At 40.0% G+C, this 57671-nt stretch carries 50 protein-coding genes, 2 pseudogenes and 1 other annotated feature (1 of these 53 running past the window's edge); of the genes and pseudogenes, 18 read left to right on the top strand and 34 right to left on the bottom strand.

Going from position 1 to position 57671, the window contains the following annotated elements; all coding sequences use genetic code 11:
* Both ACERJO_RS11460 and ACERJO_RS11455 read right to left on the bottom strand, forming a co-directional pair.
* Positions 1 to 1770: the 5' portion of an ABC transporter substrate-binding protein gene (locus ACERJO_RS11460; RefSeq protein ID WP_373647528.1), read on the bottom strand. Its footprint begins 201 nt before the window's first position; only the first 1770 of its 1971 coding nucleotides appear in the window; its start codon is at positions 1768 to 1770; its stop codon lies beyond the left edge, outside the window.
* 41 nt (positions 1771 to 1811) lie between these two features.
* Positions 1812 to 2840 (bottom strand): LacI family DNA-binding transcriptional regulator, encoded by a 1029-nt coding sequence (locus tag ACERJO_RS11455; protein ID WP_247102671.1) that lies wholly within the window; start codon positions 2838 to 2840, stop codon positions 1812 to 1814.
* A 338-nt stretch (positions 2841 to 3178) separates the two neighbouring features.
* On the opposite strand from ACERJO_RS11455, the gene ACERJO_RS11450 reads away from it, so the two are divergent.
* Together ACERJO_RS11450 and ACERJO_RS11445 are read left to right on the top strand one after the other, a co-directional pair.
* Positions 3179 to 4117: a M23 family metallopeptidase gene (locus ACERJO_RS11450; RefSeq protein ID WP_373647527.1), complete on the top strand. Its 939-nt coding sequence runs from the start codon at positions 3179 to 3181 to the stop codon at positions 4115 to 4117.
* Between the two features lie 29 nt (positions 4118 to 4146).
* Positions 4147 to 4545, top strand: coding sequence for a bactofilin family protein (locus ACERJO_RS11445; protein WP_373647526.1), 399 nt, complete (start codon positions 4147 to 4149; stop codon positions 4543 to 4545).
* Between the two features lie 274 nt (positions 4546 to 4819).
* Here the strand turns inward: ACERJO_RS11445 and ACERJO_RS11440 are convergent, their stop codons facing one another.
* Positions 4820 to 5602: a TIM barrel protein gene (locus tag ACERJO_RS11440; RefSeq protein ID WP_373647525.1), complete on the bottom strand. Its 783-nt coding sequence runs from the start codon at positions 5600 to 5602 to the stop codon at positions 4820 to 4822.
* A gap of 172 nt (positions 5603 to 5774) precedes the next feature.
* Here ACERJO_RS11440 and ACERJO_RS11435 point away from each other — a divergent pair, with 172 nt between their 5' ends.
* Positions 5775 to 7328, top strand: a complete 1554-nt coding sequence (locus tag ACERJO_RS11435) for a histidine kinase N-terminal 7TM domain-containing diguanylate cyclase (RefSeq protein WP_373647524.1) — start codon at positions 5775 to 5777, stop codon at positions 7326 to 7328.
* Between the two features lie 69 nt (positions 7329 to 7397).
* Positions 7398 to 7577: an H-type small acid-soluble spore protein gene (locus ACERJO_RS11430; RefSeq protein ID WP_247102643.1), complete on the top strand. Its 180-nt coding sequence runs from the start codon at positions 7398 to 7400 to the stop codon at positions 7575 to 7577.
* Between the two features lie 346 nt (positions 7578 to 7923).
* Here the strand turns inward: ACERJO_RS11430 and ACERJO_RS11425 are convergent, their stop codons facing one another.
* Positions 7924 to 9453 (bottom strand): AbgT family transporter, encoded by a 1530-nt coding sequence (locus ACERJO_RS11425; RefSeq protein WP_247102640.1) that lies wholly within the window; start codon positions 9451 to 9453, stop codon positions 7924 to 7926.
* A gap of 264 nt (positions 9454 to 9717) precedes the next feature.
* Between ACERJO_RS11425 and ACERJO_RS11420 the strand changes: the two genes are divergently transcribed.
* Positions 9718 to 10287: a cupin domain-containing protein gene (locus ACERJO_RS11420; protein WP_373647522.1), complete on the top strand. Its 570-nt coding sequence runs from the start codon at positions 9718 to 9720 to the stop codon at positions 10285 to 10287.
* 89 nt (positions 10288 to 10376) lie between these two features.
* Here the strand turns inward: ACERJO_RS11420 and ACERJO_RS11415 are convergent, their stop codons facing one another.
* From ACERJO_RS11415 to ACERJO_RS11370, 10 genes are all read right to left on the bottom strand, one after another.
* The gene (locus ACERJO_RS11415; RefSeq protein WP_373647521.1) at positions 10377 to 11453 is read right to left on the bottom strand and encodes an ABC transporter ATP-binding protein; all 1077 of its coding nucleotides are present in this window, start codon (positions 11451 to 11453) and stop codon (positions 10377 to 10379) included.
* Entirely contained in the window at positions 11450 to 13177 is a 1728-nt protein-coding gene (locus ACERJO_RS11410) for an ABC transporter permease (RefSeq protein ID WP_373647520.1), read from the bottom strand. The genes ACERJO_RS11415 and ACERJO_RS11410 overlap by 4 nt, the downstream gene beginning before the upstream one ends.
* Before the next feature lie 15 nt (positions 13178 to 13192).
* Positions 13193 to 14269, bottom strand: coding sequence for an ABC transporter substrate-binding protein (locus ACERJO_RS11405; RefSeq protein WP_373647519.1), 1077 nt, complete (start codon positions 14267 to 14269; stop codon positions 13193 to 13195).
* Entirely contained in the window at positions 14266 to 15066 is an 801-nt protein-coding gene (surE, locus tag ACERJO_RS11400) for a 5'/3'-nucleotidase SurE (RefSeq protein WP_247102629.1), read from the bottom strand. Before surE ends, ACERJO_RS11405 begins: the two co-directional genes overlap by 4 nt.
* Entirely contained in the window at positions 15063 to 15860 is a 798-nt protein-coding gene (locus tag ACERJO_RS11395) for a sugar phosphate isomerase/epimerase family protein (RefSeq protein WP_373647518.1), read from the bottom strand. Before ACERJO_RS11395 ends, surE begins: the two co-directional genes overlap by 4 nt.
* Positions 15861 to 15897: 37 nt before the next feature.
* Positions 15898 to 16740 (bottom strand): PHP domain-containing protein, encoded by an 843-nt coding sequence (locus ACERJO_RS11390; RefSeq protein WP_373647517.1) that lies wholly within the window; start codon positions 16738 to 16740, stop codon positions 15898 to 15900.
* A 1064-nt stretch (positions 16741 to 17804) separates the two neighbouring features.
* The gene (gene tyrS / locus ACERJO_RS11385) at positions 17805 to 19052 is read right to left on the bottom strand and encodes a tyrosine--tRNA ligase (RefSeq protein ID WP_373647516.1); all 1248 of its coding nucleotides are present in this window, start codon (positions 19050 to 19052) and stop codon (positions 17805 to 17807) included.
* Between the two features lie 43 nt (positions 19053 to 19095).
* Positions 19096 to 19308, bottom strand: a binding site (T-box leader).
* Positions 19309 to 19319: 11 nt separating this feature from the next.
* Complete coding sequence (locus ACERJO_RS11380) at positions 19320 to 19781, bottom strand: MarR family winged helix-turn-helix transcriptional regulator (protein ID WP_252120609.1); 462 nt, start codon at positions 19779 to 19781, stop codon at positions 19320 to 19322.
* Between the two features lie 204 nt (positions 19782 to 19985).
* A complete protein-coding gene (locus tag ACERJO_RS11375) occupies positions 19986 to 20201 on the bottom strand; it encodes a hypothetical protein (protein ID WP_373647514.1) in 216 nt (71 codons plus the stop codon).
* Between the two features lie 12 nt (positions 20202 to 20213).
* Positions 20214 to 21185: a helix-turn-helix transcriptional regulator gene (locus ACERJO_RS11370; RefSeq protein WP_373647513.1), complete on the bottom strand. Its 972-nt coding sequence runs from the start codon at positions 21183 to 21185 to the stop codon at positions 20214 to 20216.
* 110 nt (positions 21186 to 21295) lie between these two features.
* Between ACERJO_RS11370 and ACERJO_RS11365 the strand changes: the two genes are divergently transcribed.
* Complete coding sequence (locus tag ACERJO_RS11365; RefSeq protein ID WP_373647512.1) at positions 21296 to 22129, top strand: SDR family NAD(P)-dependent oxidoreductase; 834 nt, start codon at positions 21296 to 21298, stop codon at positions 22127 to 22129.
* Between the two features lie 140 nt (positions 22130 to 22269).
* Here ACERJO_RS11365 and ACERJO_RS11360 read toward each other — a convergent pair whose 3' ends face one another.
* The 6 genes and pseudogenes from ACERJO_RS11360 to ACERJO_RS11335 form a co-directional block, all read right to left on the bottom strand.
* On the bottom strand, positions 22270 to 22914 hold the full coding sequence (locus ACERJO_RS11360; RefSeq protein WP_247102608.1) for an alpha/beta fold hydrolase: 645 nt from the start codon (positions 22912 to 22914) through the stop codon (positions 22270 to 22272).
* A 72-nt stretch (positions 22915 to 22986) separates the two neighbouring features.
* Positions 22987 to 23235, bottom strand: a pseudogene (locus ACERJO_RS11355) (LbetaH domain-containing protein); the annotation flags it as partial.
* Between the two features lie 111 nt (positions 23236 to 23346).
* Positions 23347 to 24243 carry an alpha/beta hydrolase gene (locus tag ACERJO_RS11350; RefSeq protein ID WP_373647511.1) on the bottom strand — a complete coding sequence of 299 codons (897 nt, stop codon included), beginning with the start codon at positions 24241 to 24243 and terminating at the stop codon, positions 23347 to 23349.
* An 86-nt stretch (positions 24244 to 24329) separates the two neighbouring features.
* The gene (locus ACERJO_RS11345) at positions 24330 to 25580 is read right to left on the bottom strand and encodes a multi antimicrobial extrusion protein MatE (RefSeq protein WP_373647510.1); all 1251 of its coding nucleotides are present in this window, start codon (positions 25578 to 25580) and stop codon (positions 24330 to 24332) included.
* Positions 25581 to 26169: 589 nt separating this feature from the next.
* Positions 26170 to 26319 carry a YwzD family small protein gene (locus ACERJO_RS11340; protein WP_373647509.1) on the bottom strand — a complete coding sequence of 50 codons (150 nt, stop codon included), beginning with the start codon at positions 26317 to 26319 and terminating at the stop codon, positions 26170 to 26172.
* Between the two features lie 80 nt (positions 26320 to 26399).
* A complete protein-coding gene (locus ACERJO_RS11335) occupies positions 26400 to 27206 on the bottom strand; it encodes an undecaprenyl-diphosphate phosphatase (protein ID WP_373647507.1) in 807 nt (268 codons plus the stop codon).
* A gap of 120 nt (positions 27207 to 27326) precedes the next feature.
* Between ACERJO_RS11335 and ACERJO_RS11330 the strand changes: the two genes are divergently transcribed.
* A complete protein-coding gene (locus ACERJO_RS11330) occupies positions 27327 to 28268 on the top strand; it encodes an arsenic resistance protein (protein WP_373647506.1) in 942 nt (313 codons plus the stop codon).
* Between the two features lie 137 nt (positions 28269 to 28405).
* Here the strand turns inward: ACERJO_RS11330 and ACERJO_RS11325 are convergent, their stop codons facing one another.
* From ACERJO_RS11325 to ACERJO_RS11315, 3 genes are all read right to left on the bottom strand, one after another.
* A complete protein-coding gene (locus ACERJO_RS11325) occupies positions 28406 to 29227 on the bottom strand; it encodes a carbohydrate ABC transporter permease (protein WP_247102596.1) in 822 nt (273 codons plus the stop codon).
* Positions 29228 to 30112, bottom strand: a complete 885-nt coding sequence (locus ACERJO_RS11320) for a carbohydrate ABC transporter permease (RefSeq protein ID WP_247103101.1) — start codon at positions 30110 to 30112, stop codon at positions 29228 to 29230.
* A 208-nt stretch (positions 30113 to 30320) separates the two neighbouring features.
* Positions 30321 to 31625 carry an ABC transporter substrate-binding protein gene (locus tag ACERJO_RS11315; protein ID WP_373647504.1) on the bottom strand — a complete coding sequence of 435 codons (1305 nt, stop codon included), beginning with the start codon at positions 31623 to 31625 and terminating at the stop codon, positions 30321 to 30323.
* Positions 31626 to 31780: 155 nt separating this feature from the next.
* On the opposite strand from ACERJO_RS11315, the gene ACERJO_RS11310 reads away from it, so the two are divergent.
* Entirely contained in the window at positions 31781 to 33640 is a 1860-nt protein-coding gene (locus ACERJO_RS11310; protein ID WP_373647503.1) for a cache domain-containing sensor histidine kinase, read from the top strand.
* 3 nt (positions 33641 to 33643) lie between these two features.
* Positions 33644 to 34393: a response regulator transcription factor gene (locus ACERJO_RS11305; protein WP_373647502.1), complete on the top strand. Its 750-nt coding sequence runs from the start codon at positions 33644 to 33646 to the stop codon at positions 34391 to 34393.
* 52 nt (positions 34394 to 34445) lie between these two features.
* Here ACERJO_RS11305 and ACERJO_RS11300 read toward each other — a convergent pair whose 3' ends face one another.
* Positions 34446 to 35297, bottom strand: coding sequence for a hypothetical protein (locus tag ACERJO_RS11300; RefSeq protein WP_373647500.1), 852 nt, complete (start codon positions 35295 to 35297; stop codon positions 34446 to 34448).
* Positions 35298 to 35616: 319 nt separating this feature from the next.
* Positions 35617 to 39636 (bottom strand): LPXTG cell wall anchor domain-containing protein, encoded by a 4020-nt coding sequence (locus ACERJO_RS11295; RefSeq protein WP_373647499.1) that lies wholly within the window; start codon positions 39634 to 39636, stop codon positions 35617 to 35619.
* A gap of 475 nt (positions 39637 to 40111) precedes the next feature.
* Between ACERJO_RS11295 and ACERJO_RS11290 the strand changes: the two genes are divergently transcribed.
* The 3 genes from ACERJO_RS11290 to hepT are packed head-to-tail and all read left to right on the top strand — an operon-like array spanning position 40112 to position 42094.
* Entirely contained in the window at positions 40112 to 41239 is a 1128-nt protein-coding gene (locus ACERJO_RS11290; RefSeq protein ID WP_373647497.1) for a response regulator, read from the top strand.
* Positions 41240 to 41298: 59 nt separating this feature from the next.
* On the top strand, positions 41299 to 41697 hold the full coding sequence (gene mntA / locus ACERJO_RS11285) for a type VII toxin-antitoxin system MntA family adenylyltransferase antitoxin (RefSeq protein WP_247102578.1): 399 nt from the start codon (positions 41299 to 41301) through the stop codon (positions 41695 to 41697).
* A complete protein-coding gene (gene hepT / locus ACERJO_RS11280) occupies positions 41687 to 42094 on the top strand; it encodes a type VII toxin-antitoxin system HepT family RNase toxin (RefSeq protein WP_373647496.1) in 408 nt (135 codons plus the stop codon). The genes mntA and hepT overlap by 11 nt, the downstream gene beginning before the upstream one ends.
* A gap of 112 nt (positions 42095 to 42206) precedes the next feature.
* Here the strand turns inward: hepT and yicI are convergent, their stop codons facing one another.
* Positions 42207 to 44528 (bottom strand): alpha-xylosidase, encoded by a 2322-nt coding sequence (yicI, locus tag ACERJO_RS11275; RefSeq protein WP_247102575.1) that lies wholly within the window; start codon positions 44526 to 44528, stop codon positions 42207 to 42209.
* 124 nt (positions 44529 to 44652) lie between these two features.
* Between yicI and ACERJO_RS11270 the strand changes: the two genes are divergently transcribed.
* Positions 44653 to 45516, top strand: coding sequence for a helix-turn-helix transcriptional regulator (locus ACERJO_RS11270; protein WP_373647495.1), 864 nt, complete (start codon positions 44653 to 44655; stop codon positions 45514 to 45516).
* A gap of 449 nt (positions 45517 to 45965) precedes the next feature.
* Here the strand turns inward: ACERJO_RS11270 and ACERJO_RS11265 are convergent, their stop codons facing one another.
* Complete coding sequence (locus tag ACERJO_RS11265) at positions 45966 to 46055, bottom strand: putative holin-like toxin (RefSeq protein ID WP_247102572.1); 90 nt, start codon at positions 46053 to 46055, stop codon at positions 45966 to 45968.
* 304 nt (positions 46056 to 46359) lie between these two features.
* Between ACERJO_RS11265 and ACERJO_RS11260 the strand changes: the two genes are divergently transcribed.
* Complete coding sequence (locus ACERJO_RS11260) at positions 46360 to 47031, top strand: DUF3801 domain-containing protein (protein WP_373647494.1); 672 nt, start codon at positions 46360 to 46362, stop codon at positions 47029 to 47031.
* Positions 47032 to 47386: 355 nt separating this feature from the next.
* Here ACERJO_RS11260 and rbsB read toward each other — a convergent pair whose 3' ends face one another.
* From rbsB to ACERJO_RS11225, 7 genes are all read right to left on the bottom strand, one after another.
* On the bottom strand, positions 47387 to 48307 hold the full coding sequence (gene rbsB, locus ACERJO_RS11255; protein ID WP_373647493.1) for a ribose ABC transporter substrate-binding protein RbsB: 921 nt from the start codon (positions 48305 to 48307) through the stop codon (positions 47387 to 47389).
* A 14-nt stretch (positions 48308 to 48321) separates the two neighbouring features.
* Complete coding sequence (locus ACERJO_RS11250; protein ID WP_373647492.1) at positions 48322 to 49266, bottom strand: ABC transporter permease subunit; 945 nt, start codon at positions 49264 to 49266, stop codon at positions 48322 to 48324.
* Positions 49256 to 50749, bottom strand: a complete 1494-nt coding sequence (locus tag ACERJO_RS11245; protein WP_373647491.1) for a sugar ABC transporter ATP-binding protein — start codon at positions 50747 to 50749, stop codon at positions 49256 to 49258. Before ACERJO_RS11245 ends, ACERJO_RS11250 begins: the two co-directional genes overlap by 11 nt.
* A gap of 16 nt (positions 50750 to 50765) precedes the next feature.
* Positions 50766 to 51155: a D-ribose pyranase gene (gene rbsD, locus ACERJO_RS11240; RefSeq protein WP_247102560.1), complete on the bottom strand. Its 390-nt coding sequence runs from the start codon at positions 51153 to 51155 to the stop codon at positions 50766 to 50768.
* On the bottom strand, positions 51152 to 52048 hold the full coding sequence (gene rbsK / locus ACERJO_RS11235; RefSeq protein ID WP_373647489.1) for a ribokinase: 897 nt from the start codon (positions 52046 to 52048) through the stop codon (positions 51152 to 51154). Before rbsK ends, rbsD begins: the two co-directional genes overlap by 4 nt.
* Positions 52041 to 53027, bottom strand: coding sequence for a LacI family DNA-binding transcriptional regulator (locus ACERJO_RS11230; protein WP_373647488.1), 987 nt, complete (start codon positions 53025 to 53027; stop codon positions 52041 to 52043). Before ACERJO_RS11230 ends, rbsK begins: the two co-directional genes overlap by 8 nt.
* Before the next feature lie 238 nt (positions 53028 to 53265).
* A complete protein-coding gene (locus tag ACERJO_RS11225) occupies positions 53266 to 54402 on the bottom strand; it encodes a type II asparaginase (protein ID WP_373647486.1) in 1137 nt (378 codons plus the stop codon).
* A 332-nt stretch (positions 54403 to 54734) separates the two neighbouring features.
* Between ACERJO_RS11225 and tnpA the strand changes: the two genes are divergently transcribed.
* The 4 genes and pseudogenes from tnpA (at position 54735) to ACERJO_RS11205 (ending at position 57369) form a co-directional block, all read left to right on the top strand.
* Complete coding sequence (gene tnpA / locus ACERJO_RS11220) at positions 54735 to 55133, top strand: IS200/IS605 family transposase (RefSeq protein WP_373647485.1); 399 nt, start codon at positions 54735 to 54737, stop codon at positions 55131 to 55133.
* Positions 55134 to 55143: 10 nt separating this feature from the next.
* The gene (gene tnpB, locus ACERJO_RS11215) at positions 55144 to 56277 is read left to right on the top strand and encodes an IS200/IS605 family element RNA-guided endonuclease TnpB (protein WP_373647484.1); all 1134 of its coding nucleotides are present in this window, start codon (positions 55144 to 55146) and stop codon (positions 56275 to 56277) included.
* A 152-nt stretch (positions 56278 to 56429) separates the two neighbouring features.
* Positions 56430 to 56786: pseudogene (locus ACERJO_RS11210) on the top strand (serine/threonine protein kinase); the annotation flags it as partial.
* 85 nt (positions 56787 to 56871) lie between these two features.
* The gene (locus ACERJO_RS11205; RefSeq protein ID WP_373647483.1) at positions 56872 to 57369 is read left to right on the top strand and encodes a nitroreductase; all 498 of its coding nucleotides are present in this window, start codon (positions 56872 to 56874) and stop codon (positions 57367 to 57369) included.
* Positions 57370 to 57671 lie beyond the last annotated feature (302 nt).

The raw sequence follows: 57671 nt of genomic DNA, 5'->3' as shown, positions 1-57671 counted from the left end.
AGAAGTGGTTGAAGATGTAAGATTCCCCCAATATTCTAATAGCTTCGCAACATCACCTTCAGGCTCTACCCCTTCTTCACCTCCAGAAGAATGGTACAAGCCATAATGTCCGAACCAAGGAGTAATCACTCGTAATGGCACAAGCTCATCTGGACGGTAAGACACTTTCACGACACTAACGGTTTGCGTAGTCGCAGGAATTTGATTGTCATATTTTAAATCGAAGAAGCGACCTTGATCAGCAATCGTAACATCTGTCTTAATTCCAATTTCTTCATAATACATTTTCAATAATTCTTGTAACGTTCCAACCTGTGACTCTCCACGACTTTCTTGATAAATAACGAGCCGTAGCTCTGACCCATCGGCAAACGTTCGAAATTCTTCATTTTCGTCCCAAACAAGTCCAATTTCATCAAGCAAATCATTTGCCCGCTCAACGTCATACTCTACCCATTGATCTTGCCATCCCTCTTGATAGTTTGGTAGGCTCTCTGGAACTGCCGCCTGTTGAGGCTCACCTAGCCCATGGGTAAGAATCTCTGAAAGCTCATGACGATCAACAGCCACTGATAGTGCCTCACGAAAACGAATATCTTGAAAGAGCTCACGCAACTTAGGATCTTCTACCGTTTGATTCAGTTGTAAACCGGTACTAGACCACGACGCTGGATACCATTGTAGAATTCGGTAATCGCCACGTTCTTCATTTTCCTTTAACACTGTAAATTCCTCAAAACCAAACATTCTTAAATTGATATTACCTGCTAGTGTTTCTAGTAAATAATGACTATCGTCCTGCATACGATCTAACACGATTGAATCGATATACGGCAGCTGATTCCCTTCCGCATCGGTTTTAAAATAGTATGGATTACGCTCCATAATAAAACGGTCGCTATAAGGATCATTACTAGCTACCCATGGACGTAATGTTGGACGTTCAGGAAACAACCAGAAGTAATAGCCTGTCCACTCACCAAATGAATCAAGATCGTTATATCCCCATTCACTTGCTACCTCTAAAGCTTCTTCCTCTCCAATTAACTCTGGTAAAATATCCTTATAGAAATGAGCCGGTGCAAAGAACCACTTGTTATCAATGGCTAACCGTTCTAAGAAAAGCACACTCGGATATTCGTGAGTGACCTTTATTGTATAATCATCTACCTTTGTCACATCTGAACGTACTCGTTCACCAGTTTCAGGATTTACTGAATAGTAACAATCGTATAAAGCCTTTCCGAACGTTTCTGGCAATAACATATGCTCCCAATAAAAAATAACATCATCAGCAGTAAATGGTTCTCCATCAGACCAACGCATTCCCTCACGCAAGTAAATGATGTATTCTGTTGAATCTTCATTCACATCATAGCCTTTTGCTACGTTTGGCTCGATCCCATCACCATCCTCTTGGAATCGAAACAGCGCTTCTTCTGTCGCTTTTCCAATTCCCCACTTGTCATCAGGACCAGCCCACGGGAAAACCCACTCCCCACCATATTGACCAATCTCCTCTACAACATCCTCAATCATAATATCTTCCATAATCGGCATTCGATCCTGAACTGGTTCGAGATCACCTGCTTCAACTAGATCCATTAACATAGGCGCTTCCATTAAACCGGTTTGATTAAGGTCAACTTGATCCACCTCGGGTACTTCATCTTGCTCATTTTCTGAAGAAGCTTCCTCATTTCCACCACTGCAACCACCCATCACCAAAGCAATAAAAAAGATGATACATAAAGCCCATTTTCGTTTCATGAATTCATTCTCTCCCTTTTACAATTAAACTTTTCTCCTATTCATTTCTGTAGCTTATCCATTGGCGCACAAGATTGACGTTCGTGTAATTCAATCTTAACGGTTACTCTTTTTATACAATCTGTATTTTCTAACCTCTCTAATAACAAATTCATCGCTTCTATCCCTAATGTCACACCATTGAGCGTCATCGTCGTCAATGACGGTTGTAACTCATCAGAATACATCGATCCATCGCTAAAGGCGATAATTGATAAATCCTCAGGAATCGACCTTCCTAACTCTTTGCAAGCTCTATATACACCGAGAGCTACCTTATCATTGTCCGTAATAATCGCACTAATCTCCTTATTTTGGCTAAGTACGTTATGAGCAATATAAGAGCCATATTCAATTGAGGTCCTCGTTTCGTCACGATATTCAATATGCTGATAGTGACCTCCTAAACCAAATTGCTTAAGAGCAAATTGATACCCTTGTTCACGATCAATACTCACTGTCCTAACTTTCGGTGCATTGCAAAATAAAATATGACGGTGTCCTAAAGCTAATAAGTAATCCGTAGCCTTTTGTGCAGCAGGGAAATTATCATTATCAACAGATGGGAGAATTTCCTCATACTGTTTTGGTGGCCGGCCAATGATAACCATTGGAATTTGATATTCCATAAATTCCTCAATCCTCGAGTCCTTTATCGATGGATTTAAAATAATTTCTCCATCTGTGGGATCTGATGATATGTTCATAACTTGTTCCTTGTAATCATTTGACAACGTATTAATCAGCAATCGATAATCATTCAAATAGCATTGCTGCAACACACCATTAATAAAAGACAAATGGAATGGGTTGAATTTCACTTTTTCTCCAATCATATTCAATCCAATAATTTTCGTCTGTTTAATAGCTAAGCTACGCGCTAAATAATTCGGTCGATAATTCAGTTCCTTGGCAATTTCTAATACTTTTTCTTTTACTTCCTCGCTAATCGGTCGTTTTTGACTAAACACATTAGACACCGTACTCTTTGAGACGCCAGCTGCTTTTGCTACATCATTAATTGTGGGCATAGATCATCACCTTTCGTGTTACTTCGTCTCTCATATTAAACCGGTTTTATTAACCTTCAATAAACGACATGTAAAAAAATGTTAAGAATATGTATATTTATGATTTACAATTTTATATTGGAGAATGATAGTAACTGAGCAATAGTTGCAAAGGCTGAAAATGAAATGAAATCATTGACAAGCTTCAATAAAAATTTAGATTTTATCGAAAAAATAGGTATTATGTCATAATTTGATGTTATAATGGCAAATGTTGAAATACAAAATATGCTGTAATCCCTTACAATATTTCCTGGGAAACATGTCGAAGTACATATAAAATTAAGGAGGATAAACGAGTGAATTGGAAGAAACGGCTCAATAGCCGCCGCTGGTCTTTTATTATTTTTTCGAACTCATCCAAACCTGTGATTCATCTAAATATTCCGTCCTTTCTTTTAACTGGACTTCCTTTAGTCATCTTCATCCCTTTAGCTTTTTTCTTTTTCTCCCAACATACGAACGAACAGCTCACACAAGAAAACGAAATGCTTAGTGATGAATTAGCGTATCATACGGAAAAGGTCGAATCACTACGCTTAAATCTAGCTTTTTTAGAAGATGAAACTACAGAATATGAGACAAAAATGCAAAACCTCGCCAATCTAGAAAATGAAATGCGTGAATATATGTCTGAGATCATTGATACGGTCGAGCAAGCTAACGAACGAGCATATTCTTCTGATTCTAGTGGAGGTATTGACATACCTGTTTCGAATTCATTAACGGAAAATGAAGAGATTGATCTAGATAACCTGACGCTTCAAGGCTTGATTGAAAGCTATCAAACAACAATTGCGGATATTCATGAAATGAGTGAAGCATTAAAAAGAGTCCCTACCGCATGGCCTGCTGACGTACAAACGATCACCTCCCATTATGGGCTAAGAGAAGATCCATTCCGCCGTACATCAGCCTTTCATTCCGGAATTGATTTAGGTGGACCTACTGGAACACCTATCTATGCCGGAGCAGATGGGTCGGTCACGTTAGCTCAATATTACGGTGGATATGGAAATACGATTATCATCGAGCATTCTTCAACCTATGAAACGTTGTATGCACATCTATCGGAAATGAAGGTTGAGACTGGACAGGAAGTGAAGAAAGGGGAAATAATTGGCTCCCTAGGAAGTACAGGACGAAGTACAGGTCCACATTTACATTATGAAATTTGGAAGTATGGCGAGCCAGTAGATCCTTATCCATATATGACTCTATTTTTTGATTACGAGTAAGGAAGCTCTATCACAGAAAGGAAGGTTCGATGTTTAAAAATGATAAAACAAAAGTATTTGACACGGTCATAGGTGCTGATACGACTATTGAAGGAACGATTAAGACACAAACAAGCTTACGAGTGGAAGGTAAAATACTTGGAGGGGTTGAAAGTGAGGGAGATGTCATCGTCGGTAAAGATGGTTTAGTAGAGCCGTCAATTTCAGCTAGAAATGTCATCATTGCAGGAACAATCAAAGGAAACCTTCACGTCACAGAGAAACTACAAATACAATCCGGAGGCTCTTTTTCCGGGAAAGCCCAAATGAACGGAATGATTATAGAAGATGGTGCACGCTTTAACGGTGAAAGTCAAATGAACGAAAAAAAGGAACCAACACCTTTGGAAAAGAAGGATCAGTCACAGAAAAAAGAGGCTGTCGAGTAATGAGGAAATTGAAGCATTCTTAATTGCTTCGTCCGTAGTCATTGCGATTAGCGTGAAGGTGAATCGTTTCCTCATTCCGCTATTTAACCTTTTCAATCGCAGTTTTCTCAACTACGATCGAATTAGTGGGATGAGGATTCCTTTCATTCACTTTCTAGTCCTATTCCCACTATATAGCGAAATGAGGATTCTCTACGTTGCTAAGACTAATTCAGAAATAGTCCACTTCTATCCCCCCTTGAGCTCTTAGAGCCTAAGCTACTGTCCAACTAGATTAGACCTTCGCAAAATACGCCGCACTCGCAAGCATCGGGCTACAATCCAAATGGTCTGAATCACTTAATCCAATTTCAAAGATAAAATCCGTATCGACTACAAATGGCTTGACCATCTTCCAATCAATATTCCCTTCACCAAGTGGCAATGAATCGTGGTTTAGGCCCTTACTGTCCACCACATGATAGTACTGGGCATAAAAAGCGTAATTTTCAAGATGTTTTCGGAGTCGTTCATTAGATCCGTTTAAAGCTATGAATGAATGACTAATATCAATCGTTAGGGGTAAATTCAATGGCTCGATGATTTCTTCGTGTAAATGAGGGTTTTCAGCCGAAAAGATCCCTCCTATTGTATCTTCCCATAAAAAACATGTCGGATGAATTGATAATATTTCTTCAATACGCTTACGTACATTCCACCGTTTGACCTGATCATCAATACCTCTTGAGCTTTCCGAGTTAGCATAATGGCAATGAATCACGCATTTCACATCCATTTTTTCACAAATATTGGCGAGTACACTTGTTGACCAATCATAAAAATACCTTCTTTCTTTATCATTACTAATAATATCTAAATAGTGGCCTTTATACTTAGAAGGATGATGAAGGTAGACCGTTGTCCCTTGACTTTGTAGCCACTTTATCGTTTCAATAAGGCGACTAGGTTGATACATATCCTCCTCGTTCAAATGAAGCTCTAAAATCTCCGGGTTGTGCTTTAAGCGATTAGCGAGATGATCCTCTCTTAAGCCTGATTTTAACCGGATCCATTCCATTCTTAACATCCTCTCCATCTCTTTACTAGCTTATAAGATCTCTTTTTATTTAAAGGTCTTAGTTCTTTCCACACACATTTCAATGGATAAACACATATAGATCATATATGATAGAGACGTTAGTGAAATTTGAACCACCACATGATTATTACTTTAAAATGGGAGAATCGACATGAATTTCGATACGCCACATCACTTTATATTAACATCGTCATCAATTATCTCAATACTATTAATTATATATGCCTTACGCAACCATCATGCTAATGGATCGCGTTCCTTTGCTTGGCTAATGACTTGTGCCCTAGTTTGGTCGTTTGGCTATACATTTGAAATACTGGTTGAAAGCTTTGAAGCGAAGAAATTCTGGATGCGTTTTTCTCAGCTGGGCGTTTATGGTTCAGCCTATTGCTATTTCATCTTTGCTCTTCAATATTGCGGGTACAGTAAATGGTTTCAAGGAAAATACCTTGTTCCGATTAGTCTTCCGCTTATTTTAACACCCATCCTTATATGGACTAACGACTACCATTTTCTTTTGCATACAACTGTTTCACTAGAACAGGCTGGTTCCTTATCTTTTATTCAATATGAGCGAACGATATTAAGCCTTCTTTTCATTGTTTATGCGTATTTTTTGATATGTATTAGCTTTTTCATTTTATATCGTGCTTATAAACATTCTATACACCCTTTTAATCGGCAATATGCCATATTATTAATCGGACTGTTAATTCCAGTTATTTCGATGCTCTTGGATTTATTGGGCTTCAATCCATTTGCACCATTTGCTCCAACTTCGATCGTACTTATTTTCAGTGGCCTTTTCATTGCATGGGGTCTTTTTCGCTACAGACTCTTTTATATATGGCCAATCGCTAGGGATCAGCTCATTGAAAAGATGAAGAGCGGTGTTATCGTTACTGATATTTCAGGAACACTAATCGATCAAAATCCCTCAGCGAAAGAGATCATCACACAAGATTTTCGAAACTTCGGACAAGATTCACTTACAATAGGACAAAATTGGCATGAACAATTAGATGAATATGAGCAATGGAAGAAAAGCTACTCTAACTTAAGAGAAGTTCAAATTGAAGTTACACCTGACTCTAAAATCTATTATGAAGTATCAGTTTCGCCATTGAAGAATTACAAAGGACAATTCATCGGTCACTTAACAACGTTAATGGATATTACATCGCGAAAATGGACAGAGAAGCGCCTCTTTATTCAAGCAACTACAGATTATCTAACAAGAGTTCACAACCGTCGTCATTTTGTCGATTTATCAAAAAGAGCGTTTTCTAAGTCACTTGAGGAACAAACCTCTTTTTCCCTTATGATCATTGATATCGACTTTTTCAAATCGATTAATGATACGCACGGCCATAACGTTGGTGATCAAGTATTGCACCAATTCGCAACAATCTGTAGTGATTTATTAGGGCACGATAAGATTTTTGGTCGTATTGGTGGTGAGGAGTTTGCGGTCACATTACCGAAAACATCATTAGATCAAGCCTATGAAACAGCTAAGACGATTCAGCAAACGTTTGAACGCACGGAATTAACTGCTACGATTAAGCTTACCGTAAGTATTGGTCTTTCTACAAAAAAAGGGAATGACACGTTTGACAAGCTACTTCTTGAAGCAGATCAGTTACTATATGAAGCAAAAGAAGAAAGAAACACAATTAAAATGCCTACTACGTTCAACTTATAACGATTCACATGCATAACCTCCGTCAGATTGATAAATAGTAAAGGTACAACCATTTAGGAGGTTAATGTCATGGAAACAGAACGAGCACAAGAAATATCTTCTTCTGAAACAATGATTCCAGTTATACACAACGGTCAAAAGATTTACATTGAGCATGTTGACCGCAGCAACGGAAAAGCAACGATCCACCCAATTGACAACCCAGATCAAAAGCAAAGCGTGGCCATTAGCGAACTAACAGAAGAATAAGAAAAGCTCGTTAGTAGCTTTTCTTATTTGCATGATCATAGTGTACTATTCGGAGCCGACGTCACACGAGCATCCGCTTTGGTATTCTTCGTGGAACCTCATTCCGCTATTTGCTTGATGAAGCCTTTTTTGACTAGACTTTCGGAATCTCGTTCCGCTATTTGACCGTTTGGGCTTCCTTTTTGTCTTCTTTTGACGTATTAGCGGAATGAGGTTCCTCTTCATATGCTTAAATGACTTATTTCTTCCCTTTAACGGAATGAGGTTCCGTTTGACACAAAAAAAGGCCATTGAAAAAGTTAAAATCAACCTTTTTCAGTGGCCTTCAGCGTTACGCTTATTTTATTTAATTTGTATAATAAATCGGTGATCCAGGTCCTAAATCAATACCTAATGTCATCCAGACAATTAACATAATGATCCAAACGATCGAAAAAGCAATTGAATAAGGAAGCATCGTTGAAATCAAGGTTCCGATCCCAACCTTTTTGTCATACTTTTGCGCAAAGGCAATTACGATAGCAAAGTACGGCATTAAAGGTGAGATAATATTTGTCGTCGAATCGGCAATTCGATAAGCAATTAATGTTAATTCAGGAGAGTAGCCAACACCCATCATCATCGGTACAAACACAGGTGCCATTATCGCCCATTTTGCTGAGGCACTTCCGATAAATATATTAATAAATCCAGCTACAACAATAAACGTCAAAATAAGTGGAATTCCGGTAAATCCTGTATTCTCCAAGAATTCAGCACCTTTAATCGCTAAGATTTGACCGAGATTCGTTTCGTTAAAATAAGCGACAAATTGACCTGCTGCAAATGCTAGGACGATATACGCACCCATTGTCGCCATCGTATCAGACAATTGATTGGCAACATCCTTATCATCCTTAATCGTTTTCGTTAGCTTCCCGTACACCAAACCAGGAATGAAGAACATAATTAAAATAACAGGTACAAGTGATGAAAAGAACGGTGAGCTAATAACCGCACCATCTTCACCTCTCATCGGTCCCCATTCAGGAACAATGAGTAGAGCTAAAGCTGCACATGTAACAACAAATGCTATAAGTGCCCCCCATAAGCCTTTCTTTTCTTCGGCTTTCAAATAATTGACCTCTTCTTCTACTTGACCTTTAAATGTTCCTAGCCGTGGTTCAACAATTTTCTCCGTCACAAACGTTCCCACAATCGTTAACACAAACACAGAAGCAATCATAAAATACCAGTTCATCGCATAGTTCATCGTTTCCGCATAACCTGGATCAAAGGTTGCCGCTGCTTCTTGTGCCAATGAACCTAATAGCGGATCAAGTGATGTCAGTAAGAGATTCGCACTATAACCAGCTGAAACCCCTGCAAAAGCGGCAGCTAGTCCCGCTAATGGATGTCTCCCTAAACCTGCAAAAAGAACCGCACCAAGCGGTGTTAATACAACATAGCCTGCATCCGCTGCCATACTTGACATAATACCACCAAAGACGAGTGCAGCCGTTAAAAGCTGCTTCGGAACAGACGTAACAAGCCCGCGCAGCATCGCACTAATTAAACCAGAACGCTCCGCAATCCCAATCCCTAGCATCGTTACAAGGACCGTACCAAGCGGGGCAAAACCTGTAAAATTGGCTACTGCACTTGTGAACATATAAGAAATTCCTTCAGCGCTTAGTAAGTTCTTAACCTCAATGATCTCCCCTTCATTAAGTGGATCTTGCACTTGTAAACCAACCAGTGAAAAAATAGCCGATAACACTACAATAGCTAAAGCAAAATAAAAGAATAATGTCACTGGATGGGGGAGTTTATTACCAACAACCTCAATTGTATCTAACGAACGAAGAACAAACCCTTGCTTTTTCGCTTTCTTCATTATGGATACTCCTTCCATCTCCAAAATATTCTGAAAATTAATATACTGAAATACTTTAAAAGTATATTAAAATGCTTGCATTTTGTAAATAAAATAGTAAGTATACATAATATAAAGATATTTTAAAATAATATAACTATTCACTTTTTTAAAATAATTTAAAATGTTCTTAAAGTTTATTGAAAGCTGTTGCGACGATGTAGGATTTTCACTATATCAGTCGAAAGATATAACTGAACGAATGAATTAGAAAGGAGAAGAAAGATGACAGCTGAACCAAACTACAACAAAACGATTGTTCATGCGATTACAGGAGAAGAAATTACCTTCCTTGAATCTAGCGAGGAAACCGGTGGAAAATATGAATATATCGAGGTTTTTCTACCACCAAAAGGAGAAGGCCCTCCGCTACATTATCACCGGCAATTTGAAGAAACGTTCGAAACAGTAGATGGTGAGTTGAAAATTTTACTTGCTAACAAAGAAGTAATCTTACAGCCTGGAGAAAGCTTCACAGTAGAAAAGGAAACTCATCATGCCTTTTTAAATGCTTCTGAAAAGCACCCTGTCACTTTTAGAGTCAAATTAACTCCTGCAAATAACTTTGAAACGTCAATGAGAATCATTTACGGACTCGCTGCTGATGGGGAAATGGACGAGAAAAAGGGGACACTCAAAAACCCGATGTATACTGCTCTCGCACTTGATATGCAAGATACTCGTCTCGTACAAGTTCCTAAGCTTGTCCAAAGATTTATGCTTGATCGTCTCGCCAAAAAAGCGAAAAGAATGGGGGTCGATCAGCAATTAATAGCGAAGTACGTTAAAAAATAATGACTAAACTTATAACTATTTGCACTTATTTATTTATATGTGAAAAAGCACCACAGCTCGACTTAGAGCTGTGGTACTTTTTCTATTCGCTAGTAGGATGGGATTTCTTCTGCTGGCATTCTCTCGTTTGTATAACTCGTATGAGCTAGTACTACCTCGTCTCCAACTTCTACTTTTGAGCTATAATCACTATGCACATTTAAAAGCTGGCCATTTACATCAACTGAGTAGTGAAATTCCTTCCCTTGAAACATCACATTACGTACGATTCCCCTCAATCCATTACCTGATCGAGAAATAGTGAATTGCTCTGGTCGTACCGGTAACACATCATGCCTCTTCATTTCGTCGGTCACATCAGAAGCGATCCAAAGAATCTGTTCATCATGAAACGGCTTAAATGCATCTCCTAGCCATTTCCCTTGAATTAAATTCGCCTTTCCTACAAATGTAGCAACAAACGGCGTCTTCGGATTCATATAAACCTCTTCTGGGGAACCGAATTGCTCGATTTGTCCATCCTTCATGACAACAATTTTATCAGCCATTGCCAATGCCTCAGCTTGATCATGTGTCACGTACACAATCGCCGTATTCATCATTCGGTGAATCGTCTGGATTTCTTTTCTAAGCTCCATTCTCAGCTCTGCATCTAAACTACTTAACGGTTCATCCATTAATAGCAATGCGGGCTTCGGGGCTAGAGCTCGAGCAATGGCTACTCGTTGCTTCTGACCACCTGATAATTCGTTCGGCATGCGTTGGGCGTAATCCGCAAGTCCGACAAGCTTCAGCATCTCTATGACTCGTTCCTCACTATGACGCTTAAGCTCCTTATCTACAAAGCGATGATGATGTAATGGAAATAGAACTTGCTCCTTCACCTTTAAGTGCGGCCAAAGGGCAAAGGATTGAAAGACCATACCTATATTCCGTTTCTCAGGACGAACAATCCCTCGTGCATTCGCAACGACTTCTGTATTCATTTCAATTTCACCAGAAGTAGGAGAATCAAACCCAGCTAACAAGCGTAGCAGCGTCGTTTTCCCACAACCAGACGGACCAACAATCGCAACGAATTCACCATCATTAATGGTCATATCAACAGCAGATAAAGCCGTCGTTTTTCCAAACACTTTCGTTACACTTGATAATACTGTACTCATCGATGTGCCACCTTTCGTTCGTATACCTTCTGAAGGATAAGAAGTACACCTGTTAGACTAAGCATTGTTAATACAACAACCGTTGAAAATGCTGTAGAATACGTCGTATAGCCTGATTGCTCAAAGTTAAAGATCATCAAACCAATCGTTTCCGATCCACTTGACCAAAGCAGCGCTGAAACAGTCAATTCCGTTAACGTCGTTAGCATAACAAGAAACGCACCACTTAATAAGCCTGGTAATAAAAGAGGTAGCATGATAAAGCGCCATTTAGCAAAGAAGGATGCTCCTGACACATGTGCAGCCTCCTCCATTGATGGAGCAACTTGCGACATCGCCGTCATGCTTCCACGAACTTGTAATATCATAAATCTCGTCACATAAGCGATAAACAAAATCCAAATACTACCGTAAATACCTGGATTCCAGCCTGGAATGGGTTGCATCCACGCTAAGATCATCGCAAGCGCAAGCACCATTCCCGGTAAGGCATATGGTAATCCAACGGCTAATTCCATCACCTTACTCACTAAAGTCTTCTTCCGCAAACGATAATAAGCAATTGCTGTACCGATAACTAAGCATATAACCCCTGTCCCGATCGCCAGCTTCAAACTATTCGTCATCGCTCCACGTACCTTATCGTTCTCAAATAAAATAAAGCGGTAATGATCAAGCGTCAAATTCTCTAAAGCAAAAGAAAGTCCGTACGCACGAATAAGCGAAGTTCCTACCATTGAAAAAAGCGGCACAATGCTAATAACGATTAAAAAGCTCCACAGAATACCTTCCATCACAGGCCGAGCCTTACCTAAAGTAAAGCGGGGCTTATGGTCTATCTCACTGCTTTCCCCTTCCTTAGATCGTCGTAAAAGCAACCATTGAAATAATGTTCCGAGCAAAGCAATGACACCTAAAATCACAGAAAACGTCGCCGCACGAGCGAATGCACTTGGACCAAAACCAACGATTTCTTGATAGATGACTGTACTTAATACGGATATATTGGCAGGTATACCAAGAAAAGCCGGTATTCCGAAGTTATCTAAATTTGCTAAAAAAGCTAGTAGTCCACCACTTGCGATTCCCGGTAATGCTAAAGGAAACGTTACCTTTCGAAACACTGTCCAACCACTGCCACCTGAAGAACGAACAGCCCACTCTAAATCACGCGGAATCCGCCTTAACACACTCATCGTCAATAAAAAAACAAGTGGATAATGTGAGAGACCTAGCACGAGAATCATTCCAAAATGACTATATAAATTAAACGGTTCAAGCTGACCAGGTAACCAATCTAAGATAGAAGCGACCATTCCGTTCCGACTAAGAAACTGCGTCCACGACAACGTAATAATATACGAAGGAATAATAAAAGGAAGGAGCACAAATACATGTAAGAGCTTTTTCGCACGAATGTCGCTATAAGCAACTAGCCACGCTAAGGACACACCTAGTCCAATTGACAATGCCGTTGAACCAGCAACAACAATCCCCGTATTTTGTAAAATCCGCCACGTTCTTGCTTCCTGCAAAACCGTTGTATAGTTCGTTAGCACATGGCCTTCTTCCACCGAAAAACTCAGTCCAACAAGCTTCATAATCGGCCAAACAAAAAGGAATAGAACAAAGACTAACGACAAAATCAGCCAAAGCGTTTTCCTGTTACGTGTAAAGGAGAAGGAAGACTCAAGCGGGAGTCTTCCTTGTACAGTTTGATTCATGATCGAACACCTCGATTATTCTCCAAAGATATCAACAAACCTTTGTTTATCTTCCTCTCTCGTTGAAAGTAAATCAGCAACATCCGAAGTCAATACATCCATTTCATCAATTGTCTTCAAGCCTTCAGGTGCCATTATCCCTTCACGAATAGGTGTGTAACCAATGTCAGCCGCCATTTGCTGTCCTTGCTCTGATAAAACAAAATCAACAAATGCCTTTGAAACTTCTTCATTGTCCGTTCCATTCATAATTCCAATCGGCTCTGTTATAACAGGTACACCTTCCTCTGGATAAATTAATTCAATCGGTGACCCTTCCGCTTTCGCACGAGCGACAATGAAGTCCACAACCATTCCATATGCTTGCTCCCCGCCAGCAACAGCTTGGAGAACGGCTCCATTTCCTTGTACGACTGTGACATCTTGTCCACTAAGATTTTCGAAGAATTCCCAACCAAAGTCACCTTGTCTTGAGAAAACCCCAACATTATAAGCAGCAGCTCCTGAATAAAGCGGACTCGGCATAATGACTTCTCCATTCGCATCATCTTCATTTACAGCGTGCCAAGATGTCGGAAGCTCTGCTACATCATTCGTATTAACCGCTAATACAGTCGCCATCACTTTCGTTCCCGCATACATATAGTCTGAATCAATGAACTCATCCGGAATATGAGCAAACTCATCAGATTCGTATGCCAATAATAATTCTTGTTCCTTTAATGATTCAAATGTAACAGCATCAGCTACTAACAGGACATCTGCTTGAATGTCACCCGCCTGTTCCTCCGCGAGAATCTTACTAATGACTTCCTCCGTACCTGAACGGAAGATCGTCACCTGTACATCTGGGTGTAGCTCATTAAACCCACTAACAAGCTGTTCTGCATCCGCATCTGGCTGTGATGTATAAAATTGAACCTCACCAGAAATAGATCGACCTTCTTCACTATCCACTTGCTCTGTTTCTTGATCCTGCTGATCCTCTTCACCGTTAGTTTCAGAATCTGTCTGACTATCCTCTGCCGACCCACACGCTGTTAATACAAGCCCTAACATTAAAATCATTGCCATCAACCATTGCTTTATCATATTGTTTCCTCCTTCGTTTCTTGTATCATTTTTACACGTAACCAACGTTCAAATTTACGCAAATGCTTGCGTTGACTCACTTTACCCTCTAGTGGAGTCACCGTAATATAGCCCCCTTTAAGCTTAGCGAAGTCCCCTTCATCATCAAACTCTGTCAGTTGCTGCAAGCGATCCTTTAACCAATAATAGACGTTGCCATACGGATCATTCAGACCGACATACCGGTAGCGCGCAACCGATAGATCTAGTGGAGCTACTGCAATCCCTCTACAATACTCTTTTTTCACATAAGGCAAATTCACATTCACAAAAACCCCGCCAGGTATCTTATTTGCTAATAATGGTTCTAGTACCTGATATAACAACCGCTTTGGAACTTGAAAATTAAGGTCCTTAACCTCCAATCGATCAATTGAAACAGCCATTGCTGGAATTTGGTACAATGCTGCTTCTGCCGCAGCTGCCATCGTTCCAGAATAATAAACATCTCGACCCAAATTCGGACCAATATTCATTCCAGATACAACGAAGTCTGGCGGCTCCTTCATTAAGACATCCATACCTAGCTTCACACAATCGGCCGGTGTCCCATTCACTGCCCATGCGTGCACATTCCCCCCAAACAGCTTCACAGGTGATGCCTTTAAAGGCTGTCGTAGTGTAATAGAATGGCTAATCGCACTCCTTTCTTGATCCGGGCAAACAACATAAATTTCACCAAAGTGCTGTAGCACTTCAATTAACGCCGCCACACCAGGAGCAAAAATTCCATCATCATTTGTCACAAGAAATTTCAACTTGTCACTTCCTCCATATTCTTTTCGATGTAAGCTTTCATATAGTGAGCATGCTTCTTTAATAGTTCACTTTCCTCACTTGCATCATAACCTTCAAGAACGACAGGTAAATGACTACCCTGTACACGCTCTAAAAAAGGCTCCAGCTCTAGCTCTCCTTCTCCTAAGGCAACATGATAGACAGAGGAGGTCGAATCACTTAAATGTATTTTGCTGACTCTCGTCATTTGTTCAAATTCGGCTACAATATTTTTGTCCAAAGAAATATGCGCTGCATCAAAAGTCGCTTGCACATGCTCAGAGCGATTGAATAAAAAGGGCGCCATCTGCTGACCAGATGTAACGAATTCCTTTTTCTCCACTTCCATCAGCTCGAGTGACATCGTAACCCCGAATGTTGCTGCGGCTTCCTCCAAATAGTCCAAACTCTCTTCTAGCTTGCGGATATGCCACAACGTCCAATCTTTTGAAAGTGTACGCTTACCGGGGTGAACCGTTACATTCGTCGCACCGATCGACGCTGCTAATGCAAATGACTGAACGACCTCATTGATTGATTGCTTTCGAATCCCTTCGTTAAGCGAACAAATATTTAAATCCCAGCTCGCAGCATGAAAGCTCACTTCAAGGTTGTATCTTTTTAACATTCGCTTAATATCACGGACCATCATTTTGCTATGCCAAATTTGCTCTGCCCATAGCTCGATTCCATGAAGACCATAAAAGGAGACAGCCGCTCCGATATCATGAATGCTCTTTCCCCATAACAAAGTAGATGATGCATATAGCTTCACTTCTCCACCTCACCTTCTAGGAGGACACTAAAAAAAATTAAATACGAAACTTTTTCAGTGCCTTTCCTTCTAGTTGTCCAAAGACCCATTCCAAACGCTTAGTATCATAGTCAACTGAACCAATAGGATACGGACTTCGTGAATCGTAACCGTGAAAGTCACTGCCGACACTGACAAGTAATTGATGCTTAGCCGCTCGTTTGAGCCAATACATACGTTCACGATGCTCATGCTTGGAGTAGTACACTTCAATTCCATCTAGACCGGCTTCAAGCAATGCTTCGAAGGAATAGCTCCAATCATACTCGCCTGGGTGCGCGAGAAATGCTTTCCCACCACATTCATGAATAAGCCCAATTGCAGCCTCTGCCGAAAGTCCTCTTCGGCTAACGAAAGCTTGTCCTCCCTTTTTCAATAGCTGATCATACGCTTGCTTCGATGACGAAAAGAAGCCCTTCGCTACGAGTTCATCCGCAATATGAGTCCGTACAATTACTTGTCCTCCGGCTCTTTGCCAGCAGTCCTCCCAATCAATTGGATAACCGAGATTCTGAAGCCGTTCAACGATTTCCTTTGACCATTTCCGTCGTTCTTCCTTTCTCCATTTCACATACTCCAGCAAGCTCGGGTGATTCGAATCAAAGCCATAACCAAGAATATGAAGCTCTCCTTGAGCACCGTCTGTATTGAATTCAATGCCAGACAATAGCTGAAGTCCACAAGAAGTCGCTAGTTCCTTCGCTTCAAAATAACCGGAAATTTCATCATGATCAGTAATAGAAATAACTGAAAGTCCAAGACGTAAAGCCTCAGCAACAATTTCTCTCGGCGTCATCGCTCCGTCTGAGTGTGTACTATGCATATGTAAATCAATCCGCAACCAATCACATCCCCCCATCTCTTTCTGCTACCATCGTATAAAATGAACATCAAGTGAGAATAAAGAAGACTTAACCATTTTGTAAAAGGTTTGTGAAGCTGTCATTTGTAAAGATAAGGTAAATGATAGGAGGAATCGAGGTATAACAACAGGTTGACACGCTTCATAGAGAGGTTACATGTAAATTTATTGTAAAAAATTTATCATTCCTTTACATAATTCGGCATGGTTCCCTTTACATTCTACTGTTTTTTTATATTTCCACTTCTACTATTACGAAAAATTTATCATCTCATCTATTTTCCCTTTATAATGACAGCTAACAAATCCCAAGAATAAGAAAGCCGAAGTCAATAAACTACTTCATTCATTCGTTCACCTGATGAATCTTACACGAGACTGCTTTTTGAAATGCTACACATTTGTTGAATGACTACCGGACGGATTCAAGCCGATCAAAGCCGATTCCAGACAACGTGATCAGCTTTCAAACAGGAAAAAAGATCGGACGCAACGAACTCTGCCCTTGCAAAAGTAGGAAGAAGTGTGAGACCTGCTGTGGGGTTAAGGTTATACAGTGGAAGCCACTGAAAAAGTTTTCATTGGCTTTGATATGACTAGCGATTGCTTCACTTAATACGGAAAATCCACCACTGTAACAAAGCAGCCGTATCGCACATTGCTTTAAAAGAACCGCCAAACTCCATCCGTGTTCTTTGTAGCGGTCGCCCGTGCGTATGGGACAATGATCTGAATGTAGTTTCATTTCAGATCAACGACCACACTACCCGCGAAACCACTTCTATGCTCCTTGATGGAACCTCATTCCGCTATTTCATTTATAAAGCCCTTTTTTACTGCCCTTCCGGAACCTCATTCCGTTATTTAACCGTTTGTTCTTCGTTTCTCTCGTCTTTTGACGTATTAGCGGAATGACGTTCCGTTTCGAACACTTATATAGCCTATTTCTTCCTTTTAACGGAATGAGGTTCCGCTCTCGCTAAGATTATTCGTGCATTGCTGAATGTAAATTATAGCAGTGGCGGGTGCGTTTCACGTACAGCTTACTTCAACGCAATCTTCACAAACTTTCTCTTTCCAACTTGGATGACTAAACCGTCTATAACGGAAATACGCAAATCAACATCCTCTACTCGCTCACCATTTACCTTCACTCCTTTATTCGCAATCATTCGTCTCGCTTCCCCTTTTGAGCCTAGCAAACCTAATTGTACAAGTAGCTCGATCACTAATATGTCACTAGCACCGTTCCATTCAATGACCGGTAGCTCATCAGGAATGGCACCTTGTTGAAAGACCGAGATAAACTGGCGCTCAGCCTTTTCCGCTGCTGCAACACCGTGGTACATCGTAACAATGGTTTTGGCTAATTGCATTTTTGCATCTCGTGGATGGCATTGACCTGATTGAAGGTCTTCTTTTATTGCGTTTAGTTGTTCAAGAGAGAAATCTGTGACCAATTCGAAATATTTCTCCATTCGTTCATCTGGAATCGACATCGCTTTCCCGTACATTTCTTGTGGGCTCTCATCAATTCCAATGTAATTTCTCTTAGATTTTGACATCTTTTCTACACCATCAAGACCTTCTAACAATGGCATTAATATAGCGACTTGCTTTTCTTTACCCAGCTTCTCCTGAAAATGACGCCCCATTAGCACATTGAAATGTTGATCCGTCCCACCGAGTTCAATGTCGCAATCGAGTACAATTGAATCGTATCCTTGCATTAACGGGTAGAAAAATTCATGCAGGGAAATCGGCTTACTGAAGGCCATTCTCTCTTCAAAGTCATCTCTCTCCATCAATCTTGCCACTGTTATTTTCCCAGCTAATTGAATAACATCTTCAAAATGGAGCTTTGACAGCCATTTTGAATTGTAATGAAGCTCAACTTTGTCCATATCAACGATTTTGCCAAACTGTTCAAAGTACGTCTTCGCATTGTACTGAACTTCCTCATCTGTTAATGGCTTTCTTGCTACAGACTTCCCTGTAGGATCTCCTATCTTTCCAGTGAAATCACCAATTAGCAGTTGAATCGTATGCCCATTGTCTTGAAACTGCTTCATTTTCTTTAGAACAACCGTATGACCAAGGTGAACATCTGGCGCTGACGGATCTAATCCTAGTTTAATTTTTAGCGGCCGTTGATCTCTTACCGATTTGGCCACCTTCTCTTCTAATTCCTCAACTGGAATAATATCGTGAACCCCTAGTGTGTACATATCCATTTGCCTTTTGACTTCTATCCGTTGCTCTTCTGTTAATTGCTTCATCACTTCATTCATTATGATCCCTCCAAATATAGTAAAAAAACCACATCCCTCCTATAGAAGGGACGTGGTTGTCACGCGGTACCACCCTTGTTGAAGATGCAACATCTCCCACTTTGTACGAATAACGGCTCGTCCGTCTTTGCTGATTAATCAGCAAAGAAAGCTCAAGAAATGTAATTTACCTTATCTATGTATCGATTCACACCAACCATCGACTCTCTAAAAACAGGGAGATAAAGGCTACTTCTTTTTCTATCATTGCTTTTCCATTCATTTTTGTTAAAACTTTTGATCTTTCACAACTTTTCTTAGTAGCTTAGAGATTGTTCTTTGCTCATCGTTCGATAAACTCGACACAATCTCCACCTCGCCTTTATGAAAATGAGGGTATAGCTCCTCCATCACATGCTTTCCCTTTTCCGTTATCGTCACGTAGGTGATGCGGCGATCTCGTAAATCTTTTTTTCGATAACAGAAATCCTTATTTTCTAACGTTTTCGTAATGTTACTAACCGTTGCTTTTGTAACACCTGCTAGCTCTGCTAATCTCTTCGTTTCTATGGACTGCCCTATCCACAAATCATATAGAATGGAAAACGATGTCCAAGATAGATTGTATTCTGCCAAAACTTCGCGCTCCATTTTAATACGTAATCCTTGGGCAACACGATAAATATTCGTTACAACGGTAACTGCATCAACGTTCAATGAATCGATTGGTAGCTTCGTTAAGCGATTCATCGTCTCTTTCTCTTCAGGAAGCAGTTCTCCCTCTTCATTAATTGTATGAATCAGACACCCTCCTTAATTTTCATAATTGTTAGCTATGAAACGATATTAACAAGAAAAAGATGAGGATGCAAGAGTGAACTGAAAAAAGTTTTATACTTTTTCCATCCCCTCTTATATCCCTCAGGCGCCTTACTTCAAGTGGCAGTTCGCCTTCTATCTAGCTACAACCGCAATGACCGCCAGTATTCCTCCTAATATAATAAAATAACTCACCCGTTTGCTATTTTTGCTAACCTTTTTGGCGACATTCTTTGGAATACGGTCTCCTACATTGACCTTTCTTATTTGCTGCCAGACTAGCATTAAAAAAACAAGCCCTGTTACCATTAGCATTATTGCGATAATATTTACGAAATCATACCATTCCATTCAGCTATTCTCCTATTCAATTTGTTCGATATAATGCGCAACAACAGCTTCTGCCATTTTACATACCTTTTTGCGTAAAAACTGAGGCTCGACCACGAACATCTGATTAGAAAATCCAAGTATATACCTAATAGCTTCCTCTTCCGTATCAAAAGATAGCTTAACAAGCACCCAGCCTTCCTTATCGACCTCACTTATTTCAATAACTCTTACAAAGTGACTGGAATAAGATAGCTTCCCTATGATGAACTGAGTAACCTTCACCTGCACTTCATAGGTCGGTAATTCTTTAATAAAAGCCTCTGTTGAAGACTTCCAGTATTGAGCAATGTCAAAGCTCTTTGGTCGTTCAAATGTCTCGTTAATAGGAGAAGCCTGCTGAATTCGTGAAGCTCTATAATTTCGAATCTCACCATTCTCCTTTGATGCAATCAAATACCATCTGTTCCCCTTAGCAACTAATCCCAGTGGCTGTACAATACGTTCAATCGTTTGTCCATCTGCACGCTGATAGACCATATTTAATTTATGGTTCTTCCAAATAGATTGTTTAAGAGCTTCGAAAGATTTGAGCTTTTCTTTCTCGTTTCGCCATGAGCTTGTATCAATATAGATTCGATTCCATACTTCTTTTGCACCTTCACGATATACAGCAGGAAGTGAGGCTATTAGCTTAGTTCGCGCATCTTCTGATGTACGAGTTAGCTGTAAATCATCAAGTAATTGTTTTGAAGGTGAGACAAGCAAAGCATGAATTTCAGATTCCTTTAAGCCTGTTAAGTTAGTCTGATATCCTTCAAGCAATGACCAGCCACCCTTTTTGCCACGTTCAGCAACAACGGGAATGCCCGCACCACTTAGGGCATCCATATCCCTATAAATTGTTCGCTCGGACACGTCTAACCTTTCAGCTAATTCCTTCGCAGTTAACTGTCCTTGAGATTGCAGCAACAAAAGAATGGAAATTAATCGATCTCCTCTCATTATGATCACCTTGTATATGAATAGATTATATTCATTTAATTAAATATGACACTTGTTGTCAAGATTCAGACCTTATAATAAGAATACCTTACCAAGAAAGGATGAAAATAATGAAACCACTTAAAGGAAAAATAGCTCTCGTAACAGGAGGAAGTCGAGGAGCCGGCAGGTGCATCGCTCTAGAACTAGGTAAGGCTGGCGCAATCGTGTACATTACAGGACGAAGTGTTATAGGGAATGCAACTAATCAATGGCCTGGTACCATTGATGACACAGCTTCACAAATTAACGCTTCAGGCGGAAAAGGGATTGCCATACGATGTGATCATACAAATGATTCAGAAACAGAAGCTGCCATCGCAGCCATTCGCAAGGAACAAGGGAAATTAGATCTATTAGTCAATAATGTGTGGGGTGCACATGACCTCGGTGTTGAAGCAAAGCCTTTTTGGGAATTACCATTAGAGCATTGGGATACGATGTTCACTGCAGGTGTCCGTGCCCAACTAGCTACTAATCATTTTGCCATTCCATTACTACGTGAAAATCATGAAGCTCTCATTGTGCACACTACCTTTTGGGATCATAATAAGTACACTGGGCAATTTTATTACGATTTAGCAAAGCACGCTTTAGTAAGGATGGCATACGGACTCGCAACAGAATTAAAACAAGACAATATTACGGTACTTGCCGTTTCACCTGGTTTTATGAGAACCGAACTTGTCCTAAAGCACCATGGATCAGATGAGGACCATTGGAAAGAGTCAGAGGAGTTAAGAAGAACGGAATCACCATTTTATATCGGTCGTGGAATTACAGCATTAGCAAGCGACCCCCATGTTATGGATAAAAATGGACAGGTATTAAGAGTTGGTGATTTAGCAAGAGAGTATCGATTTACTGATATAGATGGACGTTATGTTCCACCGTTTACGTTGTAATTTCTAGACTTAGCTTTTAGTCTTTCCAGTTAAACTAAGGTGATAAACATTTTGCTTATCACCTCTTCCATATCTCTATCATTACGTCTTATGAAAATGAAGTGATTTTGCGATACTGTATTCTCTCGTATTACATCCACTTATCGTGGCAGCAGCCTTCCTCCACGCAAAAAACGATCAACCATTTCCGCCGTTTCCTTTTGATGATGAATCTCCTTATGGCCATACGGAAGAGTAGTGAAGTCTGTTAGCTCTGGAAAGTAAACAGAATCCACCTCGACACGTCCATCGTTCGCTTTATCAAGAAGACGTCCTAGCCATAGCTGATTTTTATTTCCGGCTATCGCCGCGATTTCAATTTTGTGATCATAACTAAATTGGTACGAGTCAATCTTTTCTTTTGTTAAAGACTTAATGGTCTTAAAAATTTTCGTGTATAGCTTCACCTTACTTGCAAGCATTGCCAGTTTATTGCCGTTGTTAGGTGTTGCGATTAAGACACAGCGTCCAATTTTATCAGTATAATTACGATTTGTAATAAGCTTACGTATAACAAGTCCACCTGTACTATGCCCAATAAGATGGACCTTCTGACCTTCAGAATTGTCGAGCTTGCTCATGATATCCTCTAATAATGCCGTTGCATCCTCAACATCCTGAAAAGTAAGCGGAAGCTCTGGCAACAAGCACGTATATCCAAGCTCCTCTAAATGGTGTTGCAGTGGCTTCATATCATTTGAATGCTTGTTAAAACCATGAATGAGCATTGCACGAATGACCGTCATCTCCTTTCACTCTTTGTTAGCACTTTCTCATCTCAGTCATCAATTTCAGAATGATAGACTGCTCAGTAGAACTTAATGACGCTTGATAATTTTCTCAGGAATCCCACCTACAACACCGTTATCTGGAACACCTTTTGTGACAACGGAACTGGAAGTAATGACAACATTATGTCCGACTGTCACACCAGGGTTAATACTCGCTCTTCTCCCAATACGAACAGGCTTCCCAAATTCAGCACCAGAAATTCTCTCTTCTACCTGAAGCGGATGCGTTGCCGTATAGATGTGAACGCCAAGTGCCACAAAGCAGTTCTCACCAATATTTTTCTTCTTTTCGTTTAAAACAGGTCGTTTTGATTAGGGCTCGGGACTGAAAAAGCGAATTCTATGATGTTGCACATAAAATTCGCTCAACTTTCTATATCTCATTCCTTACATTCGCTTCTTCAACCACTTTAACGCTAAATCAACCCAGACTTCACACTCTTGATTGATTTGTGCTGGATCATTCGCTGTCGTTTCATCACTTAGAGACAAACCATGTACTCCATTTTCGAAGACATGCAGTTCATACGGAACTTTCTGTTTTGCTAATGCCGTCGCAAAATTCAAGGCATTTCGTGCATAAACTAAATCGTCATCTGCTGTATGCCAAATAAATGTGGGTGGCGTTGCCTCCGTTACGAAGCGGACAGGACTTCTCCCTTCCAACTCCTCTATCGAAGGCTGTTCTTTTCCAAATACAGCTTGATTGGATACTCTCCAAAGCTCCCGTTTTCCTTCATCAACTTCTTTTTCCGCTTCTTCCTTCATGATCAAATAATCGGTCAGTGGATAACCTAGAATAAGGGCATTTGGCTTCAGTTGTTCATTGGAAGCTGATATTGGTTCCTGTAAAAAGGATTCATGCCAATGAACACCCATGCTTGCAACTAAGTGGCCCCCTGCCGAAAAGCCACATAAAACAATTTGATCTGGATCAACATTCCACTCATCCGCGTGCTCTCTCACCTTCGAAATGGCCTTACCTAAATCAAACAAGGCTTGCGGTAAGACAGGCTCTTCTCTTCCTTTTTGACTAAAATCCATTGTAAAGGTTGGGTAGTACGTCGTATAGCGAAGCACAAATGTTTGATATCCTGCCGTCATAAACCTCAAGGCAACAGGCTCCGCCTCCCTATCCGACGTCCCTAAATAAGCACCTCCAGGGCATATGATCACAGCAGGTCTCTTCTTATTGGGTTGCAGCTCTTCTGAATGCTCCCAAACATACGTCATTAATTTCGCTTCGCTTTCATCATTCCATAGTAATGTTTTTTTGTGGATCACTATACTCACTCTCCCATCTTTATCAATACTCGTTTATTTCTATGAGCGCCTATTCTATTCCTTTAATCTTTCACATGTTATCTCCCCTACACACCTATTCCTTCCACCTTCCCCTTCATCAGTCTAGCCCGTTTCCCTCTCGTCACAATATACAGTAGCACAACCAGCTCTACAGCCATCCCAAGTGACTGCGCCATCGCACCAATCATCCCGTTCCAGGCAGGAACTAGAATCGTCATACATACAGCAACGATAGATGTAATCAAGAGATTAGAAGATTGAGAGATCACCATGCTATTCGTTTGATTTCGCACCATTAAGATGCCATTGCAATAATCAATAAACGGAAACACAAGTGTCATAATCATAAATACTCTCAACGTATCAAGGGTCGCAAGCATCAGCCTTTCGTTCGCACCAAGAACATGCTCAACGACAAAGGGTCCAATTGGCGTAAAGCAAAACAATGCTAATACCAACGTTGGTATAAAACCGATCATCAACGTGAATTGCTTTACCTTTCTCGGATGATCCTTATAAAAAGTTAGTACGATCTGGTGGGTGTAGCTAAAAAAGCTTAAAAACAATTGCGCAACACTTAAAGCAAGTGCATAGGAAGCAATCGCCAGTTCAATCTCAGCTGTCCGTCCTAGAAAAATATTAATAACAGGACCAACCATAACGATAATGAGCGAGGATATAATAAGAGGGTAGTAGAAACGAAACACTTGTGATTTCCGTTCAATATGATGGGCGGGGTCTTTTTTCGTCATTTTCTTCACGAGAATTCGCCCTTCAATGAAGCTTACTAAACTCTCAATCATCATCCCAAATAAAAAAATATAGGCGCCCGTTTTCGCGTTAATGTAACCCGTTTGAATAAACACAAGAGATAATAAGTACATCCCAATTAAACGAATGACCATCCCAATCGTCAGCCATTTTGTTTGCCGATTTAAAATGATCACACCTTGAAACAGGCAACGAATAGCTGAAAAAAAGGTGACAATAATCAAAATTTGATACACATCAACAATCTGGCCGATCATCGCCGACTCCGCACCAAAAATATGAGCAAAGATCCACGTACCAATCGGTGTATAAGCAATCGTTGCCGATAAGAGCATAAGTGTTGCTACAACATAGACCGCAACCATTGACATCGCCTGAAAAGAAACACGATCGCGAACTAACGCTGAGCAGGCATTCCGTAATAACACACCAAGTCGCTCCATGATCGAAAACAAACTCATCGCAATCACATAACTAGCAATAATGACCTCTGCATCACTCGCCCGTGCCAACGTACCATTAATAATAATATGAGATAAGGTCACTAGGATGGCCGATAACCCTAATGGAACAAAAAAGGCTAATATTTTCGACGTCTTCAGCGTTTCCTCTGTTTGTATGAAAGAAATCCCCTTCTTTCTTCTAATCTAGACTGTTATTGAAATCGCTTACTATTCTATTATGCCACAAATAGACAAACATGAAAAAAGAATTACTTATATGGGCCCGTTAAGAGATACGGTCTATCATTTGTTCGAATGAGTAATAAGCGGTTCCTCATTCCTCTATTTTCTCCTCCTAGCTAGATCTCCATCATTTAATGAATCCTCATTCCTTTATTTCACCTTTTCCATTGTGCTCACTGCTCGTTTCGACCGAATAGCGGAACAGCGATTCCGCTATGACCTCTTTGACCTCGTTTCCACCTGTTTAAAGGAATGAGTATTCCCTTTTCCTCACGTAATGGAAAAAGTTTGGTTTCTAACTTTTTTTGGTGTCCTTTACGCAATGTGCAAACCGTCTCCTATTTAAAAAGCCTGATAGAGTGAATTTCTCCTATCAGGCGAGCAATGGGTGAAGCTATTGCCAATCAAATGTATTTCCTTTGTCTTCTTTTATAGGCCAAGTAGAATTTTATTTAGTACTCTTTTGCGTTGATTGAATATACGTAACGATTTCCTTCACAAGTCGCTCTGCATTAACGCTCACGTCTTGATCTAGTCCTTTATCATGTGCATCCTCTAGTATTCTCTTTAAATCATCCTGAGACAATTCAATGTTCATATTTATCTTTCTCCTTCTTATGACAAGCATTCACTTCACATTAGAGAATACCCTCAATGGAGATACGTTAAACCTTACCCTCAAAAGATCCAAATAAGAATGGAAACAGTAAAGCAATACACAGCAAAATATAAGAGCTTTCCAGACGTCACCACGTCAATAAGCAGCTTAATTGCGAAAATCGATACGATCAATGAAGTTAGAAAAGCAATCACGTACAACCACAGCAAATCATTATACACGATTACTTCATAGATCGTCGTCGATTCAAGTACAAGGCTTCCAATACTAACGGGAATCGATAAAAAGAAAGAAAACTTCAATGCCGTTTCTGCTTCGATCTTTCTCGCTAGTGCCGCGACAATCGTCGCACCTGAACGGCTAATGCCTGGTGCTAGCGCTAGCATTTGGGCAAGCCCTACGATCACTGCATCAAAGATCGTAATGCCACCATCCGTTTTATGCCCACGCAAATTACGGATAAGCCATAAGGCAATCGCGGTTATCATTAACGAAATTGCTACATAACGAAGCGCTGTTAATTCTCCACCAAAGAAATCACGAAGTAACCCACCAATGACAACGGCCGGAATCGTCCCAATGATTAACAAGCACGCTAAACGAAACGATTCATAATGCTTTTGATTACGAGCTCGTACATATTTGACCACGTCAGTCGTTAATTCGATCAAATCCTTACGATAGACGATAAATACAGCCAGTAGGGATGCTCCATTCAGAAATACCTCAAAATGAAGATCAGGTACATCAACTCCGAAGTAATGCGATACAATGCGTAAATGACCACTTGATGAAACAGGTAAAGGCTCAGTCGCGCCTTGAACAATTCCAAGAAATATGTATTTAAGCACCTCAATGAATTCCATAGTGAACTCCTTTTTTAAATCAAAATCATCTGTAAGTGTAGCATACAGGAGTCACGTTTGTAGATATAGACAAAAAATATGATAAAATTGTCAAAGAAAAAGAGATAGAAGGTGATGGCAATGAATCTATTAGAAAAAAGCTATACATTTCTCATTTTAGCCGCTGTCATCATCGGTCTTGGCGTCGGACAAATTAACGGCATACATCTATATGCTGAAGCTGCGATCACACCGCTTTTAATGCTGATGCTTTATTTGACGTTTTTAAACATTCCGATTGCCGATATGACAAAAGCGTTTCAAAACATTCGCTTCACCTATACATCGATCATCATTAATTTTGCATGGACGCCGCTTTTAGCATGGGTGCTTGCCCTCACCTTTTTAAGCGATCATCCAGCGTTAATGATCGGCTTCATCATGCTTATGGTAACACCTTGTACGGATTGGTACTTAATTTTCACAGGAATAGCAAAAGGGAATGTCGCCTTGTCGACAGCCATTCTACCATTAAACTTACTTTTACAAGTCATCTTACTGCCTTTTTACCTGTTTATCTTCGCCGGAACATCTGGGACGATTGAGCCTTCTCTTTTACTTAAAAGCCTTGTAGTCGTATTAGTACTTCCACTAGCACTCGCATTCGGAACGAACCTTGTATTAGGAAGGAAGCCAGTCTTAAAAACAAAGCTACTACAAACGCTAAGCGTCTTTCCCATGCTCTTATTAAGCCTAGCAATCGCTTCCTTATTCGCTGCACAAGGCTCCTTACTATTCGAGCACCTTGACATACTATGGCTACTCATCCTTCCGATTCTTTGCTTCTTCATCATTAATTATGTCATTAGTCAAAGAATTGGGAAATGGATTGGCTTTGTAACAGCTGACCGCGTAAGCTTAAGCTTAGCGACATTAGCCCGAAATTCTCCGATCGCCCTTGCGATAGCGATAGCCGCATTTCCGAATGAACCACTCATTGCCCTCGCGTTAGTGATTGGCCCATTGCTTGAATTGCCTATTCTGGCTATTGTGACGCAAATGTTGATGATGAGAAAGCATTGAATAGCTGCATCTCACTTTTTCTTCGGTATCCTTCATTTCTTAAATACGCCGTCCCTTTATCATTCGAGATAGCGTATTTTATCTTCACAATAATAGCACACAAAGAGTCTTCCAATTCTTTGTGTGCTAAACAATCCTTACCCCTTCACCGCACCAGACGTCAAGCCCCCAACAATATGCTTCTGTCCTATAATAAAGACAATCAATACGGGGATCGATGTTAGCACGATATTCGCACTCACTAAATTCCACTGTGCGCTAAACTGCCCAAAGAAGTTAAACACAGCTAACGTCACTGGCCACTTATCTACAGAGTTAAGGAAATAAAGTGGCGCTGTAAACTCATTCCAGACATTCATGAAATTCAAAACAAATATTGTTACGAGCACCGGCTTCAATAATGGCAATATAACACGATAAAATAAACTAAATGCATGGCAGCCATCAATGACCGCCGCTTCATCAAGCTCGCGCGGAATATTCCGCACAAATGCGTAAGCAATAAATAATGAAATCGGTAGTCCCATTCCCGTGTATAGCAGGATCATCCCCCAATGCGAATTAATTAATCCAAGCGTCTTCATTACATTCATTAACGGAATATAATTAAGTGGCAGGGTAATCCCTAATATAATGAAGAAATAAATCGCCTGATTGAGCTTTGAAGGATTACGCGCTAACACAAAAGCTGCAAACGCAACGAGAATGACTAAGATCGATGTACTCACAACCGAGTGTAAAATACTATTAAAAAACGATACAGCCAAGTTCCCACGTTCAAACACGATCGCGTAGTTTTCGAACATCCACTGTTCTGGCAATCGCAATGTCAGAACAGTCGCCTCTGCATCCGTTTTAAAAGAGTTAAGCAAAATAACAGCAAACGGAAGAATCACAATAATGCTTAGTAGCCAAGCAACGATATTCAGTAGGATTGATACTCCTTTTTTTGCTTTCATTTAGTATTCCACCGCCTTTTTGTTCATCGTACGAATAATGAAGAAGGAAACAACAACCATGATGACAAATAGTAACGTTGACAAGGCACTTCCTAAGCCCCAATATCCTTTTGCAAACGCCGAATAGACAGCTGTGTTAATCACGTCTGTTGCATTCCCTGGTCCACCGTTCGTTAAGACGTATATGATATCGAATACACGTAATCCATACGTAATGTTCAATACCGTCGTAATTGTAATCGTGGGCAAAAGCATCGGCAATGTAATCGAGAACAAGCGCTTGAAAAAGCCTGCCCCATCGATTTCTGCCGCCTCATAGTAATCGTTCGGAATGGCAAGTAATCCCGCAATGAAGAGAACCATAATATAGCCCATTCCCTTCCACGTATCAACGGCCATCACGGACGGCATGGCCCACGCTAGCGAACCTAACCAATCCATCGCCAAAAAATCTAAACCAATAGAACGTAACGTATTATTGACAAAACCGAAATTCGGATCTAGCAAACTTTTAAAAACCAGTCCGATAATTAAAAAGGACAGCACTTGCGGAGAAAAAATGACCATTCGGTGGAAATTTGCTGCCCGTACCCCATTAACTAGCAGAATCGCAATTAAAAGTCCTAATACCGTCTTGGCGATCGACGTCACAAGCGTGAACACAAATGTATTTTTAATGAACGTCATATACACTTGATCCCCAAATAAAATGGTCCGATAATTGTCCAAACCAATGAAATTTTTAATATCCGAATAACTATTCCAATCTGTAAATGAATAATAAATCCCCATAAAGGAAGGCAATACAATAAAGATAAAATAAATGACAATCGCCCCAAGCGAAAAATACCACGGATACAGCTTATTTCGATTCAATCCTCTCACTCCTTCCAAATCTTTGCTGACGATGAATGAAACAACGATAGTAAAGGTCTCTTTTTTTATTCGTTGTAAGCAACTCGTTCTTGCAGGAGCACTAATAAGTTTGATTTTTAACTTTTTTGGTGCCACCGTACTCACTAAAACAGCTATCATCGTTTTCAGGGGTGTTCCAAAAGGTAAATACCTCTTAGGACACCCCCCTTTGCTTCATTTAATCCCAAGCAGGGTCTTGCTGAACTTTTGCTAGTTCTGCTCGCCGATTGTCAATATTCTCAAGGATTTGCTCTGGAGTAAGTGCTCCGGCAAACATACCAGAAATGTCTTTTCCAATATCCATCCACTGTGGGTCAATATATGTGACAGCCGCTTGCATAACGGTTCCTGAATCTAAGTTTTCTTCGTATTCAATATAATCAGGTGTTAGCTTCGGTTCAATTTCTGGCCAGCTGATCGTTAAGTTTCCTTCACCACCGTCAAAGAAACGTTGAATGTTTTCATTTTTCGTCATCCAGCGGAAAAACTCACGAATTTCCTCTTCATGCTCGCTATTCTGATTCCCAAACATAGCCGCTGATCCACCTGGGTTCACACCAATTGTTTGGTTATCGCCCCACGGCATAACGAAAAATCCAATATTACCGTCCATTTCAGGATGAGCATCAATAATTTCTTGCTCAGTACCAGGAACTCGTAGAATCATCGCTGCTTCTTCACGACCGAACGCATCTAAGCCTGCTTCTACTGTATTCGAGATGAAGTTCTCACCGTAATAGCCCAAATCAGCAAATTCATTCACCTGCTCGATCACTGTCTTTAAGTGATCCATCTCAGCTACGAGCATCTCATTGTTATTAAGCTTCTCATAAGTGCCTGGCTCTACATTCTCATAATGTGGACCAATTTCAAATAAAGGTAGCACTTGGTACCAGCCACTTCCTGGCGCTTGCCAAAATGGAATAACACCTGTTTCATGAATCGCACCAGCGACGTGCTTAAATTCCTCATAGGTTGTTGGAATTTCCAACCCTAAGTCTTCAAAAATACTCTTATTGTAATAGACATACCAAATCTTTCTTGGTGCATACGTTACGCCATAGACTTTATCGTTATAGCTAACGGATGGTAAAATTTCTTCATCCATCCGACTTGCAAACTCTTCGTCTGTTAAGTCAAGGGCATTATCCTCAGGTCTTAAGTTCGCATTTAAACTTAAAGGATCGACATCTAAATTAATAATATCTGGCGCTTCTCCTGTTGATAATTTCGCTCGAATTAAATCACGCCACTGGGCATCTGGTACGACTTGAAAATCAATCTTAATACCTGTTTCCTCTGCAAAATCCTCAGCCATCTCTTGCATAATCCCTGTTCGAGGAATACCAGATTGATGCGTTCCAAACGATAATGTCACATCTTTACGCTCTTCTTCACCTGTTGAGTCATCACTTGAGCCACATGCTGCTAGAACGATTAATAATAAAGCCGACATCATAAGTGCAATCCATTTTCTTTTCATAAGGTTATTGAACCCCCTGTGTTTTTGATTTACTATTATCTAGAACGGCGCCGCCTACTAAATTAAGAATACGCTTACATTCATGTTTGCTCAATAGACAAAAACGGCCTATCGTTTGCACTTTTTAGAACGGTATAACCATAGGAGGAACAAAGATGTTACCGCTTACTCATCAAACGCTACAGTCACGCTTATTTAACTATTATTCACTCTTCTTTTGTATCGTTTTATTTCTAATTGCGGCCATTTTGTTCACCGCCTTATACAATTACAATCGCAATAATATAGCTGAGCAACAACAGCAATTGAGCCGTTCGATCTCACATGCGATTGATCAAGAGCTAGAGAAAATAAACAATTTCTCAATGAACATCGTCTACTCAAATTTAGTAAAGGAGCATTTCAATAATGATCTCACTCCCATTTCTGAGGAGTATGAAGGTGGCATATTAATTGACCTTGAACGATATGAAAGCACGACAACACTAATCGATGTCATTCTTGCCATTATTAGTAGCTCACAAACAGCGAAGCAAGCGAACATTTACGATTTTGACGGCAAAATGCTCGGAGCTGGTCTTTTTAATGGTGAACTTACAATCGACGTCATAAATCGTACATGGTATCCAGAAACAAAAGCAAAAGACGGATTTAAGCATATAAGTCTCGTTCGTGAAGAGGAGCTCCCATATTCGATTAAACAGCATTCGACAAATCCAACATACGTTGCGCTAACAAGAGTGTATAAAGATCGTCATTATGTCGAACAAGGGATTGTTGAAATTTTACAAGGGGCACATACGGTCTTTCATTCGATTCACAATACGATGAACGCTAATGAACAAATTGATATTTATGTCGTTAACGAAAGCGGCACTTTTTTTTACCCTTATGAACAACAATCAGATTCCTTTTATGGAGATGACTATTTGAATATCATTCATCAGCTTCAGCTACAAGAGGATAAGACTCATCACATTACGAGTCCAGCTGACCATAGTAAACAATTAATGATCCATACGTCTTCTGCCGATACAGGGTTAAGCATCATCATTGTTCAAAATCAAAAGGAGCTCTACGCCTTTTTGAATCGAGTGACCTATTTGTTCGCCATCATTTTCATTGTTGCACTCGGGGTGATTCTTTGGATTTCCTTCATCGTTTCCAAACGAGTGACTCAACCATTGAATCAATTAACGAAAAAGATCAAGCAAATGGATCTAACTAATTTATCCAACACGAATGATCTCCATACTGAAAGCTTTTCGATCGGCGAAATCGACACATTAAATCGTTCATTTCACGCGATGAATCAAAAGCTATCTCATTCCCTCGATGAGCTACTTATTGCCCGTTCACAGGAAATGGATGCGAAATTTCTCGCCCTCCAGTCACAGATGAATCCACATTTCTTATACAACAACCTTTCGAACATTAGCGCAATGGCGGAGGCTGGAATGGATCATGAAATTGTAAAGCTTTGCGAGAATATGTCTTTTATGCTGCGATATATAGCTACAGAGAGCAAACAAGGTGTTCCATTACGAGACGAATTAAATTATACGAAGCACTACCTAGAATGTATGGACATTCGTTATGAAGATCAGCTTATCTATACCTTTGATATCCCAGACGAAATGAACACAATTATTGTTCCGAAATTGTCGATTCAACCACTCGTGGAGAACTCGATTAAGCACGGGTTACATGTCCCACCCCCTTGGCATATTACGATCACTGGCCAACAAACTGATACAAGCTGGTCCATCACGATTACTGATAACGGTCCAGGCTTTGACCCTGATATTATAAGCCAGCTTCAAGCCTTTCTTACTGAAAACAAGCTTCGTGCGTTACCGCAGCTTAGTATTAACGGAATGGGCTTAAAGAATGTCATAACGAGGTTGAAGTTCATGTACGAACAAGAATTGAATGTAAATATCCAAAACAAAAAAAATGGAGGAGCAATGATTACGATCAGCACCTCCACCCACGAAAGAAAAAGGGAGGAATGAAGGATGACAACTAAATTCAAAGCGATCGTCGTCGAGGACGAAGCATTAATAAGACGCAGCATCACGAAAAAAGTTCACGAACTAAACGAGACGATCCAAGTCGTTGGTGAAGCCATGAACGGAAGAGAGGCTTTAACTCTCATTGAAGAGCACCTTCCTGACCTTGTTTTAACTGATATTCGCATGCCAATGATGGATGGTCTTGAGCTTGCCAAGCAGCTATTTTTCGGCTATCCGCATATTAAAGTGGTCATTATAAGTGGTCATCACGAATTTGAATACGCACGCCAAGCCATTGCCTTTCAAGTGAATGAATATTTGTTGAAACCAATCGTCAATGAGGAGCTCGGTGCCACCTTATCTCGAATCGAATTACAATTAAAAAATGATCTTGAGTCCCTAGCTCATGTCGTAAATTCCTTAGCTGGCTATGATCCTGAGGAGCTTATCGAAACGATTAAGCTTTATATAAAAAATCACTTTCATGAGGACTTATCATTAAAGGACATCGCAGCTCAGCTTAATTTTTCTACCGATTATTTAAGCAAAGTTTTCAAAAAACATACTGGAGAAACTCCGATTAAATATTTAACTCGTCTTCGCATTAATGAAGCGAAGCGACTTCTCACGACAAACGTAAACATGGATATTAAAACTGTCGGTAAGCTCGTCGGATATCCGGATCAGCACTATTTCAGTCGTGTCTTTAAAAATAATACGGATTATTATCCAAGTGAGTATAGAGAACGTTAAAAAAGTGTAAGAGCCATTACAGTACTATACACTGCAATGGCTCGCACATTCACTACTGGCCTGGATGATTAAAAAAAGTCTCAGAATAAAGCTCTGCTAACTCTTCATCAGCTCTTTCTAAAATAGTATATAAATAATCCCAATCATTCTTAGGCATTTGCCACATTAAACCGATAATTGTTACATCTCTCTCCCTAAGCTCATTCATGATAAGTGCAGAACCATTAATATCATCTCGATTAAAATTCATACCAGCAAAAGTTATTTCATCCCCATCACTAATGAAATGAAACTCCCATTCAAAAATACGCTCTTTCCTTCCATACATACCAGCCATTGTTCTTACGTTCGAATCAATAAATGTATATCGAATCTCTTCCCACTCAATGGTTGTATTAGAATGAAATACACTATTACTATGTATCGAACGTTCATCTACATATTGGTATTCATTCATGAGCAATATATTAACCACTACAAATACCATAAGCATTATTAAAAAAGATCTCCATCTACTTATCCACTGTTCACCTTCACCCCAAAAGTAACATCGAGTAAATACGAACCATAAGTAAAAACAGAGGATATACGTTAAAATTTGTGTGTAAAATGAAGTATATGGTTTGGAATAAATCGCTTCTTCAGGAATAAACCAGCTAACCTTCATTTGAAAAATAAACTCCATCACTAAAAAGACACACATAAATAAAAAGGCGCTCACATACACCTTAAACCAATTATTCTCATACCACCGTTGTTCCTTCTCCTTTAAAATTAGCACACCAACAATACAAAAGATCAGCGATGTGGGCAATATGACCCATTGATTGTCTCCTCCCCTAAACCAAATCAGATAAGCTATAACGACAACTATCCCACCGAAGGTCTTCCGATTAATCTCCACTTCTATACCCTCCAACCACTCCTTATTCTTTTATGATTATAGTACAGAAGACAACGCGGATAGTATAGGATCATTTTCCTTTTTACAGAAATGTGTAAAACCTAAAAGAGATCATATAATAGAAACGCTTTATGCTTTAGGTACAATGGAAAAGGGGGTATCCCAAAAGGTACATCTGGACCTTTTGGGATACCCCTGAAAAAATGTACGGAGTCGCTATATTTTTTCGTGTTATGAGAAGTCGTTTCTCCTTTCGAGGTGAATAGAGCTAAGCTCCATCGTTATTCCTTACATTTGAAAGCAGTCTTCTCTCAACGATCTATTGTACATTCACTCTTCGCTTACGTTTCCTTAATAACAAAAATGTCAATCCTACAAACAATAATCCTAATCCAAGGAACATGTAATTAAATAGAGCAGTAGCTGTATTAGGTAATTCCTTATAATCTTCAAGCCCTTCGCTAGCCTTGATTAATTCAGCTAACGCCTGATCTATTTCTAATTGAGTGGCATTAGGGTCATTTAACACGTCCAGCGCTCTGCTTAATGCTTCTTGATAGCGTTCCCAGCTTTTACTCGTGTAATCAGAATTGTTTAACCCTTTCGCATAATCGACAGCTTCTTGAAGTGCGGTTTTGTCGACAGTTAATGCTTGTCGCGCAGCTTCTAGGTCAGCTCTTGCTTGATCGATCTCCTCTTGTGTAGATGCCGGATTATTCAACACTTGCTTAGCAGCCTCTAAGGCTTGTACGTAACGAGCCCAGCTCTCTTTCGAATAATGTGCTTCATCGAGCGTTTCTGACTGTGCTACTTCTTCTTTCAAACCTTGCTTATATACAAGATTCTTATAAGCCTCTTCAAGATTCGCCAGAGCTTGATCTACTTCATCTTGAGATGCTTCTGGATCTGACAGTACATTTCTTGCATGTTGTAACGCTCGGTCAAAATCATTCCATGAATCACCGGTATATGCAGAATCTTGTAATCCTCTATTTGCAATACCTTCTTCTAATTGAATAAGTGATTCCTTATCAACAACAATAAAGCTATGATATTTTGTAACATCTGTACGACCTTCTTGTGATGATGTCACTTCTACCTGATATTCACCTGGTTCAAGCTTCTCTAGAACTTGATACGACCAAGTTCCATCTGGGTTGATGATTAAATCATCTTGATTGACGACCATTCGTTCTCCGTCTGGCGCAATAATAGTAATAACCGCATGATCTGCATCAGGATCGACAGTACCTCTTATCGCTGGAGTCGTATCATTTGTGATGCCATTCGGTCCTTCAATTTGCAGAGCTTGACCGAAGCTATCGTATGCAGCAAATTCAAAATTAGCTACTGCCGTTCCGTTTTCTTCATCACCAATGAGATTGGAGCTACCAGCTTCTTCATCGTACAACACTTGGATATCTGCATCACTTGAAAGCTGTGTGCCATCAGCCAAAGTAAGCTTTAACTGATTTGACTTCCCTTCTTGATCTAAGCCAATTCGTTCAACAGCGATCACTTCGACTAATTGTCCATCAACAGTAACCGTAAATCCTGCTGTTAAATCGGCATTTTCATCTATAAAAGTTACATTCTTTCCAAACTCGACAATGATTTCACCGTGTCCATGGAGAAACTTTGCATCTTCTGCAATAGGTGCATGCTTCTCTAATCCCTCTCGCGCTACTCGTAAATCTTCTAACGCTTGATCTACTTCATTCTGTGAAGCTGTTGGATTATTTATTACTTGTTGCGCATTTTCTAATTCTCTAACAAAATCATCCCATCCTGATCGATAATCATCTTCTTCAAATTGAATGACTTCATCAAGTACTTCTTGAAGAACGGATTTATCAACCACTGTGAATGATTCTTCCTTCACAACTGCAGAACGACCTTCTTTTGTTGCTGTCACAACTACTTGATAATCACCTAAATCAAGTGGCTCCAAACCTGCCCACTCGCTATCAGATACCGTCCACGTGCCATCCTCTTTATTGACTATAGCAAGAATCTCCGTCACAACGTTCCCATCTGCGTCAACGATATCAACCTTAACAGAGTCTACTTCCCCGTCTACTGTACCATTAAATGACGGCGTTGAGTCATCTGTGTTACCAGTCGTTCCTTCAATTTGAAGCGCTGCCCCAAATTCATCCGTCGCAGGAAAATCTCCCTGAAAATCTCGAACTGGTCCTGGATTGTCTTCTTCAGCACCAATTAAGTTGCTACCTGCTAATTCTTCATTGTATGCAACAGTGACTTTCACATCACTATCTAACTCCTCATCAACAGTTAATATCACGTTAACACCATTAGCGACTGCATTTGTAACTGTTAATTGACGTTCATGTTCACCTTCGCCTACTGTTACAGTAAATCCATCTGTCGTATTTTCCAAATTTGCAAACACAACACTTTTATCAAATTCAATCACAAGCTCATTTGAACCATGTTCAAAGCTTGCAAAATGTTCTACTGGAGACACTCTAACTAAACCATCTTTTGCATTTTGTAATTCACTTAAAGCCTGATCAATAGCTGCCTGGTTCGGATTTGAACCACCTGCATTAGCTATTTCGTCTAAAATATCTTTTGCATTTTGAAGTGCTTCTGAAAATGCAGGATCACGATCTGATGAATCACTATCCCACCCTGACTGATACTCGGATTCAACTAAATCCTTCACTACATTATAGTAATCTTCTAATTCAGCATAATCGACAAACGTAAAATTCGTCACTTCTACATCAGATGTTGCGCCACCCTTAGATGCAGTAGCTTCTATCGTGTACTCCCCTCGTATCAAATCATCAGCAAGCTCAATAGACCAAGCGCCATCCTCTTCTACATTTGCTGGACCATTGTAGACTATATGACCTTCAGGACTAGTAACGACTACATCTACAGATGAACCTGGTTGCGTCGTACCTGCAATCCCTTTTTGCGTTGGATGATAAATGAATTCACCATCTTCGGGTCCAACAATCTCTAAATCAGATGTTAACTCTGCACTTGCCTCCTCTTGCGTATTCATTTTAATAACAAGCTCACTATCTACTAATTCAACACTTCCATTGTTGGCATCTGTTAACTCAATGTTAACTGGACGGTCACCACTGTATTCCGTATTCTGATAATAGACAAGCTGAGCAATCGCCTCTACCACTTCTGTAGAAACTTGACTACTAACAACACGGACATTATTAATACGTAATTCTGCACCTAATGCTCGGCCACCTGTTCGATCAAATGAACCAGCTACAAAACGGAATTTATAATTTCCGGTTTCATCAACAGTTCCATTCGTCGTTGTCCAGTATTGATCAAAGCCTCTACCATACATCAATAAACTAACGACCTCTTCCGTATTAGCATCTAGAAGAAACCCATACACTTCATAATCGTCATGTGTACTCGTATTCGATGTCGTTCTCGCTCTCCAATCAAAGTACAATTGATCGCCTGCATTCGCATAAAACGCACTACTTGTTGCCTGTACAGCAAAAGCTGATGTCTGCGCAGAAGACGTTGAATCGTTCACTAGTCCTCGTTGAAATCCTAATTTTAAATAATTTCTACTTTCAGGCTCATCATCATTAGGATCATTCGCTATAAAAACGCCTCTGTATAAATTATTTATATCTCGAATATCAAATTGGGTCGATTCTGAACCTTCATAATTAGGTCTCCCACCTGTCCCATCATACCTTACATCCGTTATGTACGTATAATCTGGGCCAGAGACCGTATATGGTGGTCCACTGTCTGAAATTTGCGTGTACGGTCTCCCTTGTGTTCTAGAAGCCAATTCACCTAGAATAATAGGTTGATAGGATTCATAGGTTACATGTTCATTAGGATAGATATCCCAATCAGGGACATAACCAGTGTGTCCAACTTGCTCAAAGTTCCCATTCGGTAATGGTGTAGACAAATCAATTTGAAGTGGACCCGCTTCCCCGTTATTTATACGATTAACAGAAGCAATCGGAGCACCATCTAGAAGGATTTCTCCATTCGCATTAATAGTAATCGTCTTGATTTCTCCATCCACATCAACTGTCGTCGTAGCACCTTCTGGGATAACTAACTTATCCGTACCCACATATGGTTCTTCAATACGAAAGATTAGTTTCCCCTCAGCTAATGACGGAGTAGCGACTTCACTAATTTGAAAATTAGGAGCCACTTGTACCTCATCGCCAATAAGCGGATTGTATTCAATGTCTTCTAATTCAGCAGCCAATACTGTTTGACCACCGAATCCAGGTACGACTATTCCCAAAATTAAAATAAAAATCATAAAAATGACCATTTTGGACTTGTAGCGCCTCATTTCCGTATCACTCCTTCTCGTTCAAATTTTGATTAACTCCTCCAAAAGCCTTAGACTTTTACTCTAAGGACGGAGCAGCCACCACCTTTTTAGTATAGAAGGATCACATTCACAATAACTAAACAAAAACGACATAAATAGGCATAAATTAATAGTTCTTTATAATGACTTTGTCGGTTTTTGCTGAATATAGAACTCTATTTTCATTTAAAATGATTATATAGTCCTATTTTTTATATTTGTATAGATTTCTGACTATTATACTTTTATCATATTCATTACTTACTCTTTAGGAGATTGCTACAAAACGATTCCATAAATAGTTTTGTAGTAGGTTATCATTATATCAATATAGAAATATGTATTTTCGCTACACGGAACGATATTCTTTCGAACTAGCAAATGCGTACTATGTATATCCATTAAATTTATATGTTCATTACTGAAAAACTATCTAAAAAAAGGAGAATATAATATGAATGTTTGTTTGTTTGATGATGAGCCATTAGCATTAACGTTTTTAGAACGGAAATTAGCTAAATTAAAATATATTAATATACTTTTCAAATCAACTAAACCTTCGATCGAGGATAAGAAGAAGCTATTAGCTGAAGCCGACTTAGTTTTCTTAGACATCGAGATGAGAAAAGTAAATGGTCTCGTTCTTGCAGAAAAGATACTTCAAGTTAACCCTTCTATTAATATTGTCTTTGTCACTGCGCACGACCAATATGCAATTGAAGCCTTTGAATTGAATGCCTTAGATTATATACTAAAGCCTGTCTCCCCTGAACGATTAGAAAATACAATTCAACGAATCGAAACACTCCCTTCAACTTTAAATAAAACAAAATCAGATTCTACTAGTCCACTTAGAATAAATGTATTAGGTGATTTTAAGGTACACTATTCTCATTCCTACAGCTTTGAAAAGATTACTTGGAGGACAAGTAAATCCAAGGAATTATTCCTGTATCTACTTCAACATGAGGGGAAAACAGTCTTAAAATCGCAAATTATTGACGTATTATGGGGACAGCACAACCTAAAGAAGGCTTATTCTAACTTGTACATGAGTATTTACAATATTCGCAAAACCTTTGGGTCATTTCAAAATTATATAGTCGTATCTAATGTACATGAAGGATATTTACTAGAATTAAAAAACGTTATATTAGATAAAAATGAATGGAAACGAAAATTAGAAGCAGCTCCTTCAATCACCAATAGTACTCTTGAGATTTATGAAGACATTATGTCCTTGTATTCAGGGTCTTATTTAGTAACAAATGATTACATATGGCTAGAGAATGAAAGGTTTGAATTAGAGGAATTATGGCTTCATCGTGCCAGACTTATTGCAAATTGTTATATGGAAACCAATGATTTAGAAAAAGCCGTTCACTGGTATTTAAAAATACTTGAAATCAGACCTGAAGATGAACAAACATCCTTTTCCTTAATGAAAACATACGCAAGCTTAAACTACCGAATGTTTGTCGACTACCAATATCAACAATTATCGAAAAGTTTATCTAATATGAACTTAGAAATAGATCCAGTTATTAGCGATTGGTACTCACGGTGGAAGCAACAATACTAATGCGCAAGGCCTATAAGAGATGATATAATAATTGCAAACAGGAAATGGAGGGATTTCCATTGGTGGATAAGCATGCCATAATAGCCTGTCTTGTTGAAAGAGTTTCCCCTATTTTCATTGTTCTGTTTGGTTCTGCAACGAATGGATTTTTCCGAAACGACAGTGATATTGATATTGCTTACTTAAGCGAAACGTCTTTGACTAATTATGAACGCTTTATGCTTGCACAAAAATTAGCGTCACAACTTAATCGCGATGTGGATCTCATTGACTTGAAAGAAGCAAGCATTGTCTTTCGAGTTGAAATTATCCAATCAGGCAAAATCATTTACTGCTCAGACGAGACAAAGCGAATGTGGTATGAAATGAGAGCGCTCAAAATGTATGCAAAACTGAACGAAGAACGCAAACCCGTTTTAGATACAATCAACGAAAAGGGGACTATATATGGAGAATAATGTCATATTAAACAAAGTAAGTACTGTGGAACGCTGCCTAACACGAATTAAAGACGTTTATGGCAACGATCCTAACAACCTAACAGATTTGACCAAACAAGATTCCATTGTTCTCAACTTACAAAGAGCTTGCGAAGCGTGTATTGATTTAGCGATGCATATTGTTGCAACGAAGCAGCTAGGTATTCCACAAAATAGCCGTGATGCCTTTACCATCATCGAACAGGAAGGCCTCATACCTTCATCATTATCCCATCGTATGAAAGCAATGGTAGGTTTTCGAAATGTAGCTGTACATGATTATCAAGAAATCAACATTCAAATTTTAGAGAAAGTGATTGAGAATCATTTAGTTGATTTCACCTCATATACGAAAGCAATCCTTGCTCATAAATAATATCCACCTAGAGGAAAAAAAGCATCCCATAAGGTCAGCATTGACCTTACAGGATACGTCCTCTTACAAAAGGGAACTGAAAAAATTGATTTGTAACTCTTTCGGTACCACCTTACAACGTAACGACAATCGTACTTTCACCTTTTGCAGGAGTTAAGCTTATACCAAGCTCTCTATCCTCAGCTGTTGCTCCAGTCACACCTGCTACACGATTCACACCACGTAACGTAACCGTATATGGCTTACTGGCTCCTGTAACCGAGATCGTAATCGTTTCTCCTTCTCGTGTTGCTGTAAACGATACTTCCTCCTCACCTTGCTCAGCGTAAACAGTCGTTTCCGCTTTGTTTCCTGCTTCAAGCGCAAATAGCTGGAAGTCGACGTGATCAGCGAAATCATAGTCAGGCTTCGTATCATTGTGACCAACCGCAATGACAGAGTTCGGGCGAACAAAGAGTGGCACACTTAAATAATCATGGTGCTCCTGCTTCCACGCTCCTCCTTCAATCGTACGACCTGTTACAAAGTCCGACCACGTTCCTTCTGGTAAATAATATTTAGCGATTCCTTTTTCATTGAAGATTGGCGCTACAAGTAAAGACTGACCTAACATGTATTGACGATCAAGCTGATCACAATTCGGATCATTCGAATATTCAAGTACCATCGGTCGCATCATCGGAATTCCTTTTTGTGAGGACTCATTGGCCTCACTGAATAAATATGGCATGAGCTGACATTTCAGCTTCGTGAAGTGACGGACGACATCAACGGCTTCCTCATCATATAACCACGGAACACGATATGATCTACTTCCATGGAGACGGCTATGACTCGATAATAAACCAAATGCGGCCCAACGCTTATACACATCCGCCGTTGCTGTGCTTTCAAAGCCTCCAATGTCATGACTCCAATAGCCAAACCCTGACATTCCTAACGACAACCCACCACGTAAGCTCTCCGCCATCGATGCGTACGTTGCCGTACAATCTCCTCCCCAATGAACCGGGAATTGCTGACCACCAGCCGTTGCTGAACGAGCGAATAATGCAGCTTCCCCTTTGCCAAGCTTCTCCTCTAGCACATCAAAGACGACTTTATTATAGAGGAACGTGTAATAGTTATGCATCTTCACTGGATCAGAACCGTCATGGTAAACGACATCTGTCGGAATACGCTCACCGAAATCTGTCTTAAAGGAATCGACACCCATATCAACAAGATCACGTAGCTTATCCGCATACCATTGGCACGCTGCTGGATTCGTGAAATCGACAATTCCCATTCCAGGCTGCCACAAATCCCACTGCCATACATCACCATTTTCTTTTTTAATGAAATAGCCATTCTCCTTCGCTTCCATAAACAAGCTAGAACGCTGTGCGATATACGGATTAATCCAAACACAAATCTTCAAGCCCTTCGCCTTCAAGCGCTCAAGCATCTGCTGAGGCTCAGGAAAGATACGGTCATCCCACTCAAAGTTACACCATTGGAATTCCTTCATCCAGAAGCAATCGAAATGGAACACATGTAGCGGCAGGTCACGCTCTGCCATTCCATCGATAAAGGAATTAACTGTGTCCTCATCATAATCTGTTGTAAAGGAAGTCGTCAGCCATAACCCAAACGTCCACGCAGGAGGTAATGCTGGCTTACCCGTTAACGATGTGTAATTCTCCAACACTTCCTTCATCGACGAGCCACCAATGATAAAGTAATCTAGCTTCTGCCCTGGCACACTAAACTGTACCTTTGACACATGCTCTGAAGCTACTTCTAATGAAACATTTTCAGGATGATTAACAAACACACCGTAATTCTTATTCGTTAAGTAGAACGGGATATTTTTATACGACTGCTCAGAGCTCGTACCGCCATCCTTATTCCAAATGTCAACGACCTGACCATTTTTCACAAATGGCGTGAAACGCTCACCTAATCCATACACATATTCACCAGGATCAATACTGAGCTGATCACGCATATACGTCTGGCCATCATCAGCAATAACATGGGCAACACTTTTGAATTCACTCGCTGTTAGAAGCTCATCTTTATAATAGAAGCCAAGCTCCCATCCACCTTCTTTACTAATTTGTGCGCTTACATCTCCACTTGAAAAAACAACACCTTCATCATTGTTTTTAATTGAAACGGTTACATTTTCATCCTCTTTGATTTCAAAATGAGGCCCAAGATCACGTGCTCCTTTATGATGATCCACTTGTACTCGAATCACATCTTTCATCGGTGAAGATAAATTCACTTCAATTAACGGTGTATCAAGCTGCCCCGAACGATTCACAATTGGTTTTGGAGGACCAACTAGCGTAACCGAATCCTTATGCTGATCAACATCAAACAATTCGACTGGACTAATTAATTGATAACCCTCTTTTGTCAGCCATTGTCCATTACTGAATTTCATCTCGCATTCCCCTCTCGTTCACTTATTTTATTTTATAATTAAAATAATACTGATTAATTACGAGTATTTCTTGTATAATTGACACATAATCATAACACAATTCTGATATATTGGAGAGAATAAAATGAATAAGGATACATTATTAGAGGATCGCGTTCACGGTGACCCGATGTTTGCCTTTCATATTTATATGGTCGATTATCTTGATGGGGATGTGATTTTTCAATGGCATTGGCACCATGAGATGGAATTTCTCGTTATGGAACATGGTCAAGCGCTAATTCGGGTCGGTGCATCTGAAGTGACATTGCAGGAGGGAGAGGCGTTATTCATTCCGAGCGGACAGCTACACGCTGCTTATCCAGTGGGCAACGAGCCTTTCCGCTTGCAAGCAATCGTCTTTCATAGTCAGCTCATCAACAGCGCGACCTATGATACGATACAAAGTCATTTCATTGACCGACTGTTAGAGTGGGACGATGACGAACCAATTCTCATTAAAGAAGCTAGCGCTTTTCGTCATATCGAAGCCATCCTCTCACATTATGATGAAAAGAATTCAACCTATCCTTTGCTAATAAAAGGGGAGCTCTTTCTCCTATTCGCTTACCTTATGGACGAATATGAGGTTAAACGGAAATCACCAGCTCGAACCGAAAAGAGCGAGAACATCACTCGTCTGAAGCAGGTGCTCACGTATATGGATAAAAGCCTTCAAGAACGTCTTACTGTTAACGACCTTGCCTCGCATATTCAAATGAGCGACGGTCACTTTAGTCGTTTTTTCAAATCGTATATTAAAATGACACCAATTGACTACTTGAATCATGTCCGCATTAATAAAGCCGCGAAGCTACTAAAGGAGACAGATCGCTCCGTTCTCGACATTTCTCTTGAGGTAGGTTTTGAGAACACAAGTTATTTCATTCGCATGTTCAAACGAAAGAAATCATGTACACCATCTGAATTTCGGAAAGGTCGTGGGTAGTTGGGGGCATTCTCAGTGTAGCGGTTCCTCAATCCGCTATTCCCTCTCAAGTTCGTCTATTCACAGCGTTTGGGTTCCTCATTCCTCTATTTTAAGCTTTCCAGACCCATTTCACCCTATTTTTGCTGAAATAGCGGAAGGAGGAGGACCCTATCTCCTCAACCTACGGATTTTCCGTTATTTAACGGCAGGGGGAGTACTCATTAACTCTCTGATGGCGGCAATCTCCTCTTCGCGCAGCACATACTAGGATTTATTTTTACTCAACCATTTGCGAATTGACTCACTTTATGGTATTTTTAACCTATCAACACATACACTAAAAAAACGAATGGCCAATGCTGGTAACATTAGCCATTCTAAGCATTAGATATTCCCAGTTTTGGGAAGCTGTCATCTTCTAAAACCGGTGACACACAGCCACCCTTTATGCTGCCAGCAAAGGGTGGCTACTTCTTGTCCTCATCCTTAAATGATAAGATTGAAATCACAAGCATTCCAAACATAATCATCAATGAGATGCCCTCAAAAGCAGTCAACGCATCACCCCCTTCCATTAGGGGATCAGCTAACCCTTCACCTTCTTATCTAATACCTGCCTTCTAGTATACCTTATTTTTCCTTCGAGTTCCTCCCATCTTGATATTTCTAATTAGATTGTAAAATAACTTCATGCCATCATAAAAGTGAACGACTATTTAACGATAGACTTAAAAGAAATTTGATTTCAATTGCTCTAGACTCCATTTAATTAAACGTTTATTTAATTTCAACATCTTCTCTCTTTCAGTCATGCATGTTACGATATACCTAGATCATAAGAAGGATAAAGCGAGGTTGGTCATGAAGCAAACATTTACCCACGTTGAATTACAGCTACCTGCTATTGTCGCGATATCAAAACGGGAGAAAATCACTTTTTTTACGATAAAGGATCAATTAAAGGCGTTTACGAAGCATGGAGAGATCTCCTTACTCCCTAACGCTACAGACACTATCCTGCCTCATTTTCATGACAGCAAGAAGCTAATCGGCATTTGCTACGACATACAAAGAAACAATCCATCATCGACACAAAACGTCTATCTTTTAATAACCGCTAAAGATGACGAAGCATTAGTCGCTAAGGTCGATGAATACGTTAAGCAGCAAGAGCGAGAAGAACAGGAAAAACAGCGACGATTCGAGGCACAACTACAAAAGCAACAAGAGGACAGGCGCCAACAACAAGCGCAAAGAAAAGCAACCAGAGCACGAATAGCTGAAATAAAAGCGAAAAATCGAACCTATATGCAAACACAAAAGGTTCCCCCACCCACTCAAAAAAACTCAAGCTTACTAGGCTCAATGGTCGATTTCCTTTTTTCCAAACCGCAGTCTGCTCAACGAGTCACACACTGCTTTGACTGTAAACAGGGCCTTGACTCACAATTCGATTATAAATGTCAAACGTGTAATTGGTTAGTATGCAGTTGTGGCGCATGTGGCTGTACCTATCAGTTAACGATTAACTAATAGATCTGTTCAGATTAGAAAATCATGCAGGAGAGAGCCCTGAAAAAGGTTGATTTTTACTTTTTCAGGACCCTCCTCTTTTTACAACCTTCTTGATGGAACCTCATTCCTCTATTTCCATTATCAAACCGTTTCAGACCGCTTTTTTGGAACCTCATTCCGCTATTTGACTATTTGTGCTTCACATTTCTCTTTTTTTGGCTCATTAACGGAATGACGTTCCTCTTCATACGCTTAAACGACGTATTTCTTCCTTTTAACTTCCGTTCCGTTTGGCCTACCAGCACGACAAAGGCTTTAAGGTTGGATGATGGATTCCCCTTTCATCCAACCTTAAACGCAGATTCTTTTACAGCTAATCTCTAATAAGATCAAGCTCAACTGGAATAAATTCTTCTATATCCTCACCATTAAATAGGCTCATTGCCGCTTCAATCGCTTCCTCTCCGATTAAGACGGGTTGCTGTGCAACTGTACCGGCTAAACGACCAGTATCCACTTCTGCAACAGCATCCTCTGTCGCATCAAACCCTACAATAACTAAATCATCACGCCCAGCCGCAATAGCTGCTTCTAATGCTCCAAGTGCCATTTCATCGTTATGAGCAAAAACACCGACGATATCTGGATTACTTTGGAGAATGTTTTCCATCACCGTTAAGCCTTCTGCTCGATTGAAGTTCGCTGATTGTGCCGTTACAACATCTAGATCATTGTCTGCTACGTTATTAAACCCTTCTCCACGTTCACGTGCTGCTGATGAACCTGGAATGCCTTCTAGCTCAACTACTTGAGCGCCTTCACCGACTAACTCAACTAATAATTCTGCCGCCATTTCGCCACCTGCTACATTGTCTGAAGCAATATGAGCCGTAATTTCTCCACCATCAGATCCACGGTCCACTGTAATAACCGGAATGTTCGCAGCATTACTCGACTCGACAGCTGACACAACGGAAGAAGAATCGGTCGGGTTAATTAAAATAATATCAACACCACGCTGAATGAGATCTTCCACATCGTTCACTTGCTTCGCATCATCATCTTGCGCATCAACGGTGATTAATTCAATTCCTAGCTCATCTGCCTTAGCTTCCGCCCCTTCCTGCAATGTCACAAAGAACGGGTTGTTTAACGTTGAAATGGAAAACCCTACAACTAATTCATCACTATCGCCGTCTGCACGATCACCATTCTCTATTGGAGATTCCATCGAGCACGCCATTAACCACATGCTCATAATTGTTACAACTAACATCATTAATTTCTTTTTCATTTTAACCTTCCCCTTTATGCATTTTTTTTGCGGTCTAATAGTACCGCTAATAAGATCACACTACCTTTGACAACTTGTTGAAAAAATGAACTCACTCCCAATAAATTGAGACCATTGTTCAGAACTCCTATGATCAAGGCACCTATTAACGTGCCGACGATCCAACCTCGTCCACCAGTTAAGCTCGTTCCTCCAAGTACAACCGCCGCAATTGCATCAAGCTCGTACATCTGTCCCGCAGTTGGCTGGGCTGAGCTTAATCTTGACGTTAAAATAACACCTGCTAACGCAGATAGAAAACCTGTTAACGAGTACACGTATATTTTAATGCGACTCGCACTAATTCCTGATAAGATCGCCGCTTCTTCATTACCACCAACGGCATATACACGACGACCGAATGTGGTCTTCTTCAAAATTAAATACAAAACAACAAATGCTAGCATCATCGTCACAGCTGGCATAGGAATGCCAAAGAAGTAGCCTCGACCAATCATCGCGAAAAACGAACTGTCCCCTATACCTGAAATAGGCTGTCCACCTGTAAAGAATAACGTCAACCCACGATAGATTGTCATCGTCGCCAATGTTGCAATAAAAGGGGCTACCTTCCCTTTTGCAATGACAAAACCATTAAAGGCACCAAGTATTGTTCCAACAATTAAACCGATTAACACCGCTAGCACCGGATCAACGCCCGAGGCAATTAATGAAGCTGTTACCGCTCCTGAAAATGCGAGAATGGAGCCAACCGATAAATCAATCCCCCCTGTCAAAATAACAAACGTCATTCCAAATGCAATTAACGCATTAATGGATACTTGCCGCAAAATATTTAACAAATTAGATGCGGATAAAAAGCTCGGATTCAAGATTGAAATGATGATAACAATAAGTATGAGTCCGATGAAAGGGCCTAACATACTTAGCATAGAACTTAGTCGTTTATTAGCGAACATGCTTATCTCCCCCTGTCGCATAATGCATAATTTTCTCTTCTGATAATTCCTTCCGATCTAATATTGTCATAAGCTCACCTTCACACATCACAGCTACACGTGAGCTCATCCCAATAATTTCAGGTAGCTCAGAGGAAACCATAATAATAGCCACACCTTGGCTCGCTAAATCATTTATAATCGAATAGATTTCTTTCTTCGCACCAACATCGACTCCGCGAGTAGGTTCATCTAGAATTAACACATCGGGCTTCATCCCAAGCCATTTGGCAATGACCACCTTTTGTTGATTACCTCCACTTAATGACTTTGCTTTTTGTTCAGAGCCAGAAGAGCGAATGTGAAGTTTTTTAGCCATTTCGGTATACAGTGCCTTTTCACGAGATTGAATCATCCAGCCCTTTTCAGACAGGGTCTTTAAATTGGTTATATTCAAATTTTCTCGAATAGAAAAATCAACCACTAATCCTTTTGATTTTCGATCTTCTGAAACGAAAGCAACCCCTTGGGCAATTGCATCTGCCGGGCTCCGTATCGTTACTTTTTGACCGTCAATATACACCTCACCACGGTCAGCCTTTCGATAACCAAAGATCGTCTCCACTAACTCAGAACGACCTGCCCCCATCAATCCAGAGATGCCAAAAATCTCTCCTTTTTTTATATCGAAGGTAACGTTTTTAAATTCATCATTACGTGACAAACTCTTAACAGAAAGCTTCGTTTCACCCACATTCTCTTTCCGCTCAGGAAAACGTTGACCAAGCTCTCGTCCAACCATCATTTGCACAATCTCATCAAAGCTCGTGTCCTTAATCGTTTTCGTACCAACATATTGTCCATCTCGCAAAACAGTAATTCGATCGCATATTGAAAAAATTTCTTCCATACGGTGTGAAATATAAACAAACGAGACACCCTTTTGCTTTAATTTCTCCACCATCTCAAATAACGTATCGATTTCGCGATCAGTCAAAGCGGCAGTTGGCTCATCCATAATAATGACCTCCGCATTGGTCATGAGTGACTTGGCAATCTCAATTATTTGCTGCTTTCCAACTGAAAGGTGTTTCGCTAACGTCGTTGGCTTAAGCTTCAAGCCTAGCTTGACCAGCTGCTTCTCAGCGATCTTGTTCATTTCCTTCGTCTTCATCCAGCCCGTTTTCCCAAACGTTTTTTCATTCCCTAGAAATAGATTCTCTGCAACTGTTAGCTCTGGTAAAATATTTAACTCCTGATGAATAACAGCAATACCATCCTTCTCTGCCTGCTTAGGACTTGTATAGTGAACGTCTTTACCCTTCACGACAACCGTTCCTGAATCTCGCTCGTAAACACCAGAAAGAATTTTCATTAGCGTTGACTTTCCAGCGCCATTTTCCCCCATTAGTGCATGGATTTCTCCTTTTTTAATTTCAAAGTTGACCTGTTTCAATACTTGGTTCCCATTAAAGGACTTGTTGATTTCCGTCATCTCAATCATCTACACTCACCTCCAATTAGAAAATAACACCAGCCTGCAAAATAATATTGGCATATGGAGTCGTCTCACCTGTACGAATAACAGCCTTTGCCGTTTGACTCTGTTTCTTTAAGCGTTCATGGTCTACGTACTCAATTGGAAATTCATATTGCTGAATGGTTTCACACATTTGGGCATTTCTCATTTTTATTTCCTTCGCAACAATACCTTTTTCTACTTCCATATCAGCTAACACAACATCTAACGTCCGTAAAAAGGTCGGATCACCTAACTCCAATGACAAATCAATACATGGTACACCATCAGGAATGGGCAACCCACAATCGGCAATGACAATTTGATCCGTATGTCCGAGCTTAGCTAGAACACTTGAAATATCTCTATTTAAAATCCCCTTTTTCTTCATTCTGCATGAGCCCTTTCTGCTAAAAAATCCCTCACTTCTTCATCGGTCGGCATCCCACCTTGCGCTCCGAATTTCTGCACCGATAATGCAGCGGCTGCATTCGCGTATTGAATCGCATCCTTCATCTTCATTTGGCGTCCAAGCGCCACAGCCAAAGCACCATTAAAGGTATCACCAGCACCTGTTGTATCGACTACATCAACCTTATATCCGGGAAGAATTTCTTCCGCTAGGTCGTCTGTTAAATAACTGACGCCCTTTTCCCCTAGCGTGACAATTAGCTTCTCCTTATAGGTCTCTCTATCAAGCTCCATCTCATCCCTTTCCTTCTCATTAGGTGTCAAATAAGTCACAGCATCTAAGATAGCAGGCGATAACCGATGAGCTGGGGCCGGATTTAACAGAATCGGTACTCCTTTTTCTTTGCAGTAACCGGTTACACATTCAACCGTTTCAATCGGAATTTCTAATTGAACTATAACGATATCACTTCGATCAATAATAGCTAAATGCTGCATGATATAATCAGGTGTCACATCATAATTAGCACCCGCTGATACGATAATTCGATTATCTCGCTCCGAAAGCACAATGGTCGCAACACCTGTATGATTATCTGTAACCGGTTCCACATTGTCGATATTAACATTTTGCTCCTTCAAATGAGACTGAAGCTCTTTACCAAAAGAATCTTCCCCTACTCTTGCTATCATATGAACTTCTGCACCTAGGCGAGCTGCCGCAACGGCTTGGTTCGCTCCCTTTCCACCAGGCATTGTGCGAAAGCCCTCACCCATGACTGTCTCACCTTGCTCCGGTACCCTTACCGTCGTTGTCACCATATCCATATTGATACTTCCAATAACCGTAATAATAGGCTTTGATTTACTCATCTTCTTCACTCCTCGTCGTTTCACGTATATTCAACTGTGTCTCTAATTCATAGTGCAACGTTTCTAATGGCTGCTTTTCAATTTGCTTAATTAATAGCCTTGTAGAAATGGCACCCATCTCATAAATAGGCTGGATGACCGTTGATAACGAAGGGGTCAGCATCTCTCCAAGCGGAATCCCATCGAACCCAATTAATTGGACATCCGTTGGAATCTCTTTACCCACCTGCTTTGCTGCCTTCATCACTCCCGCTGCCATAATATCACTACTGGCAAATATCGCATCAATGGATGGATAACGCTCAAACAGATTAAGAGCGGTCTTTTTAGCATGATGAATGTTGAATTCAGACTCCACGACTACATGGGCAATGCCTTTCTTTTCCACTACTTCTTTGAAGCCTTTGTAGCGCTGGTCGGCTGTCTTCACTCCAACTGGCCCTCTTAAATGCACCAAAAACGTACTTCCGTTGTCAATGAGGTACTCTGTCGCCTGCTGTGCTCCGATAAAGTTGTTCGCTGTTACGATTGGAACAGAATCACTAATAGAGCGGTCAAGAGCAACCAATGGTACGTGTAAGCTTTTGTAATCATCGATCGATAATTGATTCGTTGATAGGATCAGACCATCAATATACTTTTGCTTAAGCGCATCCACATATTGCTGTTCCTTCCTTTTATCTTCATCCGTATTACAGATCACAACCGTATATCCGTATGTTAGTGCAACATCCTCAACGGCACGTGCTAATTCTGGGAAAAACGGATTCGAAATGTCTGGAATGAGCAAGCCGATCATCTTAGATGTCTTATGATACAAAGATCGCGCAACAGAATTCGGCTTATAATTTAAATCCTTAATGGCCTTTAATACAGCTATTTCTGCATCCTTACTCACATATCCTTTTTTGTTTAACACTCTAGATACTGTAGCAACCGACACATCGGCATACTTTGCTACATCTTTGATTGTTGTCATGTTCTCTCGCCTCACCTGTAACCGGTTACAGATACTATAATATGTCCATGCACTCTTGTCAACTATTATTCTTAGTGAAAATGCCACTTTTTTTATCGAGAGTGACCTAACAGGGGGTGAAAACGCTCCACTTCTATTAAAAACGCTCTAAATCGATCGAAAGCGCTCACTTGATATCCCTCGACAAAAACCCCTCCAACTTTATCCAGCTGGAGGGGTTCCCATTCACCTCTCTCTATTAATACGAATCATAGTATTCTTGAATTTCCTCTTCATCATCTGTAACCGTGAGCGCAAGCATTAGCAGTATGCGAGCTTTGTGCGGATTCAATGAATCAGCAGTCAAATAATCATCCTTATGCGAAACCGTTCCATTCCCTACTCGCGAAGCACGAACGATTGGCATACCCTCTTCCATTATGTCCATTGCCGCCTCCTGCATGACCGATGACATGGAACCGTTACCTGGACCTGCAAAAATAATCCCCTTTGCTCCATTTTCAACTGCTGCATCAAGCATGTATGGATCATTATTTTGATGACCGTAAATGATATCGACTTGTGGTAATTCCTCTAAGTCTGAGATGTCAAATGGCGTCTCGGTCGTATGCGATTGTGTTATTTCAGTATAATAATGTGGCACGCCGCCAACGATTCTTCCAAGGTACCCTTCTTCTGTAGCCACAAATGTATCAACCGCTGTTGTGTCTGTCTTCGTAACATGTCTCGCTGAAGCAATTCGATCATTAAAGGAAACAAGCGTCCCGCGACCAACTGATTCCTCATGCCCCGCAACTAAAACCGCATTATACAAATTCAATGGACCATCAGCACTCATGGCAGTTGCTGGCCGCATCGCTCCAACTAACACGACAGGCTTATCACTTTTTACGACTAAATTTAAAAAGTATGCTGTTTCTTCCATCGTATCTGTGCCATGTGTGACAACAATCCCATCAACATCATCTGTCGCTAATAATTCATTAATACGATTACCTAATGTTAGCAAGTGCTCGTTCGTAATATCAGGGCTTCCTATATTCACAATTTGCTCACCATTAATGTTAGCAATCTCGGTCATTTCAGGCACAGCTTCAATCAATGCTTCAATGGCAATATCCCCTGCCTGATAATCAGTCGTATTCGTTCCCACGCTACCAGATCCAGCTATCGTCCCACCAGTTGCTAGAATCGAAATGTTTGGTAAATCCTCATTAAATTCCTGCTGTTCTGCTTCCTCTTCTCCATTTCCTTCCTCCGCGACAACGGCTTCTCCATCTTCAATCGGATCAGCCTCAGCTTGCTCAACCGTCTCCTGTGAGCATGCCACCATCAGTGTAACAAATGCCATGAGCGTAAACGTAAACTTCTTCATGCTGTAAATTCCTCCTTCATCTCTACTACTACTATTTCTGACTATGTATTGGAAAAGTAGTATGCTAGAAATATAGCAGGAACCTCCTACTTCTTGGTGATTATTGTAAGAAATTATTACATGAAAATAATTTTAGTTGCGCTTTCATTATTATAAATACGCTCACTTTTTATCATTTTCCGACAGAAGACTCCCTCTTCAATCGTGTGAAGGGCGAAGCCCAACGATAAGGGGGAGATGAATCGGTTAGGCGATAGCCTAAAGGCTTTTGTTGCCCACTTCATATCTTAATGATATAATCAGTCTTAGGTAAAAGAAAGGCTGATGTTGTAATGAAATTGGATAGTAATAATCATTCAGTATTCTTAATGTATTACCATCTTGTGCTAGTTGTAAAATATCGTAGAGAAGTCTTTGATGATAAAGTATCTGACTATGCTAAGGATATGTTTGTAAAGCTAGGCGAGAAATATAATATCTCTCTAGTCGAATGGCATCATGATAAAGACCATGTTCACATCTTGTTCAAAGCACACCCTAATACAGAATTGTCAAAGTTCATCAATGCTTATAAAAGTGCAAGTTCTCGTCTGATAAAACGCGACTTCCCACAAATAAGAAAAAAGCTATGGAAAGAAATGTTTTGGTCGAGAAGTTTTTGCTTACTAACTACTGGCGGATCTCCAATCAACGTAGTTAGAAAGTACATTGAAAATCAAGGTCTAAAGTGAGGTGAAAACAATGTTAGTCAACAAAGCATACAAATTCCGTATCTATCCAACCAAAGAACAGGAAATCTTAATTGCTAAAACAATCGGATGTAGTCGTTTTGTATTTAATCGCTTTTTAGGGCAATGGAACGATACATACAAAGAAACTGGCAAAGGTTTAACTTACCATTCTTGTTCTGCTGAATTAACACAACTAAAAAAGAAATTAGTATGGCTAAAAGAAGTTGATAGCATTGCCCTTCAATCCTCACTGAAAAACCTTGCTGATTCGTATACTCGATTCTTCAAGAAACAAAATAAAGCACCACGCTTCAACTCTAAAAAGAATAAGGTACAATCCTACACGACTAAAGAAACAAACAATAACATTGCCATTGTAGACAGCAAAATCAAATTGCCGAAACTTGGTCTTGTTCGCTTTGCCAAAAGTCGTGAAGTACATGGTCGTATCCTTAATGCTACTGTTAGACGAAATCCTAGTGGTAAATACTTTGTATCCATTCTTGCAGAAATAGAAGTACAGTCATTGGAGAAAACTGAATCATCTATTGGTATAGACTTAGGCATCACTGACTTTGCCATTCTTTCTGATGGTCGCAAGATTGACAACAATAAATTCACATCAAAAATGGAAAAGAAACTAAAACGTGAACAGCGAAAGCTTTCAAGACGTGCGTTAAATGCTAAAAACAATGATAGTAACCTTCTTGATGCAAAAAACTATCAGAAACAAAAACGTAGAGTTGCTAGATTACACGAAAGAGTAATGAACCAGCGTGACGATTTTCTTAACAAGTTAAGTACAGAGATAATCAAAAACCACGATATTGTCTGTATCGAAGAATTGAACACCAAAGGAATGTTACGCAATCATAAGTTAGCAAAATCAATCTCTGATGTATCATGGTCTGCCTTTGTAACTAAATTAGAATACAAAGCGAAATGGTACGGTAAAACAATCGTGAAAATAAGCAGATGGTTTCCGTCTAGTCAGATATGTTCCGATTGTGGATATCAAAATGGCAAGAAATCTCTTGAAATAAGGGATTGGACTTGTCCTGTTTGCCACGAACATCACGATAGAGATATAAATGCTAGCAAAAATATCCTAGCCGAAGGCTTAAGAACCTTAGTTTTGGCTTAAACAAAAATATAGAACCGTAGGAATCTACGGGGATAGCTTGGTCAATAAGAGAAACCTCTGTTGGCAAAGAAATACGCTAACAAGTACGCTCTATTCCCAAGAATCTCCCACTTCAAACAACCCGAAAGGATGTTAAGTGGTGAGTAGTTCAAGATGGAAGTATTCTATACGATTTCAAGAATGATGAAACAAAAATATGCGATATTGATTTTTATCGAGAGGCACCTTCTATAAATGATTTAGGTGAGGGTTTCTGGGGGTCAAATCGTTCAAAATCCCCAGAAGAATTTGAACTTGGGTCTCCAATTGATTCTATTACGAATGTCTTCAATCTTGGCGCGATTGCGTTTGGACTACTAGGTGGTGAAATGGATCGTTCCTTCTCAAAATGGGATGCTAATCAAGGTCTTTATGAAGTTGCAAGAAGAGCAGTCGAAGAAGATCGCAATAATAGATATTCAATGATAAAAGAATTCTATGATGCTTGGAAGTCTGTATTAAATCAATAAACTACTAAAAGTCACTTAGATGTTTTAAAAAGCGCATGATATAACGGTGCCACTCATAAAAATTGTTTTGCGAGGATGGGATTAGATGCACTTAGGATGGTCAATCATGATTTATGGAATATGTTTATCTATCATTCTTTCAACAATTATCTTGGTAACCTTGTATTACAACCCTAGACTACTTTTGCAATCCTATCCTGCTGGCATTCAAAAAGTAGTTGCTGAAAAGACTAAATATGAAAAAATGCAAACCAAGTTTGTAGGTATATTCTTTATGCTCTTTCTCATAGGCATTCCAGTCGTTTCCACTTTATTAATGAAGCAGTCGTATGGCGGTGAAATCTCTTTTCTAGTTGCCTTCATCAATATGTTTGGAATAATAACTGTCTTCAATGTAGTCGATTGGCTCATTATCGACTGGCTTCTAATTTGTAGCGTCACGCCAAAGTTCGTTATCATCAACGGGACAGAAGGCATGTCTGAATACAAAAATCATTTTCACCATTTTAGAGGCTTTGTTATTGGTATTTGTCTGTCTCTTGTTACAAGCTTGGTCTTAGCGACAGTAATTTCGTTATTATAGTTATTCAAAACAGAAATGGCAGAGCTTTTACAAAAGACAGGTAGAACGATAGAGAAAGCTGAAGAAGAACGTTTCTTGCTCAACTAAGAGAATTAGCAACTATTCATAGAGCGGTTTAACAAGGAGGAGAGATTTTGTGTAAAAGGCTAACTACTTATGGAAAAATATGCATGATATCGAGTGTGATATTTTTTATCTCCGGCTTAATAATAGTAGTTTTCGGTTTAATCACTGGTCAATTTATGAGCTTAATAATATCGTTATTGGGTTTAGGGTTTGTTTGTGCTGGAAGCCTTTACTTA

Origin of the sequence: Halalkalibacter sp. AB-rgal2, assembly GCF_041821005.1 — a bacterium.
GTDB lineage: Bacteria > Bacillota > Bacilli > Bacillales > Bacillaceae_D > Halalkalibacter.
The sequence above is the reverse complement of the archived record's forward strand: the minus strand, read 5'-3'. Positions and strand labels throughout refer to the sequence as shown.

Bases quoted from the DNA above. Each gene is read 5' to 3' on its own strand.
- ACERJO_RS11455 (WP_247102671.1), bottom strand. From the start codon at position 2,840: ATGCCCACAATTAATGATGTAGCAAAAGCAGCTGGCGTCTCAAAGAGT.
- ACERJO_RS11445 (WP_373647526.1), top strand. From the start codon at position 4,147: ATGTTTAAAAATGATAAAACAAAAGTATTTGACACGGTCATAGGTGCT.
- ACERJO_RS11440 (WP_373647525.1), bottom strand. From the start codon at position 5,602: ATGGAATGGATCCGGTTAAAATCAGGCTTAAGAGAGGATCATCTCGCT.
- ACERJO_RS11435 (WP_373647524.1), top strand. From the start codon at position 5,775: ATGAATTTCGATACGCCACATCACTTTATATTAACATCGTCATCAATT.
- ACERJO_RS11430 (WP_247102643.1), top strand. From the start codon at position 7,398: ATGGAAACAGAACGAGCACAAGAAATATCTTCTTCTGAAACAATGATT.
- ACERJO_RS11425 (WP_247102640.1), bottom strand. From the start codon at position 9,453: ATGAAGAAAGCGAAAAAGCAAGGGTTTGTTCTTCGTTCGTTAGATACA.
- ACERJO_RS11420 (WP_373647522.1), top strand. From the start codon at position 9,718: ATGACAGCTGAACCAAACTACAACAAAACGATTGTTCATGCGATTACA.
- ACERJO_RS11415 (WP_373647521.1), bottom strand. From the start codon at position 11,453: ATGAGTACAGTATTATCAAGTGTAACGAAAGTGTTTGGAAAAACGACG.
- ACERJO_RS11410 (WP_373647520.1), bottom strand. From the start codon at position 13,177: ATGAATCAAACTGTACAAGGAAGACTCCCGCTTGAGTCTTCCTTCTCC.
- ACERJO_RS11405 (WP_373647519.1), bottom strand. From the start codon at position 14,269: ATGATAAAGCAATGGTTGATGGCAATGATTTTAATGTTAGGGCTTGTA.
- tyrS (WP_373647516.1), bottom strand. From the start codon at position 19,052: ATGAATGAAGTGATGAAGCAATTAACAGAAGAGCAACGGATAGAAGTC.
- ACERJO_RS11380 (WP_252120609.1), bottom strand. From the start codon at position 19,781: ATGAATCGCTTAACGAAGCTACCAATCGATTCATTGAACGTTGATGCA.
- ACERJO_RS11375 (WP_373647514.1), bottom strand. From the start codon at position 20,201: ATGGAATGGTATGATTTCGTAAATATTATCGCAATAATGCTAATGGTA.
- ACERJO_RS11370 (WP_373647513.1), bottom strand. From the start codon at position 21,185: ATGAGAGGAGATCGATTAATTTCCATTCTTTTGTTGCTGCAATCTCAA.
- ACERJO_RS11365 (WP_373647512.1), top strand. From the start codon at position 21,296: ATGAAACCACTTAAAGGAAAAATAGCTCTCGTAACAGGAGGAAGTCGA.
- ACERJO_RS11360 (WP_247102608.1), bottom strand. From the start codon at position 22,914: ATGACGGTCATTCGTGCAATGCTCATTCATGGTTTTAACAAGCATTCA.
- ACERJO_RS11340 (WP_373647509.1), bottom strand. From the start codon at position 26,319: ATGAACATTGAATTGTCTCAGGATGATTTAAAGAGAATACTAGAGGAT.
- ACERJO_RS11335 (WP_373647507.1), bottom strand. From the start codon at position 27,206: ATGGAATTCATTGAGGTGCTTAAATACATATTTCTTGGAATTGTTCAA.
- ACERJO_RS11330 (WP_373647506.1), top strand. From the start codon at position 27,327: ATGAATCTATTAGAAAAAAGCTATACATTTCTCATTTTAGCCGCTGTC.
- ACERJO_RS11325 (WP_247102596.1), bottom strand. From the start codon at position 29,227: ATGAAAGCAAAAAAAGGAGTATCAATCCTACTGAATATCGTTGCTTGG.
- ACERJO_RS11315 (WP_373647504.1), bottom strand. From the start codon at position 31,625: ATGAAAAGAAAATGGATTGCACTTATGATGTCGGCTTTATTATTAATC.
- ACERJO_RS11310 (WP_373647503.1), top strand. From the start codon at position 31,781: ATGTTACCGCTTACTCATCAAACGCTACAGTCACGCTTATTTAACTAT.
- ACERJO_RS11305 (WP_373647502.1), top strand. From the start codon at position 33,644: ATGACAACTAAATTCAAAGCGATCGTCGTCGAGGACGAAGCATTAATA.
- ACERJO_RS11295 (WP_373647499.1), bottom strand. From the start codon at position 39,636: ATGAGGCGCTACAAGTCCAAAATGGTCATTTTTATGATTTTTATTTTA.
- ACERJO_RS11290 (WP_373647497.1), top strand. From the start codon at position 40,112: ATGAATGTTTGTTTGTTTGATGATGAGCCATTAGCATTAACGTTTTTA.
- hepT (WP_373647496.1), top strand. From the start codon at position 41,687: ATGGAGAATAATGTCATATTAAACAAAGTAAGTACTGTGGAACGCTGC.
- yicI (WP_247102575.1), bottom strand. From the start codon at position 44,528: ATGAAATTCAGTAATGGACAATGGCTGACAAAAGAGGGTTATCAATTA.
- ACERJO_RS11270 (WP_373647495.1), top strand. From the start codon at position 44,653: ATGAATAAGGATACATTATTAGAGGATCGCGTTCACGGTGACCCGATG.
- ACERJO_RS11260 (WP_373647494.1), top strand. From the start codon at position 46,360: ATGAAGCAAACATTTACCCACGTTGAATTACAGCTACCTGCTATTGTC.
- rbsB (WP_373647493.1), bottom strand. From the start codon at position 48,307: ATGAAAAAGAAATTAATGATGTTAGTTGTAACAATTATGAGCATGTGG.
- ACERJO_RS11250 (WP_373647492.1), bottom strand. From the start codon at position 49,266: ATGTTCGCTAATAAACGACTAAGTTCTATGCTAAGTATGTTAGGCCCT.
- ACERJO_RS11245 (WP_373647491.1), bottom strand. From the start codon at position 50,749: ATGATTGAGATGACGGAAATCAACAAGTCCTTTAATGGGAACCAAGTA.
- rbsD (WP_247102560.1), bottom strand. From the start codon at position 51,155: ATGAAGAAAAAGGGGATTTTAAATAGAGATATTTCAAGTGTTCTAGCT.
- rbsK (WP_373647489.1), bottom strand. From the start codon at position 52,048: ATGAGTAAATCAAAGCCTATTATTACGGTTATTGGAAGTATCAATATG.
- ACERJO_RS11230 (WP_373647488.1), bottom strand. From the start codon at position 53,027: ATGACAACAATCAAAGATGTAGCAAAGTATGCCGATGTGTCGGTTGCT.
- ACERJO_RS11225 (WP_373647486.1), bottom strand. From the start codon at position 54,402: ATGAAGAAGTTTACGTTTACGCTCATGGCATTTGTTACACTGATGGTG.
- tnpA (WP_373647485.1), top strand. From the start codon at position 54,735: ATGAAATTGGATAGTAATAATCATTCAGTATTCTTAATGTATTACCAT.
- tnpB (WP_373647484.1), top strand. From the start codon at position 55,144: ATGTTAGTCAACAAAGCATACAAATTCCGTATCTATCCAACCAAAGAA.
- ACERJO_RS11205 (WP_373647483.1), top strand. From the start codon at position 56,872: ATGCACTTAGGATGGTCAATCATGATTTATGGAATATGTTTATCTATC.